The sequence below is a fragment of the Pseudomonas sp. NBRC 111132 genome (genome assembly GCF_001320565.1).
In the GTDB taxonomy this organism is placed as follows: domain Bacteria; phylum Pseudomonadota; class Gammaproteobacteria; order Pseudomonadales; family Pseudomonadaceae; genus Aquipseudomonas; species Aquipseudomonas putida_P.
In genome coordinates this window covers 1-48,905 of record NZ_BCBI01000047.1, presented here as the reverse complement: position 1 = coordinate 48,905, position 48,905 = coordinate 1, and the positions used below count along the sequence as shown (strand labels likewise).

Below are 48,905 nucleotides of genomic sequence, written 5' to 3'. Positions count from 1 at the left end.
CTCGGGCTACACCGGCGAAGACGGCTACGAGATTTCGGTACCGGTCCAAGCCGCCGAAGCTTTGGCCCGCCGCCTGCTGGCCGAGCCGGAAGTACAACCTATCGGCCTGGGCGCGCGCGACTCGCTGCGCCTGGAAGCCGGCCTGTGCCTGTATGGCCATGACATGAATGCCGAGACCACTCCGATCGAAGCCAGTCTGCTGTGGGCGATTTCCAAAGTGCGCCGTGCCGAGGGTGCGCGTGCTGCAGGGTTCCCTGGCGCCGAGGCAATCTTCGCCCACCAGCGCGAGGGAGTGGCGCGCAAACGTGTCGGGCTGTTGCCACAAGAACGTACCCCAGTACGTGAAGGGGCGGACATTGTCGATGCAAACGATAAACCGGTAGGTAAAGTGTGCAGCGGTGGCTTTGGCCCGACACTCGGCGCCCCTGTTGCAATGGGTTATATCGAGAGTGAACATGCTGCACTCGACACCCCCCTGTTTGCCGTAGTACGCGGCAAGAAGGTTGCCTTGAAAGTCAGCAAAATGCCTTTCGTGGCACAACGTTACTACCGTGGTTGAAACGGTTCTGTGAAGGTTGCGGGCAGGTTCGACATATTCGTTTTCGAACCTTCCCAATAACTTTTGAACATGGCGCCAGGCCAGGCGCCACGCCGTTTCCGACAAAGCGGTCGGTTATCGGCAGACGGTCATTTTTCCATACGACCAAGGGCTTGTTTTTCGCTTGGGAGTTGGCGTAGAGTCACTGCACTGTGTTTGCATGGGTCGCAACAGTTCGTGACCTGGGCCAGTAGCCGAGATTTGCTACAACCCGTTCGACGTCTCTTACTTTCCTGCAACCCAGCCCAGTAATCTTTCGCTTACAAACAAGTGCGAAAGTAACTGTCATCAAAATTCAAGCTTCATAGGAAATAAGACAATGGCTGAGCGTCAGAACGGTACCGTCAAGTGGTTTAACGACGAGAAAGGTTACGGTTTCATCACCCCAGAAAGCGGTGCTGATCTGTTCGTGCACTTCCGTGCTATCGAAGGCAACGGTTTCAAAAGCCTGAAAGAAGGCCAGAAGGTTACCTTCGTAGCCGTCCAGGGCCAGAAAGGCCTGCAGGCTGACCAGGTTCAGGTCGTCGCATAAGCGAATACCAGACACCCAAAAGCCCCTGCCAAGTGCAGGGGCTTTTTTTTGCCCGTAGAATAGCGGCTTCGTCTTCTGGAGCCGTCCTGCATGTCCAAGCCTCTGCTCACACCCCAGGGTGATTTTCCGCCGGTCGGCCTGGGCCGGCGCCTGGCGGCGATGTTCTATGACTTTCTGCTGTGTACGGCACTGCTGATCGTAACCGCTGGTACCTACAAGATGATCCAGATGTCGATTATCGGCGAGGCGCGTATGCGCGAGCTGACCGAGGCCGGCGCACTGGATGGCGACCCTCTGCTGTCAACGGTGTTGCTGTTCGCCCTGTTCGGCTTCTTTGCCAAGTTCTGGACCCACGGTGGGCAGACCCTGGGCATGCAGGTGTGGGGTGTGCGGGTGCAGAACGCCGATGGCTCGGCCATCAGCCTGTGGCAGGCGCTGTTGCGCTTTGTGGTATCAATCGCCTCATGGCTGTGCCTGGGGCTGGGTTTTTTCTGGGTGCTGATCGACAAGCGCAAGCGCGGTTGGCATGACATCTACTCGGAAAGCCAACTGGTGCGGGTGCCGAAGCAGAAGAAATGACCCAGAACGGGCCTACGAAAAAGCCGACCCTAGGGTCGGCTTTTTATGCAGCTCAGGCCATCAACCCGCTCGGCGCAACAACCACACCCCCGCCAGCGCACAGATGCCTGCCGGGATCACCACCGCCAGCAGCGGCGGGAAGCCGAACACCTGGCTCGAAGGCCCCAGCAGGTCCTGGCCGATGCGGAACACGAAGCCCACCAGTACACCGGTGAACACGCGCTGGCCAAGCGTCACCGAACGCAGCGGGCCAAAGATGAACGAGATCGCCATCAGCACCAGTGCCGCCGTCACCATCGGCTGCAGCACCTTGGTCCAGAACGCCAGCCAATAACGGGCGTTGTTCAGGCCCTGGTCGGACAAGTAGTGGATGTAGTCCCACAGCCCGGTGATCGACAGCGACTCCGGCGCCAGAATCACGGTATTGAGCAGTTCTGGCGTGAGCGAAACGTCCCAGCGCTCCTGCGGCGCGTTGACCACTTCGGTGTGGTCGCCACGGAAGTAGGTGGTGCGCACGTCAGCCAGCAGCCAGTGGTCGTCCTGGTACTGCGCGCGGCGGGCGAAGCTCGAGGTGACGATCTTGCGCTCGTTGTCGAAGCGGTAGCGGGTTACACCCAGCAGCAGGCCGTTGGGCTGCACGGCGTTGATGTGCACGTATTCCTCGCCCTGGCGGTGCCACATGCCGCGTTTGGAGCTTTGCGCTTCACCGCCACCCTGGGCCAGGGAACGGTCGGCCTGGGCCTTGTTCTCGGTCACCGGTGCCACGTACTCGCCAATCAGCAGGCCAACCAGCATCAGCACCAGCATCGGCTTCATCACCGCCCAGACGATACGGCCGATGGAAACACCCGCCGCACGCATGATGGTCAGTTCGCTGCTGCTGGCCAGGCTACCCAGGCCGATCAGGCAGCCGATCAATGCCGCCATCGGCAGCATTTCGTACAGCCGCCGTGGTGCGGTAAGCAGGACGAAGTTGCCCGCTTCCATCACCGTGTAGGTGTCACTCAGGTCGCTCATCTCATCGATGAAGGCGAACAGCGAGGCCAGGCCGAGGATGATCCCCAGCACAGCCAGAATGGCCATCAGCACGCTCTGGCCGATGTAGCGGTCGAGCTTAGCCATGGGCCACCTCCGCACGGCGAGCGGCGCGTTTGAGGCGCAGAGGCTCCCAGTACATCAGACCAAGGCCGATCAGCAGGAACAGGCCGTGGACCCACCACATGCCCAGGGCGATCGGCAGTTTGCCCTTCTCGAGGGCGCCGCGTACGGAAATCAGCATTGTCAGGTAGGCCATGTACAGAAGAATTGCTGGCAACAGCTTCAGGAAGCGGCCTTGTCGCGGGTTGACCCGTGACAGCGGCACCGCCAACAAGGTAACGACAAACACCAGGATCGGCAGCGATATCCGCCATTGCAGTTCGGCGCGCTCACGCAGGCCTTTCTTGCCAATCAGCTCGGAGGTAGGGATGGCTTCGCGCTCGGTTACCTCCTCGGCGACTTCCGGTTTGGGCAGCAGCACGCCGTAAGTGTCGTACTTGATAGCACGGTAGTCGGCCTGGCCTGGGTTGCCGTCGTAGCGGTAGCCGTTCTCCAGGACCAGGTAGCGGTTGCCGTCGGCCTGGATCTCCTGGTGGCCTTTCTCGGCGACCAGCACCGACGGGGCACGGTCCTTGGTCTTGTCCTGGTTGAAGCGCTTCTCGGAGATGAACACCCCAGCCAGGTTGATGCGGTCATCCGACAGTTGCTCGGTGTAGGTTACCCGCGAGCCATCACGCAATGTCTGGAAGCGGCCCGGCACCAGGGTGTCGAACTCGGTCAGGGCATCCTGCTGGCTGATGATCTGCTGCACCTGGGCTACGCCCAGCGGTGCCAGGCTCAGGCTCAGCCAGGCCACCAGCAGGGCGACCAGGGCAGCCGGCGCCATGGTCAGGCCCAGCAAGCGCTGCTGGCTCATGCCCGTGGCCGACAGTACGGTCATCTCGCTTTCCAGGTACAGGCGCCCGTAAGCCAGAAGAATGCCGAGGAACAGCCCCAGCGGCAGGATCAGCTGCAGGAAGCCCGGCAGGCGGAAGCCCATGATCAGGAACAGCACACCCGGATCGAGCACGCCTTGGGCAGCCTGGGCCAGGTACTTGATGAAGCGCCCGCTCATGATGATCACCAGCAGCACAGCGCTGACGGCGCTCAAGGTCACCAGGACCTCGCGGGACAGATAACGAAAGACGATCAAACCAGACACTCCTGGGTTGTCAGGGCGGACTGCCATGCAATGGCGCCAAACAATGACTTAGTACATCCAAGACCAATGCCGGTTCGCCAAAGGCGAACCTCCATGTAAAGTGCGCGCATTATCCTGTGATTGGCCGCCCCTGTCACTTGGCCGCGCATGAAGGTGCACAACGGGGTTGTCAGCACGCTTGCCGCAGGCTCAAACTGGCAGCTTTTCTGCTGGTGCGCGACGACGCGGCCAGGCCCGTCCAGAGCGCTGGAACGCACAGCGCCATACGTATCGATCATTCGGGGACCCTGACATGGAACTGGTTGTAAAAAGCGTAGCTGCTGCATCCGTAAAAACCGCCACGCTGGTCATTCCGGTAGGTGAAAATCGCAAGCTCGGCGCTGTTGCCAAGGCAGTCGACCAGGCCAGCGAAGGCGCCATCAGCGCCGTGCTCAAGCGCGGCGACCTGGCCGGCAAGCCGGGGCAGACCTTGCTGCTGCAGAACCTCGCGGGCCTGAAGGCCGAGCGCGTGCTGCTGGTTGGCAGTGGCAAGGAAGAAGCCCTGGGTGATCGCGCCTGGCGCAAACTGGTTGCCAGTGTCGCTGGCGTACTCAAGGGCCTGAACGGCGCTGATGCCGTACTGGCTCTGGACGATATCGCTGTCAGCAACCGCGACGCCCACTACGGCAAGTACCGCCTGCTGGCTGAAACCCTGCTCGACGGCGAGTATGTGTTCGATCGTTTCAAAAGCCAGAAGGCCGAGCCACGCGCCCTGAAAAAGGTCACCCTGCTGGCCGACAAGGCCGGCCAGGCCGAAGTCGAGCGCGCGGTCAAGCACGCCAGCGCCATCGCCACCGGCATGGCCTTCACCCGCGACCTCGGTAACCTGCCGCCCAACCTTTGCCACCCAAGCTTCCTGGCCGAACAGGCCAAGGACCTGGGCAAGGCGCACAAAGGCCTCAAGGTTGAAGTGCTGGACGAGAAAAAGATCAAGGACCTGGGCATGGGCGCTTTCTACGCCGTGGGCCAGGGCAGCGACCAGCCGCCACGCCTGATCGTGCTCAATTATCAGGGCGGCAAGAAGGCCGACAAGCCGTTCGTGCTGGTCGGTAAAGGCATTACCTTCGATACCGGCGGCATCAGCCTCAAGCCAGGCGCCGGCATGGACGAAATGAAATACGACATGTGCGGCGCCGCCAGCGTGTTCGGCACCCTGCGTGCCGTGCTCGAGCTGCAACTGCCGATCAACCTGGTGTGCCTGCTGGCCTGCGCCGAGAACATGCCAAGTGGCGGCGCCACCCGCCCGGGTGACATCGTCACCACCATGAGCGGCCAGACCGTGGAAATTCTCAACACCGACGCCGAAGGCCGCCTGGTGCTGTGCGATACCCTGACCTACGCCGAACGCTTCAAGCCACAGGCGGTGATCGACATCGCCACCCTGACCGGCGCCTGCATCGTTGCCCTGGGCAGCCACACCTCCGGCCTGATGGGCAACAATGACGACCTGGTCGGCCAGTTGCTCGATGCCGGCAAGCGCGCCGACGACCGTGCCTGGCAGCTGCCGCTGTTCGACGAATACCAGGAGCAGTTGGACAGCCCGTTCGCCGACATGGGCAACATCGGCGGGCCGAAGGCCGGTACCATCACCGCTGGCTGCTTCCTGTCGCGCTTCGCCAAGGCCTACAACTGGGCGCACATGGACATCGCCGGCACCGCCTGGGTAAGCGGCGGCAAGGACAAGGGCGCCACTGGCCGCCCGGTCCCCCTGCTGACCCAGTACCTGCTGGACCGCGCTGGCGCCTGACGCCGTGAAGCCGGTGGTGCCCTGCGCCACCGGCCGGCGAGACCAACCATGAGCAAAGTCGACTTCTACATCTTGCCCACCGACTCGCTGTCGGCGCGGCTCGATTTCGCCTGCAAACTGTGCGAAAAAGCCTGGCGCCTCGGCCACCGTGTTTATCTGCACTGCCAGGATACTGAACAGCGCAGCGAGCTGGACCAGCGCTTATGGCGTTTCAAGGGCGAGGCGTTCGTGCCCCACGACCTGGCCGAAGTGCATGCCGATGCTGACGTGGCCCTGGGCCTGGCTGACAACGCAGGCGAGCACCACGACCTGCTGATCAACCTGGGCGCCAGCGTGCCGGGTTTTGTCGGCCAGTTCGAGCGGGTAGCCGAAATCGTCGTCGAAGAGCCTGCTATCCGCCAATCAGCCCGTGAGCGATTCCGTTTCTACCGTGAACAGGGCTATGCTCTGCAAGACCACCGCTTACAGCGACTTTGACGACGATGGACAAGCCCTCCCCTTTGCCCGACTCCGCCCACCTGCTCGATGACCTTGAGTCGATCCGCCAGCTGCTTGGCGACGCCGACCTGCAACCGCCGCTGCTGACCGAGACGGTAGAGCAGATCCCGTTGCTGCTGGAAGAGCCTGCCGGCAAACCTGCCCCTGTTGCCGAACCGGTAGCTGTAGAACCCGAGGAAGACCCGCAGACCCGCCGCCAGGACACCCTGCTGCACCTGGAAAGCGAGCTGCGGGCGGCTGCGCAGTTGATCATGCAGGACGTGATCAACGACTTTACCCCGCACATCGAGAACGAGATCAAGCGCCGGCTGGATGCGCGGATCGAGCGGTTGATCAAGCGTTCGGAGTGACCTTCGCGACACAAGGCCGCTGCCACAGGAGGAAGGCGTTCATCTGTGGCAGCAGCCTTGTGTCGCGAAAGGGCTGCAAAGCAGCCCCCGGCCTGTCGCCTAAACCCTGTGCCTTCGTTATACTTTTCGGCTTTCCCGAATAAATGCACAGGGTCCCGCCGCGCATGGATAAGACCTACCAGCCGCACGCTATTGAAACTTCCTGGTACAACACCTGGGAGTCCGAGAACTATTTCGCCCCGCAAGGTGCAGGCGAGTCCTACACCATCATGATCCCGCCGCCGAACGTCACCGGCAGCCTGCACATGGGCCACGGGTTCAACAACGCGATCATGGACGCCCTGATCCGTTTCCGTCGCATGCAAGGCCGCGACACCCTGTGGCAGCCAGGCACCGACCACGCCGGTATCGCCACGCAGATGCTGGTCGAGCGCCAGCTCGAAGCCAAAGGCCAGAACCGTCATGACCTGGGCCGCGAAAAGTTCCTGGAAAAGGTCTGGGAGTGGAAGGATCAGTCCGGTGGCAACATCAGCCGCCAGATCCGTCGCCTGGGCTCGTCGGTAGACTGGAGCCGCGAGCGCTTCACCATGGACGACGGCCTCTCCGAAGCCGTTAAAGAAGCGTTCGTGCGCCTGCATGAAGACGGCCTTATCTACCGCGGCAAGCGCCTGGTCAACTGGGACACCAAGCTGCACACGGCCATCTCCGACCTCGAAGTGGAAAACCACGACGAGAAAGGCCACCTGTGGAACCTGCGCTACCCGCTGGCCGACGGCGCCAAGACCGCCGAAGGCCAGGATTACCTGGTCGTTGCCACCACGCGTCCAGAAACCCTGCTGGGTGACGCCGCCGTGGCCGTCAACCCGAACGACGAACGTTACCAGGCACTGATCGGCAAGTTCGTTGAACTGCCACTGGTCGGTCGCCGCATCCCGATCATCGCCGACGACTACTGCGACCCAGAATTCGGTACCGGTTGCGTGAAGATCACCCCGGCCCACGACTTCAACGACTACGAAGTCGGCAAGCGCCACAACCTGCCGCTGCTGAACATCTTCGACAAGAACGCCTTCGTGCTGGCCAGCGCCCAGGCCTTCAACCTCGACGGCAGCGTCAACGAGCAGGTCGACACCCGACTGCCGGCCCAGTACGCCAACCTCGATCGCTTTGTCGCGCGCAAGCAGATCGTCGCCGACCTGGACGCGCAGGGCCTGCTGGTCAGCATCGACGACCACGCGCTGAAAGTGCCGAAAGGCGACCGCTCCGGCACTGTCATCGAGCCGTGGCTGACCGACCAGTGGTACGTTTCCACCAAGCCGCTGGCAGAACCCGCCATCGCCGCCGTGGAAGATGGCCGCATCCAGTTCGTGCCCAAGCAGTATGAGAACATGTACTTCTCCTGGATGCGCGATATCCAGGACTGGTGCATCAGCCGCCAGCTGTGGTGGGGCCACCGCATTCCGGCGTGGTACGACGAGGCCGGCCAGGTCTATGTCGGCCGCGACGAGGCTGAAGTGCGCACCAAGCATAACCTGGGCGCCGACGTGGTCCTGCGCCAGGACGACGACGTGCTCGACACCTGGTTCAGCTCGGGCCTGTGGACCTTCTCCACCCTGGGCTGGCCGGAACAGACCGAATTCCTCAAGAAGTTCCACTCCACCGACGTGTTGGTGACTGGCTTCGACATCATCTTCTTCTGGGTTGCGCGCATGATCATGCTGACCATGCACCTGATCAAGAACGAAGACGGCACCCCGCAGGTACCGTTCAAGACCGTGTACGTGCACGGCCTGGTACGTGACGGCCAGGGCCAGAAGATGTCCAAGTCCAAAGGCAACGTCCTGGACCCGCTGGACATCGTCGACGGCATCACCCTCGATGCCCTGCTGGAAAAACGCACCAGCGGCATGATGCAGCCCAAGCTTGCCGAAAAAATCGCCAAGCAGACCAAGGCCGAGTTCCCTGAAGGTATCGCCAGCTACGGCACCGACGCCCTGCGCTTCACCTTCTGCTCGCTGGCCTCCACTGGCCGCGACATCAAGTTCGACATGGGCCGCGTCGAAGGCTACCGCAACTTCTGCAACAAGATCTGGAACGCTGCCCGCTACGTGCTGGACAAGGGCGAAGACTGCGGCCAGAACGGCGAAGCCTACGAACTGTCGCTGGCCGACCGCTGGATCATCTCGCAACTGCAGCGCACCGAAGCCGAAGTGACCCGCCAGCTGGAGCAGTTCCGCTTCGACCTGGCCAGCCAGGCGTTGTACGAGTTCATCTGGAACCAGTACTGCGACTGGTACCTGGAGCTGTCCAAGCCGGTACTGTGGGACGAAAACGCCCCGGTCGAGCGCGCCCGTGGCACCCGCCGCACCCTGGTGCGCGTGCTGGAAGTAGCGCTGCGCCTGGCGCACCCGTTCATGCCGTTCATCACCGAAGAAATCTGGCAGCGCATCGCGCCGCTGGCTGGCATCGATGGCAAGACCATCATGCTGCAGCCGTGGCCAGTGGCCAATGAAGCGCGCATCGACGCCGCTGCAGAAGGCGACATCGAGTGGCTGAAAGAGCTGATGGTCGGCCTGCGCAACATCCGCGCCGAGATGAACATCGGCCCCGGCAAGCCGCTGCCGCTGTTCCTGAAGAACGCCAACGCCGACGACCAGCGCCGCCTGCAGGAAAACGAAGCGCTGCTGAAGAAGCTGGCCAAGGTCGAGTCGTTCACCGTCCTCGGCGATGCCGACGAAGCGCCGCTGTCGGCCACCGCACTGGTGGGCGATCTGCAGGTGCTGGTGCCGATGGCAGGCCTGATCGACAAAGACGCCGAGTTGGCTCGCCTGAACAAGGAAATCCAGCGTCTGCAAGGTGAAGTCCAGCGCGTGGGCGGCAAGCTGTCCAACGCCGCCTTCGTCGACAAGGCGCCGCCTGCGGTGATCGAGAAGGAGCGCGCCAAGCTGGCCGAGTCCGAGCAGGCCCTGGCCAACTTCACCGAGCAACATGCGCGGATTGCAGCGCTGTAACAATCTGATAGACCGCAGGGGCCGCGTTGCGGCCCTTTCGCGACACAAGGCCGCTCCTACAGGGACGGCGCCGGTTTGAAGGGCGCCGCTATCCTGTAGGAGCGGCCTTGTGTCGCGAAAGGGCTGCAAAGCAGCCCCACGGCCTGCAACACCGGATCCGACCATGACAGAAAAACCCACCCTGCACCCGCGCAACCGCCACCAGGGCCGCTACGACTTCCCCAGCCTGATCAAGGCCCACCCTGACCTGGCCCGCTTCACCATCACCAACCCCCACGGCAAACCCAGCATCGACTTCGCCAACCCCGAAGCCGTGCGGGTGTTCAACCGCGCCCTGCTCAAGGCCCAATACGGCATCCAGCACTGGGACATCCCCGCCGACTACCTGTGCCCGCCCATTCCAGGTCGCGCCGACTACATCCACGTGGCCGCCGACCTGTTGGCCGACGACAATGCGGGTGAGGTCCCCAAGGGCGCCCAGGTACGTGCGCTGGACATTGGCGTAGGTGCCAATTGCATCTACCCGCTGTTGGGCCACAGTGACTACCGCTGGCGCTTCCTCGGCTCGGACATCGACCCGGTGGCACTGGCCTCGGCCAAGGCCATCGTCCAGGCCAATGGCCTGGGCAAGGCCATCATCCTGCGCCAGCAGGCCAACCGTGCACACATCCTCAGCGGCCTGCTGCAAGAGGGCGAACGCTTCGACCTGACCCTGTGCAACCCGCCCTTCCATGCCTCACGCGACGAAGCCACCCGCGGCAGCCAGCGCAAGTGGAAAAACCTGGGCAAGCAGGACCCCAAGCGCAAACTGCCCGTGCTCAACTTCGGAGGCCAGAACAATGAACTGTGGTGCGAAGGCGGCGAAATCCGCTTTGTCAGCCAACTGGTTGGCGAAAGCGTGCAATATGCCGAGCGGGTGCTGTGGTTCACCAGCCTGGTGTCCAAGGCCAGCAACCTGCCAGGTATCGAGGCGGCGCTGAAAAAGGCGGGCGCCAAGGCCGTGCGCATCATCGAGATGGGCCAAGGGCAGAAACAGAGCCGCATGGTCGCCTGGAGCTTCCATGACGCCGCTGCGCGCCTGGCCTGGCACGCCCAGCGTAAATCACAGGCATGAAAAAACCGCGCCCGGGCAAGCCGGGCGCGGTTTCGTCAACGCTTCAACAATTACTTGTTGATGGCGTCGGTCAGCACTTTGGCTGGAACGAACTTGACGACTTTCTTGGCAGCGATTTCGATGGCAGCGCCAGTCGAAGGGTTGCGGCCGGTACGGGCAGGACGCTCGGAGACTTTCAGCTTGCCAATGCCTGGCAGAGTGATTTCAGCGCCGTTTTCCAGTTGGTCGGCAACGATCTGGCCCAGTTGCTCCAGAGCGTTCTTGGCGGTGGCTTTTGGCGCGGCGATCGATTCGGCGATGTCGGCAATCAGTTGGTCTTTGGTCAATGCCATGGTGGTGTTCCTTCCCTATCAAATTCGATGGTTATGCAGCGAACTACGACGTTATCGGGCCAGCCCCTTTTAGTGGAGGGCCGCGCCAATCGCGTATGTAGATACGTAAATCGGCGTTTGGTTCGACACGACGAAAGCACGCTGCCAGCAATGCGCCACACGAGGGGCGCAAGACCGCGCAAAACTACCACAGGAATGGATAAATATCCGCTGCACGCTTCGATTTAATGCAGGTTTTTCGGGGGTTTTAGCTTAATTCGTACAAAATTGAACAAAAAACGAACAACCGACATATCTGCCAACATACGGCCACTGCATCACCTTGCGTGTAGGGTAAACTTGGCGACTTTTGCAGCTCGCCGAGAATTCCATGCCAATTCGTCATTGCATCGTTCACCTGATCGACAAAAAGCCCGATGGCAGCCCCGCCGTGCTGCATGCTCGCGACTCTGAACTGGCGGCCTCCGATGCCATCGAAAACCTGCTGGCCGACCTCAATGACAGCTATAACGCCAAGCAAGGCAAGGCCTGGGGGTTTTTCCACGGCGAATCGGGGGCCTACCCGCTGAGCGGCTGGCTCAAACAGTACCTGGATGAGGAAAAGGACTTCACCGCCTTCAGCCGCGTCGCCGTCGAGCACCTGCAGAAGCTGATGGAAGAGTCCAACCTGTCCACCGGCGGGCACATCCTGTTTGCCCACTACCAGCAAGGCATGACCGAGTACCTGGCAATCGCCCTGCTGCACCACAGCGAAGGCGTGGCGGTGAACGCCGAGCTGGACGTCACCCCGTCACGTCACCTCGACCTTGGCCAGCTGCACCTGGCGGCGCGCATCAACCTGTCGGAGTGGAAGAACAACCAGAACTCCAAGCAGTACATTTCGTTCATCAAGGGCAAGAACGGCAAGAAGGTCTCGGATTACTTCCGCGATTTCATCGGCTGCCAGGAAGGCGTTGATGGCCCGGGCGAAACCCGTACCCTGCTCAAGGCCTTCAGCGACTTTGTCGAAAGCGAAGACCTGCCGGAAGAATCCGCCCGCGAAAAGACCCAGACCCTGGTCGAGTACGCCACCACCCAGACCAAGCTGGGCGAACCGGTGACGCTGGAGGAACTGTCCAGCCTGATCGACGAGGACCGGCCCAAAGCGTTCTACGACCATATCCGCAACAAGGACTACGGCCTGTCGCCGGAAATCCCCGCGGACAAACGCACACTGAACCAGTTCCGCCGCTTCACCGGGCGCGCCGAAGGCCTGTCGATCAGCTTCGAGGCGCACTTGCTGGGTGACAAGGTTGAATATGACGAAGCTGCGGGCACCCTGATCATCAAGGGGCTGCCGACGACGTTGGTCGATCAGCTGAAGCGCCGCAAGGACTGATTCCCCCAACGCCTTTGAAGGAGGCCACCAGTGCCTCCTTCGCCGACTTGCGCAGCCGCTTCACCAACCGTTCCTGGCGCAACGCTTCGCCTTTATCCGGCCACTGCTCCACATACACCAGCGCCTGGGCCGGGCTGGTCTTGAAGTAGCGGGCGCCCTGCCCCTTCTGATGTGCCACGAAGCGCCGTTGCGGATCATCGCTGATGCCGCAATACAACGAGCCATTGGCCGCCCGTACCAGGTAGACAAACCAGGGTTTACCAACCACAGGTTCGACGACTTCACTCACCTTGGGCCTGCTGGAAGGCGCGCAAACCCTTGAATGCTTGCAGGCGGACCTTGTTCTGCAACAGCGGCGACCAACCCAGCAACATGCCGGGCACCCCAAGCGCCTGCCGCGACCAGCGCCACAGGTCGAACGTGTCGTCATGCTGGCAGATCAGCCCATCGCGAATGACAAAGCGCGCCTGGATGTCATTGACCACGACGCGGCCGGTCTGGCTGAACAGGTAGGTTGCCACCCAGTGCGCAGCACCCGTGCGCTCATCAGCACGGACGCTGTCGAACGTCAGGGTGAAGTTTTTGGCGCGGCTGGTGAGCATCCGCCACATATCGCCCGCGTCCTTGCCGCGCAGGGTCCCGAACACCGGGTCGCTGAAAACGATATCGTCGCTGTAGCAGGCCAGCATGGCCTCGGCATCCAGGCGCTGGAAGGCCTGGTAGAAGCGGGTGATCAGGTCGCGGTTGGCGTCGCTCATGGGGGCTGGTCCGTCCTCGGGTCGAAAGCAGCACGATAATCCGCCCCGAAGGCTTATACCAGTGCCGGCACTCAGGCCTTCTCGCTTATCACCTGTACATGCAACGCCCGCCCGGCCCCCAGCCCGAACACGATGGCGCCAGTACCCAGCACCGCGAAAATCCACCCCACTGCCGCCCAGCCCCCGGTCATGTCATGCACCAACCCCACCGCAAATGGCCCCATTGACGCCAGGGTGTAACCGACCCCCTGGGCCATGCTCGACAGGTTTGCCGCAACGTGCGCGTCCTTCGAGCGCAGCACGATCAAGGTCAGCGCCAGGGCAAAAGTACCGCCCTGCCCCAGACCAAGCACCACGGCCCAGCCCCACAGCCCGGAGATCGGTGCATACAGGCAACCGAACAACCCCGCCAGGGTGATCAACATGACCACCACGATAGCCAGCCGTTGGTCCTTGCCACGGGTGGCCAACCAAGGTGCTGTGAGCGAGCTGATCAACTGCACGATCACCGAGCCCGACAGCACCAGCCCCGCCTCGGTCGGGCTTAGGCCGCGGCCGATCAGGATCGACGGCAACCAGCCAAAGACGATGTAGGCCAACGACGACTGCAGCCCCATGTACAGGGTCACCTGCCAGGCCAGCGGGTCGCGCCACAGGCCACGCACGCGATAGGCAACCTTGTGCAGGCCATGCCCGTGCCGGGCCTGAGGCAGCCACACCAGCATGGCCAGCAAGGCCGGCAGCCCCCAGAAGCCCAGCCCCAGCGCCCAACTGCCGTCGAAATGCTGGGCCAAGGGTACGGTGGCCCCCGCCGCCATGGCCGCGCCCAGGCACAAAGCCATGGTGTACACACCGGTCAGCGTGCCAGCGTGCTGCGGGAAATCGCGCTTGACGATACCCGGCAGCAACACGCCGATAATGCCGATGCTGGCACCCGCCATCAGGCTACCGAGAAACACCCCGGTGACGCCGAAGGTGCTTCGCACCCCGATACCCAGCGCCAGGGTAACCAGAATGCCGACGATCACCCGCTCGCTGCCAAAACGCCGTGCCAGCGCAGGCGCCAGCGGCGCGAACAGGCCCAGGCACAGCACCGGCAAGGTGGTCAGCAAGCCTGCCTGCGAGGCATTGAGCCCCAGGCCCTCGGACACCTGGCCCAGCACCGGCGCCATGCTCGACAGCGCCGGGCGCAAGTTCAACGCCACCAGCACCAGGCCCAGCAACAAAAACCAGGGCCGCCTCAGCAGCACGGGCTGCTGCTGCACCTGCTCGTCGTCAGCTTCAGCGTCGATCAGCAGCTCATCGAGCTCGCGCTCCTTTGGCGGGGTATTGCGTGTGATTGATTCAGCCATGGCCTTCTCGGAGTCAGGATTCGATGAGGGTACGGCTCAGGCGCTTGGCCCGCTCCGCGTCGCGTTGCTCGATGGCGTCGAGGATCTGCCCATGCAGGTCGAACGTGGCCTGGCAGCGTGGCACGGTCGCCATGTTGCGCTGCAGCGCGGCAGCCACCACCCCGGAAAAGTAACGATACAGCTCGCTTAACGCCGGGTTGTGGGCGGCATCGACCAGCCGTTGGTGAAACACCAGATCACACGTCACATAGGCATCGACATCCCCGTGAAAGTGCCCGGCACTGCCTGCCAGGGCATCACGTAGCGCCTGCAGGTCGGCGTCGGTACGTCGCAAGGCCGCCAGGCCGATAGCCTCGGTTTCGAGGATATGGCGGGTTTCGCGGGCCTGCTCGGGGGTGCAGCGCGACATTGCCTGCACCGCCTGCAGCGGGTCCTGGGCCGTGCGCAGGTAGCTGCCATCACCCTGGCGGATTTCTACCAGGCCACTGAAAGCCAGCACGCGCATGGCCTCACGGACGGTGTTACGGCTGATGCCCAGCTGCAGGGCCAGTTCCGGTTCGGTCGGCAGGCGCTGGCCGACCTGCCAGTCGCCCAAAACGATGCGTTCGCGCATACGTTCAACCGCCAGTTCCACCAAGGAACGCTTGGTCAATTCTGTACTCATGCCACTCAACCAATCATCCGATGAATTTGCGCAGCTTACTGGATAGCGGGCAACGCCGTAAACCACCTGTCATTTCTGCCAGTTGTGGGCATAGGCCTTTGTTGCAACGCTCACAACGTACTCTCAAGGTATACGTTGATGCGACGCGTGAACCTGTTGTTACTGCTGCTCCTGGCCCTGCTGCCGGGCTGCGAGCCGGCCCGGCATCCAAGCCAGCCCAAAGCCTTGTTCATTGGCCTTGGCGGCGTGCAATTGCAGCAGTACCTGCAACTGGGCGACGCCACCAACTTGGCGCAACGGCTTTACTACGGCAAGGCCTACGCCGGTGGCATCAATGGCACGGCCAGCGAACAACCGACCTTGAGCGGTCCCGGCTGGGTCACCTTGCTGACCGGCGTGTGGAGCAACAAACATGGCGTTGACTCAAACGCCGACTCACAGCGGGTAAACCCGGCCTTTCCCAGCCTGTTCAAGCGGTTACGCCAGGCTTTCCCTAACGCTTACCTTGCCAGCATCGTCAACTGGCCCCCCATCAACACGGCATTTCTGCTGGAAGACGCGCACGGCGCCGACGTGCGCGAAAGTGGTTTGACGGATGCACAGGTGACCGAACGTACGTTGCAGATCCTCGGCAATACACCTGCCGACTTCACCTTCATTCAACTGGACGAACCTGACCAAGTCGGCCACAAAGAGGGTTACGGCCAGCGCTACCTGCAGGCATTGCGCAAGGTGGACATCGAGATCGGGCATTTACTGGTCAAGGTGGACCAGCGGCGCCGCATGTTCCCGCAGGAAGACTGGCTGGTTATCGTCAGCACCGACCACGGCCGGGATTATTGGGGAAAAGGCCACGGCAGCGTTTCAGAGCAGGAGAAGAGCATCTTCATCGCCAGCAGCAAGCCGCTGAATCAGGAACTGACCGAACTGAGCATTCCCGCAGAAATGCCTGGCCCCAACAACCTGTATGGGCTACCTGCGCAAACCTCGGTAGCGCCCACGGTGTTGCGCCACATGGGCCTCAAGCTGCAGCCGGAGTGGCTACTGGACGGCACACCTTTGCTGGGCAACACCGGCGTACGCAAGGTGCGGGCCGATGAGAACACAGGGCGGCTGCGCTGGAACAGCAACGCCGATGGCTACCTGACGATCATCAAGAACGGGCAAGTGGTTGCCCAGGTAGCAGCCAGCGACGGGCAATGGACTGATCCGGAGGGCATGGGAAAGCAGAACGATTATGTGCTGGTGCTCGATGGTACACCGGCGGCGGTGCGCAACCGGCCGGCGGCCAAGGCGTTCGTCACCCCAGGCCGCCCCGCGAAGGCTGCGGATACAGTCAGCTCAACGCGTCCAGCAGCGCCTGGTTCATCTCCGGTGTACCGATGGTGATACGCAGGAACTGGGCGATGCGTGGCTGTTTGAAGTGGCGCACGATCACGCCCTGCTCGCGCAGCCGTGCCGCCAGCTCGCCGGCATCCTGCTGCGGGTGGCGGGCGAAGATGAAGTTGGCCGCTGATGGCAACACCTCGAAGCCCTTGGCCTGCAGCTCGCCAACCAGCACTTCGCGGCTTTCGATCACCTTGCGGCAGGTTTGCTCGAAGTACTCGCGATCCTCGAACGCCACCGCCGCGCCGACGATGGCCGCACGGTCCAACGGGTAGGAGTTGAAGCTGTTCTTGATTCGCTCCAGTGCCTCGATCAGGTCGGGGTGCCCAACCGCCAGGCCAACGCGCAAGCCTGCCAGCGAACGCGACTTCGACAGCGTCTGGGTCACCAACAGATTATCGTAGCGGTCCACCAGGCTGATGGCCGTTTCACCACCGAAATCAATGTAGGCCTCATCCACCACCACCACCGAATCACGGTTGGCCAGCAGCAATTGCTCCACCGCTTGCAGCGGCATCAAGCAGCCGGTCGGCGCGTTGGGGTTGGGGAAGATGATGCCTGCATTGGGCTTGTTGTAATCCTCGATGCGGATCTGGAACTGCTCGTCCAGCGCCACCTGTTCGAAGGCGATACCGTACAGGCCACAGTACACCGGGTAGAAGCTGTAGCTGATATCGGGGAACAGCAGCGGTGCATCGTGCTGGAACAGACCGTGGAAGATGTGCGCCAGCACCTCGTCCGAGCCGTTGCCGACAAACACTTGCGCCGGTGTCACGCCGTAGTACTCGGCCACCGCTTGTTTGAGGCGATCACCGTTCGGGTCCGGGTACAAGCGCAGGTTGTCGTTCAACTCGCCACGCATGGCCTCCAGCGCCTTGGGCGACGGGCCATAGGGGTTTTCGTTGGTGTTCAGCTTGACCAGGCGGGCCAGCTTGGGTTGCTCGCCCGGCACGTAAGGCACCAGGTCCTTGACGAAGGGGCTCCAGAATCGACTCATGCTCAGTTCCCCTTGTCTTGGGTCAGGATACGGTATTCGGCGCTACGGGCGTGGGCGGTCAGCGACTCGCCACGGGCCAGGACCGAGGCGGTGTGGCCCAATTCGGATGCACCCTGCTCGGAGCAGAAGATGATCGACGAACGCTTCTGGAAGTCATACACCCCCAGCGGCGACGAGAAGCGCGCGGTGCCGGAGGTGGGCAGCACGTGGTTGGGGCCGGCGCAGTAGTCGCCCAGCGCTTCGCTGGTGTGGCGGCCCATGAAGATCGCGCCAGCGTGGCGAATGTGCGGCAGCCAGGCCTGCGGGTCGGCCACCGACAACTCCAGGTGCTCCGGGGCGATGCGGTTGGCCACATCCATGGCCTGCTGCATGTCACGCACCTGGATCAGCGCGCCACGGCCATTGATCGACTTCTCGATGATCTCGGCACGCTCCATGGTCGGCATCAGCTTGTCGATGCTGGCGGCAACGCGGTCGAGGAAGGCGGCATCCGGGCTAACCAGAATGGCCTGGGCGTCTTCGTCGTGTTCGGCCTGGGAGAACAGGTCCATGGCGATCCAGTCCGGGTCGGTCTGGCCGTCGCAGACCACGAGGATTTCTGACGGGCCGGCGATCATGTCGATGCCTACCTGGCCGAACACGTGGCGCTTGGCGGTGGCAACGTAGATGTTGCCAGGGCCGACGATCTTGTCGACCTGCGGCACGCTTTCGGTACCGTAGGCCAGCGCAGCGACAGCCTGAGCCCCCCCGACGGTGAACACACGGTCGACACCGGCGATGCACGCGGCGGCCAGCACCAGTTCGTTGACCTCACCACGCGGGGTCGGCACTACCATCACCACTTCGGCCACGCCGGCAACCTTGGCCGGGATGGCGTTCATCAGCACCGACGATGGGTACGACGCCTTGCCGCCTGGCACGTACAGGCCCGCACGGTCCAGTGGGGTGACTTTCTGGCCGAGCACGGTGCCGTCGGCTTCGGTGTACTGCCAGGAGTCCTGCTTCTGCCGTTCGTGGTACATGCGCACACGGTTGGCGGCCTTTTCCAGGGCTTCGCGCTGGATAGGGGTAATGCGGGTCAGCGCCAGTTCCAGGCGTTCGCGGTTGAGGATCAGGTCTTCAATCGACTTCGCATCGACACCATCGAAACGCTGGGTGAATTCCACCAGCGCGGCATCGCCACGCTCACGCACGGCCTTGATGATGTCGAGCACGCGCTGGTTGACCGCGTCATCAGACACACTTTCCCAGCTCAGCAGATGATCCAGATGTCGGGCGAAATCCGGATCAGCAGCGTTGAGACGGGCAATTGCAGTGGACACGGTCATGGCGAGGGCCTCGATTATTAGCGAATGCTCAGGCGCCCTAGGCTACCAGTCCATCCGCGCGGGCACCTGAGAAAAATGGCTATGACGCGGATAGACGGGCGCGACAGCGAAGGCCGCGCTCAGGAATCAGCCGCGGTGTCGCGATTCGACCGCTTGGCGCAGCGTGTCGATCAAGTTCTGGATGCGGGCGTGCTGCATCTTCATGGAGGCTTTGTTGACCACCAGGCGCGAGCTGATCGTGGCGATCAGTTCCTGGGGCTCCAGGCCGTTGGCACGCAGGGTGTTGCCGGTGTCGACCACGTCGATGATCTTGTCGGCAAGGTTGATCAGCGGTGCCAGCTCCATCGAGCCATACAGCTTGATGATGTCGACCTGGCGGCCTTGTTCGGCGTAGTAGCGCTTGGCTACGTTGACGAACTTGGTGGCCACACGCAGGCGGCCCTTGGGCTCGGGTGCGCCGACCACGCCAGCGGTCATCAGCTTGCACTGGGCAATCTGCAGGTCCAGGGGCTCGTACAGGCCCTGGCCGCCGTACTCCATCAGCACGTCCTTGCCGGCCACACCCAGGTCGGCAGCACCATGCTCGACATAGGTCGGCACATCGGTGGCACGCACGATCAGCAGGCGCACGTCGTCCTGCGTGGTGGGGATGATCAGTTTGCGGCTCTTGTCCGGGTTCTCGGTCGGCACGATACCGGCCTCGGCCAGCAACGGCAGGGTATCGTCGAGAATACGGCCTTTGGAAAGCGCGATGGTCAACATTGGAACGTCGGTCCTTAAGCGGCTGCTGCCGGCCAGGTCATCGACCTGGCCGCATTCAATTCGAAAGGTGCGTCCTTGCACCAGCGGGCTGTTTAGCCCGGTACGCGGCGGATTTTTGCGCCGAGCATCTGCAGTTTCTCTTCGATACACTCGTAACCACGGTCGATGTGGTAGATGCGATCGATCAACGTATCGCCTTCGGCAACCAGCGCCGACAATACCAGGCTGGCGGAAGCTCGCAGGTCGGTGGCCATGACCGGCGCGCCTTTCAGCGCCTTGACGCCGGTGACGATGGCAGTGTTGCCTTCGACCTGGATCTGCGCGCCCATGCGGTGCATTTCGTAAACGTGCATGAAGCGGTTTTCGAAGATGGTCTCGATCACCGCGCCAGTGCCTTCGGCAATGGCGTTCAGCGAGATGAACTGCGCCTGCATGTCGGTCGGGAACGCCGGGTACGGGGCCGTACGCAGGTTGACGGCTTTGGGCCGCTTGCCGTGCATGTCCAGCTCGATCCAGTCTTCGCCAGTGTTGATGTCAGCGCCGGCTTCCTTGAGTTTTTCCAGTACGGCTTCAAGGATGGTCGGGTCGGTGTCCTTGACCTTGACGCGGCCACCGGTCACGGCGGCGGCGACCAGGTAGGTACCGGTTTCGATACGGTCCGGCATCACACGGTAGTTGGCCGAGTGCAGGCGCTCGACGCCATCGATGGTGATGGTATCGGTGCCAGCGCCCTGGACGTTGCCGCCCATGGCGTTGATGAAGTTGGCCAGGTCAACCACTTCAGGCTCGCGCGCGGCGTTCTGCAGCACGCTGCGGCCCTTGGCCAGGGCTGCGGCCATCATGATGTTCTCGGTACCGGTCACGCTCACGGTGTCGAAGAAGAAGTGCGCGCCACGCAGGCCACCTTCAGGTGCCTTGGCCTTGATGTAGCCGCCTTCTACTTCGATCTTCGCACCCATGGCCTCAAGGCCGCGGATGTGCAGGTCGACCGGGCGCGAACCAATGGCGCAGCCGCCAGGCAAGGCCACTTCGGCTTCGCCGAATCGGGCAACCATCGGGCCCAGCACCAGGATCGAGGCGCGCATGGTCTTGACCAGTTCGTAAGGCGCAACCAGGGTCTTGATGGTACGTGGGTCGATCTCCACCGACAGCTTTTCGTCGATCACAGGCTCGATGCCCATGCGCCCGAACAGCTCGATCATGGTGGTGATGTCGTGCAGGTGTGGCAGGTTGCCCACGGTGACCGGGCCATCGGCCAGCAGGGTCGCCGCCAGAATCGGCAGGGCTGCGTTTTTCGCGCCCGAAATGCGGATCTCGCCGTCAAGACGAGCGCCGCCAGTAATAATCAGTTTGTCCATTGGAATCTCGCCGCCAAGTTGGCTCAGGTGCGCTCAGCCCAGGCTGCGCTGCTGAAAAATTTCATGGTTACCGCATGGATGCTGCCATTGGCGATCCACGGATTCAGGTGAGCATAGATCGCCTGCTGGCGTTTGACCGGGCTCAGGCCAGCCAACTCGTCGCTGATCACGTTCAACTGGAAGTTGCAGCCTTCGCCTTCAACTTCGACCCGGGAACCCGGCAATTTCTCTTCAAGGAAGCTTTTAACTTCTACGGCCTGCATGCTCAACCTCAATCGGCGCCCGATGCGCACGGGTCGGCCATCATACAAAAAAGCCCCTCGCCTGCGAAGCCCAACGAAGGCTTCGCTGACCGAGGGGCCATCATCCGCGCCGGGCCATCAGGTTGCCAGCACTTCATCAAGGTCATAGACCCCGGCAATTTCCCGCATGTCGTCGGGCATGCCACGTACCTCGCACGCCTTGCCGGTGGCCTGCGCGTCGCGAATGTACGCAAGCAATAGCGACAAGCCGACACTCGACGACTTCTCGACAGCCGAGCAATCAAGCACCAGACGTGGCTCGCGAGAACCGTCGATCAGCGCCTTGCCCTGCTTGCGCAAGGCCGGGCCGCTGCGGTAGTCCAGCACACCCGCCAGGCGCAGTACGCCCGGCTCGGCCATGCTCACACCGGCCTCACTCATTGGACGGTCTTCTCTGGCGAGTTGTCGGCCGCCTGCTTGGCCTTGGCCACTTCGCCGGCCCAGCCATCGATGGTCTTGTCCAGGTCGTTGCCGTTGCGCTGCATGGCATCGGCGAACTGATCGCGGAACAGTTTGCCAATATTGATGCCATTGACGATCACGTTACGCACCTTCCACTCACCGCCGATGTTTTCCAGGGTGTACTGCACCGGGTACACGGCACCGTTGTTGCCGGTCACCTTCATGCCGACACTGGCGCGCTTGCCGTCATCGGCCTTGGCCGGATCGACAACGATACCCTGGTTGTTGTATTCGAGCAGGGCATTGCCATAGAACTGCATCAGGCTGCGCTTGAAGTTTTCCTGGAAGCGCTGCATCTGCTCCGGGGTAGCCTTGCGCGAGTACTTGACGGTCATGATGCTGCGGGAAATACCGTCTGCGTCCACCACCGGTCCAAGAATGCGGTTCAGCGATTCATAGAAGGCGTTGGGGTTGGACTTGTACTGCTCCTTGTTGGCCTTGAGGTCGCCGAGCAGTTCATTGGTGGTGCCCTGGACCACATCGTGCGGTGTCTGCGCAGCCATGGTCAGCAAGGGGAAGGCCGCCAGCAGGACCAGCAAGCCACGTCGCAGGATCGAAATCATGGAAACTCCTTAATTAGCCGGTTGCGCTTCTTTCGGTTCCTTGCCAACAGAGTTGAGCAGGAACTTGCCAATCAGATCTTCCAGCACCAGTGCCGACTGGGTGTCATGGATGGTCGCGCCCTCCTTGAGCACCTGGTCTTCACCGCCCACGCTGATGCCGATGTACTTCTCGCCAAGCAGACCTGCGGTCAGGATCGAGGCAGTGGAGTCGGTCGGCAGGTTGTCCACCGACTTGTCCAGTTGCAGCGTCACCCGACCGGTGTAGGAATCACGGTCCAGATCGATGGCGGTGACCTTGCCGATGGTCACACCGGCCATTGTCACTTTAGCTCTGACCGTCAAACCGGCGATATTGTCGAAGTAGGCATAAACTTTATAGGTATCGCTGCTCGGGCTGGCCGACAGCCCGCTGACTCGCAGGGCCAGCAGCAGCAGCGCCAGGATCCCGGCCAGGAGGAACAGGCCGACACCGATTTCCAGGGTGCGGTTTTGCATCAGAAATCTCCAAACATCAAGGCGGTCAGAATAAAGTCCAGACCCAGCACTGCCAACGAGGCATAGACCACGGTCTTGGTGGTGGCACGGCTGATCCCTTCTGAGGTGGGCTCACAGTCGTACCCCTGGAAAACGGCGATCCAGGTTGTGACGAAAGCGAACACCAGGCTCTTGACCAGCCCGTTGAGCACGTCGTCAGTGAATGAAACACTGTTCTGCATGTTGGCCCAGAACGAGCCCTCGTAGACGCCCAGCCAGTCCACCGCCACCCACGAGCCACCCCAGATACCGACCACGCTGAAGATCAGCGCCAGCAGCGGCAGCGAGATGAAACCGGCCCACAAACGTGGCGCAACGATGTACTTGAGCGGGTCGACGCCAATCATTTCCAGGCTCGACAATTGCTCGGTGGACTTCATGTTGCCGATTTCGGCGGTCAACGCGGAACCGGCACGGCCCGCGAACAGCAGCGCCGTCACCACCGGGCCAAGCTCACGCAGCAGGGTCAGGGCAACCATTTGCCCTACCGCCTGTTCCGAGCCGTATTTGGTCAGGATGCTGTAACCCTGCAGCGCCAGCACCATGCCGATGAATACCCCGGACACGACAACGATCGCCAGCGACAGCACACCCACCGAGTACAGCTGCTTGGTCAGCAGTTGGAAGCCGCCGCCAATGCCGCCGCGACCGACCAGCGCATGGAACAGGAACAGGCACGAACGCCCGAGCACGGCCAGCACGTCGATTGCCGAACGGCCCAGCAGACGGACACGTTCGAGTAAGGATTTTCTGCGCATCAACGCGCCCCCAGCAGGTCGGCGCGGTAGTCAGGCGCGGGAAAGTGGAAGGGTACCGGGCCGTCCGGGTCGCCTTTCATGAATTGGCGAATCCGTGGGTTGTCCGAGCCCATCAGCTCATCAGGCGTGCCCTGGCCCAGCACCTGACCATCACCTACCACGTAGATGTAATCGGCAATGCTGGCGGTTTCTGCCAGGTCATGGGAAACCACGATGCTGGTGATGCCCAGGGCGTCGTTGAGCAGGCGGATCAGGCGCACAAGTACCCCCATGGCGATCGGGTCCTGGCCGACGAACGGTTCGTCGTACATGAGGATCTGCGGGTCCAGGGCAATCGCTCGAGCCAGCGCCACTCGGCGCTTCATGCCACCGGACAGCTCGTCGGGCATCAGGTCGATGGCGCCGCGCAGGCCCACGGCCTGCAGCTTCATCAACACGATGTCACGGATCATTTCATCCGACAGCTGGGTATGCACGCGCAGCGGGAACGCGACGTTCTCGAACACGTCGAGGTCGGTGAACAGCGCGCCGCTCTGGAACAGCACACCCATCTGCTTGCGGGCGTCGAACAGGTCGCTGCGCGACAGCGTCGGCAGGTTCTGGCCGGCCACCCATACCTCACCGCTGGAAGGGCGCAGCTGCGCGCCCATCAGGCGGAGCAACGTGGTCTTGCCGCAACCCGATGGTCCCATGATGCCGGTGACCTTGCCGCGCGGGATGCGGATGTCGACGTTGCTGAAAATGCTGCGCGAACCGCGTTTGAAGGTAACCCCCTTCAACTCGACCGCGTAGGCGCTATCCACACTCATCTAGACTCCTTGCTAGTGCAGCCTCGTCCTAATGGACGCCGGCCTCCATCAGGAAGGCACACGCACCCCTGGCAGGCCGAATAGCGGCGAACTATAGCACCGCTGACAGCGCCGCCCCAAGGCCAGGCAAGCAGTCGTTCAGCCCCGAGACAGGCTTTGATGACATTCGCTACAGCAATCGAAGGGGTGAGGGTTTTCTTCATTGCGCGTATAATCGCGGCCTTTTCATCAGGCACTGCTTTTTCGACATGAGCCAATCCAGCGAGCTGATCCAATCCGCCCAACGCACCCTGCGCCTGGAACTCGAGGCCGTAGAGGCCCTGCTGGCGCGCATCGACGACAATTTCGTCAAGGCCTGCGAACTCATCCTGGCCAGCAAGGGCCGGGTTGTCGTGGTCGGCATGGGCAAGTCCGGGCACATCGGCAACAAGATCGCCGCAACCCTCGCCAGCACCGGCACCCCGGCGTTTTTCGTACATCCGGCCGAAGCCAGCCATGGCGACATGGGCATGATCACCCGCGATGATGTCATCCTTGCCCTGTCGAATTCCGGCAGCACTGCCGAAATCGTCACCCTGCTGCCGCTGATCAAACGCCTGGGCATCAAACTTATCAGCCTGACCGGCAACCCGGACTCGCCGCTGGCCCAGGCCGCCGAGGTCAACCTCGACGCCCGTGTCGAGCAAGAAGCCTGCCCGCTCAACCTGGCGCCCACCTCCTCCACCACGGCATCGCTGGTACTGGGTGACGCGCTGGCCATCGCCCTGCTCGAGGCCCGCGGTTTCACCGCCGAGGACTTCGCCTTCTCGCACCCAGGCGGTGCGCTGGGCCGCCGCCTGCTGCTGAAGGTCGAGAACGTCATGCACAGCGGCGATGAGCTGCCTCAGGTACCTCGCGGCACCCTGCTCAAGGATGCGCTGCTTGAAATGTCCCGCAAAGGTTTGGGCATGACCGTGATCGTCGAGCCCGATGGCAAGCTGGCCGGGATCTTCACCGACGGCGACCTGCGCCGCAGCCTGGACCGCAACATCGATGTGCACACCACCCTGATCGACCAGGTCATGACCGTTCATGGCAAGACCGCGCGGGCCGAAATGCTCGCCGCCGAAGCCCTGAAGATCATGGAAGACCACAAGATCGGCGCCCTGGTGGTGGTGGACCGCGAGGACCGCCCGACCGGCGCCCTGAACATGCACGACCTGCTGCGCGCCGGCGTAATGTAAAGGAGCGATGGAATGAACCAGGACCTCATGCAACGCGGCAAGAGCATCAAGCTCGCGGTATTCGACGTGGACGGCGTGCTCACCGACGGGCGCCTGTACTTCCTCGAGGACGGCAGCGAATTCAAGACCTTCAACACGCTCGATGGCCAGGGCATCAAGATGCTCATGGCCTCGGGGGTGACCACCGCCATCATCAGCGGGCGCAAGACCCCGGTGGTCGAGCGTCGCGCCAAGAACCTCGGTATCCCGCACCTGTATCAGGGGCGCGAGGATAAATTGGTGGTGCTTGACGGCCTGCTCGCCGAACTGGGCCTAAGCTATGATCAAGTGGCCTACCTGGGGGATGACCTGCCCGACCTGCCGGTGATTCGCCGGGTGGCACTGGGCATGGCTGTAGCCAACGCCGCACCGTTCGTACGCCAGCACGCTCATGGCGTGACCCAGGCACGCGGTGGCGAAGGCGCGGCCCGTGAATTCTGCGAACTGATCATGCAGGCCCAGGGCACCCTGGACGCTGCCAACGCCAACTACCTGTAAGGCTGCCCATGTTCAGCAAGAAAGCCCGAAACATTGTGCTGCTCGGGGCGATCGCCGCCCTGCTGGTAGCCATTGGCTACTGGAATGTCAGCCCGGAAAGCTTCCTCGACAAGCCGGTGGCCCAAGTCGACGAAAGCGCCATCGACTATTACGCGATCAACGCCCACAGCGTGCAGTTCCTGCCCGACGGCAAGCTGCAGTACGAAATGACCGCCGACAAGGTCGAGCACCTCAAGGCCAGCGAAATTACCCTGCTGACCACGCCGGACCTGCACATGTACCGCGGCACCGAATACCCGTGGCACGTGCAAAGCACCCGCGCCGAGGTCAACCCGGACGGTACCGAGGTCGAGCTGATCGACAAGGTACGGGTTGCCCGCACCGACGAAAAGCAGCGTGAAACCATCATTACCAGCTCACGCATGACCGTGTTCCCGCAGAAGCAATATGCGCAGACCGAGCAAGCCGTTAGAATCGACGGCGCCGGTGGCACAACTACGGGCAAAGGAATGAAAGCGTATTTGAAAGAAGGCAAGATGGACTTGCTCTCTAACGTAAGAGGACAGTATGAGGCTCGTTAAAACCCTCCCCCTTTTGCTCAGCCTGAGCGCAGCACTGGGAAGCGCGAGCGCCCTCGCCCTGCCGAATGACCGTGACCAGCCTATCCGCATCCAGGCCGATAACGCCCACCTGGATGACAAGCAAGGCGTGGCCACTTACACCGGCGACGTGATCATCACCCAGGGTTCGATGATGATCAAAGGCAACACCGTGACCATCACCCGTTCCGCCTCCGGCGATATCGACGTGGTGACCTCGGTGGGCAACCTGGCCTACTTCGAGCAGCAGCAGAGCGCCGCCAAGCCGGACAAGATGAAGGGCTGGGGCGTGACCATCCAGTACCAGTCGCAGAAGGACCTGGTGATCCTCACCGACCGCGCCAAGGTCGAGAACGAAGGCAACACCACCGAAGGCGAGAAGATCGTCTACAACACCCAGACCCAGGTGGCGACCGCCGGTCGCGGTGGCAACGTGACTACACCGCGTCAGCGTATCGACATGGTGATCCAGCCCAAGAAGAAGGCCGAGTAAATGGCAACCCTCAAAGCCCAGCACCTGGCCAAGAGCTACAAGGGCCGGCAGGTGGTACGTGATGTCAGCCTGTCGATCGACAGCGGCCAGATCGTCGGCCTGCTCGGCCCTAACGGCGCCGGCAAGACCACCTGCTTCTACATGATCGTCGGGCTGGTCCAGGCCGAACAGGGCCGGGTACTGATCGACAACCTCGATGTCAGCCATCAGCCCATGCATGGCCGTGCGCGCGCCGGTATCGGCTACCTGCCGCAGGAAGCTTCGATCTTCCGCAAGCTGTCGGTGGCCGACAACATCATGGCCATCCTCGAAACCCGCAAGGACCTGGACCGCGAAGGCCGCCGCAAGGAGCTGGAAAGCCTGCTGCAGGAGTTCCACATCAGCCACATCCGCGACAACCTCGGCATGAGCCTGTCCGGCGGTGAACGCCGCCGCGTCGAAATTGCCCGCGCCCTGGCGACCGCACCCAAGTTCATCCTGCTGGACGAACCGTTCGCAGGTGTCGACCCGATCTCGGTCGGCGACATCAAGCAGATCATCCACCACCTCAAGGCCAAAGGTATCGGTGTACTGATCACCGACCACAACGTGCGTGAGACCCTGGATATCTGCGAAACCGCCTACATCGTCAACGATGGCCGGTTGATTGCCGAAGGCGACGCCGAAACCATCCTTGCCAACGATCTGGTCAAAGAGGTTTACCTGGGCCACGAGTTCCGCCTCTGACCCGAGGCGCGCCTGGAGTACCGGCAAATAGCCCCAAAACTACGGGTAAAGTTGTTACGGTACTCTAGGCAAACGCTACAATTTAAGGCATAAAACTTGCTTGATCTGGCGCCTCGGCGCCCTCGTGTAGTGGATGGCGCATGCGCGCCGGCGAACAAGGTATTAAGCCCCAGCCATGAAACCATCGCTCGTCCTAAAAATGGGCCAGCAACTGACGATGACACCGCAGTTGCAACAGGCCATCCGTCTGCTCCAGCTTTCCACCCTGGACCTCCAACAGGAAATCCAGGAAGCGCTGGAGTCGAACCCGATGCTCGAACGTCAGGAAGACGGCGACGACTTCGACAACAGCGACCCGATGGCGGACAACGCCGAAAACAAGCCGGCCGCCGAAGCCCAGGACAATAGCTTCCAGGAAAGCACTGTCAGTGCCGACAGCCTGGAAGACGGTGAGTGGAGCGAGCGCATCCCCAACGAGCTTCCGGTCGATACCGCCTGGGAAGACATCTACCAGACCAGCGCCAGCAGCCTGCCGAGCAACGATGACGACGAGTGGGACTTCACCACCCGCACATCGGCCGGCGAGAGCCTGCAAAGCCACCTGCTGTGGCAGCTGAACCTGGCGCCGATGTCCGATACCGACCGCCTGATCGCCGTAACCCTGATCGACAGCATCAACGGCCAGGGGTATCTGGAAGACACCCTCGAGGAAATCTGCGCAGGTTTCGACCCTGAGCTGGATATCGAGCTGGACGAAGTCGAAGCGGTACTGCACCGCATCCAGCAGTTCGAGCCAGCTGGCGTGGGCGCACGTAACCTGGGCGAATGCCTGCTGCTGCAACTGCGCCAACTGCCCGCCAGCACCCCGTGGATGACCGAAGCCAAGCGCCTGGTCACCGATTTCATCGACCTGCTCGGCAGCCGCGACTACAGCCAGTTGATGCGGCGCATGAAAATCAAGGAAGACGAGCTGCGCCAGGTCATCGAGCTGGTGCAAAGCCTCAACCCGCGCCCCGGTTCGCAGATCGAATCCAGCGAGCCCGAGTACGTAGTGCCTGACGTCATCGTGCGCAAGGACAGCGAGCGCTGGCTGGTGGAGCTGAACCAGGAAGCCATCCCACGCCTGCGCGTCAACCCACAGTACGCGGGCTTCGTACGCCGTGCCGACACCAGCGCCGACAACACCTTCATGCGCAACCAGCTGCAAGAAGCGCGCTGGTTCATCAAGAGCCTGCAAAGCCGCAATGAAACACTGATGAAGGTTGCCACGCAGATCGTCGAGCACCAGCGCGGCTTCCTTGACCACGGCGATGAAGCAATGAAGCCGTTGGTGTTGCACGACATCGCCGAAGCGGTGGGCATGCACGAGTCGACCATTTCGCGGGTTACCACGCAAAAGTACATGCACACACCGCGTGGCATCTACGAACTGAAATACTTTTTCTCCAGCCACGTCAGCACCTCCGAAGGCGGAGAATGCTCGTCCACGGCGATCCGCGCGATCATCAAAAAACTGGTTGCAGCGGAAAATCAGAAAAAGCCATTGAGTGACAGCAAGATCGCTGGTTTACTGGAGGCACAAGGCATCCAGGTAGCCCGTCGCACCGTCGCCAAGTACCGCGAGTCCCTCGGCATCGCACCGTCGAGCGAGCGCAAGCGACTGATGTAGCCCCTGAGATGTGCCACAGCGTTTGTGGGGCAGGTGCAAGACCTGCTTCTTTATGCACGGGCAACAAAGGAGAAGCTGTATGCAAGTCAATATCAGTGGACAGCATGTAGAAGTCACCCAGCCACTTCGCGATTATGTGCTTGAAAAGCTAGCTCGCGTGGAAAGTCACTTCGACAAGATCACCAACGTGCAGGTCATCATGAAAGTCGAGAAGCTGCAGCAGAAGGTCGAAGCGACCCTGCAGATTCCCGGCGGCGAAGTGGTAGCCAACGCCGAACACGAAGATATGTATGCAGCGATCGACGCCTTGGCCGACAAGCTCGACCGCCAACTGAAAAAACACAAGGAAAAACAGCAAAGCCTGCTGCAAGGTGCAGCTGCCCGCTGATCCCCCCCATCCATGATCCGACTTGAAACCATCCTGACCCCCGGCCGCTCCCTTGTGAACGTGCCGGGCGGCAGCAAGAAGCGCGCCCTGGAAAAGGTCGCCACCGTCATCGCCGATCAAGTGCCAGAACTGGAGATGCAGGACGTCTTCGAAAAACTGGTCGCCCGGGAAAAACTCGGTTCTACCGGTTTCGGCAATGGCATCGCCATTCCGCACTGCCGGCTTGAAGGATGTTCCGCTCCTGTCAGCGCCCTGCTGCACCTTGAAGCACCTATCGATTACGACGCCATCGATGGCGCGCCGGTGGACCTGATGTTCGTCCTCCTGGTGCCCGAAGCCGCTACCGATGCGCATCTGGAACTGCTGCGTCAGATCGCCAGCATGCTCGATCGCAAGGAGGTCCGTGATCGCCTGCGTGCGGCCACCAGCAGTGAGGCCCTGTTCCAGGTTGTCCTGGACGTACAGAACGAGCACTGAACATGCGCCTGATCATTGTCAGCGGCCGGTCCGGCTCCGGCAAGAGCACTGCCCTCGATGCCCTGGAAGACAACGGTTTCTACTGCATCGACAACCTGCCGGCCGGGCTGCTGCCGCAGTTGGCGGAAGACGCACTGATCAACACCGAACTGCTGCAACCGAAGGTTGCCGTGTCGATCGACGCACGCAACCTGCCCAGCCACCTGACGCGCTTCCCCGAATTGCTCGAAGAAGCCCGCGCGCGGAACATCCAGTGCGACGTGCTGTTTCTGGATGCCGACGAAGATATGCTGCTCAAGCGTTTCTCGGAAACCCGCCGCCGCCACCCGCTGACCAACGCCAACCGCTCGCTCGCGGAAGCAATCCGCGTGGAAAGCGATTTGCTGGGGCCGATCGCCGACCTGGCCGACCTGAAAATCGACACCACCAACCTGAACCTGTATCAGCTGCGTGACTCGATCAAGCTGCGCCTGCTCAACCAACCCGAGCCTGGCACTGCGTTCCTGGTCGAGTCGTTCGGCTTCAAGCGCGGCATGCCGGTCGACGCCGACCTGGTGTTCGATGTGCGCTGCCTGCCCAACCCCTACTGGAAGCCCGAGCTGCGAGAGCACTCGGGCCTCGACCAGCCAGTGATCGACTACCTGGCTGCCCAGCCGGATGTCGAAGACATGTACAACGACATTTCGGGCTATCTGCTCAAGTGGTTGCCCCGCTTCGCCGCCAGCAACCGCGCTTATGTCACCATTGCCATCGGCTGCACCGGCGGCCATCACCGTTCGGTGTACATCACCGAGCGCCTTGGCCAACACCTGCAGCAAACCCTGAAAAACGTCCAGGTCCGCCACCGCGACCTCTAGCCCAAGGATCCGCCCCACGATGCCCGCCCGCGAAATCACCATCATCAACAAGTTGGGCCTGCATGCCCGGGCGGCAGCCAAGTTCGTCGGCGTGGCCGGCCGCTTCCCCTGCCAGGTACGGGTTGGACGTGCGCCGGACAAGCTGGTGGATGGCAAGAGCATCATGGCGGTGATGATGCTGGCAGCGGGCAAAGGCACCCAGGTGCACCTGCATACCGAGGGTGAGCAAGACAGCGATGCCATGGACGCGCTGGTCGAACTGATCAACAACTTCTTCGACGAAGGCGAATAAAGCCGGCACACTCCTTGTTGGAGTGCGCGCCAACCTGATGATGAATCAGGACATCGCGGTATCCATCACCATCATCAGACAGAAGCCGATACACAACCCCAGGCTAGCCAGCCGATGGTGGCCATTGCTGCGCGACTCCGGGATGATTTCCTGGGTGACCACTAGCAGCATCGCCCCCGCCGCACAGGCCAATCCCAGCGGCAGCAGGAGTTCGGCAACATTCACCAGCCAGGCACAGATCACTGCGGCCACCGGTTCGACCAGCCCTGACGCAGCGCCTATCAGGAAGGCTTTGAAACGCGGCATGCCCGCCCCGGCCAGCACCAGCGCAATCACCAGCCCCTCAGGCACATCCTGCAACGCAATGCCCATGGCCAGGCTGTCGGCGTCGGCCATGCCGCCACCGGCCGACACTCCAATCGCCATGCCTTCAGGGATGTTGTGCGCAATGATGGCAATGACAAACAGCCAGATACGTGCAGCAATCACCGGCTGATTGTCGGTGCCAACCAGCGCTTCTGGCGAGGCGCCAGACACCTTGAGGTCGACCAGAAACAGGCACAGCGCACCGAACAACAAGCCGAAGCTGATCAGGCCACCCGCGCCCCAAGGGCTGAACCCGATGGACTGGGCGGCATCCAACCCCGGAATGATCAGGGAAAACGCGGTGGCTGCCAGCATCACACCGGCGCCGAAACCCAGCAGCGTGTCGGCCAGCGCCACTGGCATGTTGCGAATGACCAGTACCGGTACTGCGCCCAGTGCAGTGCCCAGTGCACATAACGCACCGCCCTCCAGGGCGCGCAGCATGCGCGGTTCCAGGTCCAGCCAGGCGAGGCCACGCGCTACCAGTAGCGCGGTGCCAGCCAGCAACAGCAAGGTCCCAAGCGCCAGGCGGAACAGGCGCACACTGCTGACAGACATCACCTCAGAGCGCATACCGGTCCGACTCACTTCAGGGCTTCGAGGTAACGGCGCTCCACTTGCGCCCAGTCAATGACGTTGTAGAAGGCGCCGATGTATTCCGGACGACGGTTTTGGTACTTGAGGTAATACGCGTGCTCCCACACGTCCAGGCCGAGGATTGGCGTATTGCCGTGCATCAACGGGCTGTCCTGGTTGCCACTGCTCTCTACCACCAGGGTTTTCTGCGGTGTCACGCTTAGCCAGGCCCAGCCGCTGCCGAAGCGCGTCAGCGCAGCCTTGGTGAAAGCCTCCTTGAAAGCCTCGAAGCCGCCCAGTTGCGCGGTGACAGCTTGCGCCAGCTGGCCCACAGGCTCACCGCCACCCTGTGGCGACATGACGGTCCAGAACAGGCTGTGGTTGGCGTGGCCGCCGCCGTGGTTGGTCACTGCGCCACGCAGGTTTTCCGGAAGTTGCTTGACGGCGCCAACCAGCTTCTCAACCGGCCATTCGGCCCACTCGGTGCCTTCGATAGCGGCGTTGAGACCATTCACGTAGGTCTGATGATGCTTGGTGTGGTGGATTTCCATGGTCTGGGCGTCGATGTGCGGCTCCAGCGCGTCATAGGCGTATGGCAATGCAGGCAGGGTATGTGGCATGTCAGTGAATTCCGTAGGCATGGGTTCTGGGTGCCAGGTCCCGCTGGGCAGCGAGCTCGCTGGCCCCGGCGCTGTGGCGACTTAGCAGGCGCTCGGTACGCGGGTACTGGCCGTACTCGGCGATGAAACTCAGCAGTTCGGTGTAGGTGCGCCCGCTGTGGCGCAAGGCCGCATCACGCAGCGCCTGCGGCAGGCGCGTCTCCTGGCTGGCCTGCAGCAGCCGCTGGTGAGCGGCGCACAAGTAGTCGGCGCTTTCCTGCGGCTGGTTCAGGCGCAGGTGCAGGTCGGCCAGGTTATGGTGGGCGATGACGAAAGCGGCCACCGCTTCGTCGACGTCATGCCAGCGCTCGAACAGCACCTGGGCCAGCGCCAGGGCTTGCAGGTAGTGTTCCCGGGCGTCGACCAGCTCGCCTTGATCGAACAGGCGGTTGGCGGTTTCCGTGGTGCGTTTCCAGTGCTGCATGGCAAATCTCCTTGGCGGTGACGCAGGGTCAGATTCCGCCGGCGGTGAGTTTTTCCGGGTCCAGCAGTGCTTCGAGCTGGTCACGCGACAAATCGGTGTGCTCCAGCGCCACATCGATGATCGGGCGACCTTGCTTGTACGCGGTCTTGGCGATTTCGGCGGCCTTGAGGTAGCCGATGATCGGGTTCAGCGCAGTGACCAGGATCGGGTTGCGCGCCAGGGCTTCCTTGAGCTTGCCCTCGTTGACCTTGAAGGTGGCGATGGCCTTGTCGGCCAGCAAGCGGCTGACGTTGGCCATCAGCTCGATGCTTTCCAGCAGGTTGCGGGCGATCACCGGCAGCATCACGTTCAGCTCGAAGTTACCGGACTGCCCCGCGATGGCGATGGTGGCGTCGTTGCCAATCACCTGGGCGGCGACCATGGCAGTGGCCTCCGGGATCACCGGGTTGACCTTGCCCGGCATGATCGAAGAGCCAGGCTGCAGGCCTTGCAGCTCGATTTCGCCCAGGCCGGCCAGCGGGCCGGAGTTCATCCAGCGCAGGTCGTTGGCAATTTTCATCAGTGCCACAGCGGTAGTCTTGAGCTGGCCAGACAGGGCCACGGCGGTATCCTGCGAACCGATCAGGGCAAACAGGTTTTGCCCTGGGGTGAACTCGACTTGGGTCAGGCCACTGAGTTGGCGGGCAAACACGCCAGCGAACCGGGGGTGGGCATTGATGCCGGTACCCACGGCGGTGCCGCCCTGGGCCAGCGCCTGCAGGCTCGGCAAGGTGGCTTCGAGGTGTGCCTTGGCGCCGTTGATCTGTGCCGCCCAGCCATCCAGCACCTGGCTCATGCGCACCGGCATGGCGTCCATCAGGTGGGTGCGGCCCGTTTTCACATACTGATGCACTTGCGCCGACTTGGCCTCGATCACCTGTACCAGGTGCGCCAAGGCTGGCAGCAACTGTTCGTGCAGGGCCAGCGCGGCACTGACGTGGATAGTGGTCGGGATGATGTCATTGCTGCTCTGGCCACAGTTGACGTGATCATTGGCATTGACTGCCTCACCCAGTACGCGGCTGGCCAAGGTCGCGATCACTTCGTTGGCGTTCATGTTCGAGCTGGTGCCGGAGCCGGTCTGGAACACATCGACCGGGAAATGCTGGATGAAGTCTTCGGCCAACAGTTGCTCGACAGCCTTGACGATGGCTTGGCCCTGCGCGGCGGACAGTTGTTCCAGCTCGATGTTGGCCTTGGCCGCGGCTGCCTTGGCCAGCAGCAGAGCACGAATGAACTGGGCCGGCATGCGCTGGCCGCTGATCGGGAAGTTGTCGACCGCGCGTTGGGTCTGGGCGCCGTACAGGGCCTGGGCAGGCACCTGCAGTTCACCCATGCTGTCACGCTCGATACGGGTATCACTCATCATCAAATCCTTGCATCAGTTCATCGGGAGAAATCGACGGCAGCAGGCGGCAATTTGCCAACTGCAGGGCGTAGGGTTGCCAGCGCTGGTTCTGCTCCTGGCGGTCGAGGTTGCGCAGGTCCAGCAGCGGTCGCCAGGCCTGGTCCAGGCACTGGCAGCGCCAATGCCAGGGCAGCATGCGGTCGCAGGCGGTATCCAGCAGCAGGCGGAAGGAGGTCAGTGCCACCGTCCATGACGAGGTTTGCGTACAGCACACCAGGTAGCGGCCTTCGGCCAGGTAATGCTCGATCAGCCGTGGCTCGTCAGGCTCGAGCGCACAGCGAATGCGCCGGCTGAGCCAGCGCCAGTTTTCCAGGTAGGGCAGTTCGCGGAGGACGGGTTTCATGAACATCATCGCCGGGTGACTGGATAATGATATTCATTATTAAGTGATAAATAGAATCACTTCAAGTAGCCGTTAGTGAAAGAAAAACCCGGCACGATGGCCGGGTCTTCGATTTCACTGCATGTTTCTGGCGGCAATTAGCTACCCGCGACGGTCATCCGCTCGATCAGCACCGACCCGGTATGGATATTGCTGCGCGTTTCAAGATCGTTACCGATCGCGACAATTTGCTGGAACATGTCTTTCATATTGCCGGCGATGGTCACTTCTTGAACCGCGTGCTGGATCTCGCCATTTTCGACCCAGAAGCCAGCTGCACCACGGGAATAATCCCCCGTCACCATGTTCAGCCCATGCCCCATCAGCTCGGTCACCAGCAGGCCGCGGCCCATACGGCGAATCAACGCGGCCTGGTCTTCGACGCCGTGGGTGACGAACAGGTTGTGCACACCACCGGAGTTGGCCGTGCTTGGCAAGCCCAGCTTGCGCCCGGAATAGGTGCCCAGCAGGTACGACACCAGCTCGCCTTTGTCGACGAACGGCTTGGCGTAGGTGGCCAGGCCATCACCGTCGAACGCGGCGCTACCCAACGCGCGCGGAATGTGCGGGCGCTCGTCGAGGGTAAGCCAGGAAGGGAACAGGCGCTGGCCAATGGTACCTTCGAGGAAGGACGACTTGCGGTACAGGTTGCCGCCGGAAATAGCCGACAGGAAGCTGCCGAACAGGCCACCGGCCAGTTCGGCCGAAAACAGCACCGGCACCTCGCAAGTGGGAACCGGCCGGGCACCCAGTCGGCTGGCAGCACGCTGTGCAGCGCGAACGCCAATGCTGCGCGGGTCGGCCAGCAAGTTGCCCTGACGGTTCACGTCGTACCAGTAGTCACGCTGCATCTGCCCTTCGCCTTCGGCGATCATCACGCAGCTCAGGCTGTGCCGGGTCGAGGCGTACCCACCGATGAAGCCATGGCTGTTGCCATACACGCGGCAGCCCTGGTGGGTATTGAGGGTGGTGCCATCGGCGTTGAGGATGCGCGGGTCGGCATCAAACGCCGCCGCCTCGCAGGCCAGGGCCATTTCGATGGCCTTTTCGGGTTCGATATCCCAATCGTGGTACAGGTCCAGATCAGGAATTTCACGGGCCATCAGCGCCGCGTCGGCCAAGCCCGAACATTCGTCTTCGGAAGTATGCTTGGCAATGGCCAGGGCAGCGGCAACGGTTTCGCGGATCGCGTCCGGGCCACTGGCCGAAGTGCTGGCCGAGCCTTTGCGCTGGCCAACATAAAGGGTGATACCAAAGCCCTGGTCGCGGTTGAATTCGACCGTCTCGACTTCACGCTGGCGTACCGTGGTGGACAAGCCCTGCTCCAGCGAAACTGCCACTTCGCAGGCACTGGCCCCTTGGCGGCGCGCCTCGGCGATGATCGCCTCGACCTGCTCCTGCAATGCTGGCAGGTCTTTCGGACCTACGCTCTGGACTGCACTCATGGTTCTCTCCACTCAAATTCTGCGTACGGCTTGGGGTCATTCTACGACCGGGCCGGACAAGCGGCCCCCGACTGGTTATCATGGCGACGATTTCTAGCGGACTGCCACCATGGTTGATTCAAACAACGACGCCTTCGACGGCGAAAAAAGCAAAACCCAGATCAAGCGCGAACTGCATGAGCTGGTCGAACTCGGTGAGCGCCTTACCACGCTCAAAGCCGATACCCTGGCCCGCCTGCCGTTGACCGACGAGCTGCGCAAGGCCCTGGCCGAGGCCAGCAAGCACACCGCTCATGGTGCCCGTAAACGCCACATGTCGTTTGTCGGCAAGCTCATGCGCGTGCAGGACCTCGATGCCATCCACGCCCTGCTCGAGCAGATGGACAGCTCGAGCCGCCAGTACAACGAGCGTTTCCACAGCCTGGAGCGCTGGCGCGACCGGCTGATCGACGGCAACGACGAGGACCTCGAGCGCTTCGTCAACGAGTACCCCGACACCGACCGCCAGCAGCTGCGCTCACTGGTGCGCCATGCCCAGCACGAAAAGGCCCGGAACAAGCCGCCAGCCGCCGCGCGCAAGGTATTCAAGTACATCCGCGACCTCGACGAGTTGCAGCGCGGGTTGCGCTGACATACGGGACCGATGTGGCAGCGAGCATGCCCGCTGCCACATCGGTCCCCGCAGCCATCACGCCCCGGTACCGCCCACGGTAATCGCATCCAGCTTCAAAGTCGGCTGCCCGACCCCCACTGGCACCGACTGCCCGTCCTTGCCGCATGTCCCTACCCCGCTGTCCAGCGCCAGGTCGTTACCGACCATCGACACACGGCTCATCGCCTCCGGCCCATTGCCGATCAGGGTCGCGCCCTTCACCGGGGCGGTAATCTTGCCGTCTTCGATCAGGTAGGCCTCACTGGTCGAGAACACGAACTTGCCGCTGGTGATGTCCACCTGGCCACCACCGAGGTTGGCGCAGTAGATACCCTTCTTCACCGACGCAATGATTTCCTGCGGGTCGCTTTCGCCGGCTCGCATGTAGGTGTTGGTCATGCGTGGCATCGGCAGGTGCGCATAGGATTCACGGCGACCGTTGCCGGTCACCGCCATGCCCATCAGACGCGCGTTCAGCTTGTCCTGCATGTAGCCCTTGAGTACGCCGTTCTCGATCAGCGTGGTGCATTCGGTCGGGGTGCCTTCGTCATCCACGCTCAGCGATCCACGGCGGCCTTCCAGGGTGCCATCGTCCACGATGGTGCACAGGCTCGACGCCACTTTCTCGCCGATGCGGCCACTGAATGCCGAACTCCCCTTGCGGTTGAAGTCGCCCTCCAGGCCATGGCCGACCGCCTCGTGCAACAGCACGCCCGACCAGCCCGAGCCCAATACCACCGGCAAGGTACCGGCCGGCGCCGGGATGGCCTCCAGGTTCACCAAGGCCTGGCGCAGCGCCTCGCGGGCATAGCCCATCACCCGCTCTTCGGTGAAGAAACGGTAATCGGTACGCCCGCCACCGCCCTGCCCACCGCGCTCGCGACGGCCGTTCTGCTCGACGATGACGCTGACGTTGAAGCGCACCAGCGGGCGCACGTCGGCGGCCAGGCTGCCATCGGCCGCCGCGATCAGGATGCGCTCCCAGACTCCGGCCATGCTCACGCTGACTTGCTGAATGCGGGGGTCCAAGGCGCGGGTAGCGGCATCGACACGCTTGAGCAGCTCGACCTTTTCGGCACGGCTGAGCACGTCCAGCGGGTTGTCCGCGGCATACAGGGCAGTCACCTCCTGGCTGCGGAAGGCCTGCACCGTGCCGTTCTGCCCAGCGCGGGAAATCGAACGGGCCGCACGGGCTGCCGAGGTCAGTGCTTCGAGGTTGATGGCATTGCTGTAGGCGAAACCGGTTTTTTCACCGGATTGGGCACGCACGCCCACGCCTTGGTCGAGGTTGAAACTGCCCTCTTTGACGATGCCGTCTTCCAGCGCCCAGGTTTCCGAGATCTGGCCCTGGAAATACAGGTCGGCGGCGTCGATGCCGGGGCCGGCCAACTCACCCAGTACGCTCTGCAGGCTGTCCAGGGTCAAGCCGCCTGGGGCCAGGAGCTGCTCACTGACGGTGGATAACATCTGGCTCATAGTCACTCCGAGGTGTGCGCAGGCCGCAACGCGCCCTGCGAAAAAAAGCGCCGGTGCGAAACCACCGGCATGCGCGCCCGAATGGACGCTTGTTCTTCAATGTCGCGCTCGGCAAGCAGTACCGCTTCGCCTTGCGCCTGTTCTGCGACGATGCGCCCCCAAGGGTCGACGATCGCCGCATGGCCATGGGTTTCCCGTGGGCCTGGGTGGGTGCCTCCCTGCGCCGCAGCCAGCAGGTAGCACTGGGTTTCGATGGCCCGGGCGCGCACCAGCACCTCCCAATGTGCCGCGCCGGTCACGGCGGTAAAGGCAGCCGGCGCAGTGATCAGCTCCGCGCCGGCAGCACGCAATGCGCTGTACAGTTCGGGGAAACGCAAGTCGTAGCACACGCTAAGCCCCAGCCGTCCGACGGGCGTGTCGGCCACCACCACTTGGGCGCCATGGGCGTAGTCGTCCGATTCACGGTAGCGGCCGCGATTATCGGCAACGTCCACGTCGAACAAGTGCAGCTTGTCATAACGCGCCACCACCTCGCCGTGTTCATCGATCAGCAGCGAGCAGGCATGGGCCTTGGACTCAGGCCGGCCGACCGGTGGCAAGGGCAAGGTACCGGCAACAATCCATAACTTGAGGTCGCGGGCGGTGCGTTTCAACCATGGCAGAATCGGCCCATCACCCAAGGCTTCGGCACGGCCAATGGCTGCGGCGTCCTTGCGGCCCATGGCGGCGAAGTTTTCCGGCAGTACCGCCAGCCGTGCGCCGCCCAACGCTGCCTGCTCCAGCAGGGCACCGGCACGCTGCAGGTTGGCCAGCACGTCATCCTGGCTGACCATCTGGATTACCGCTGCCTTCATGGGTACTCCTAGCGGGATTTCTCGAAAGGTTTCACAAATGTGATTCTAGGCTCTTTCCACGGGCCTTCGACACGGTAGTGAACGCTGGCAAAGCGCGACACACGATCACCGATCAGTCGATCGACCAGGAACAGCGCCCCGCCCACAGCGGGTGCGCCGACGATCAGCGCCGCCAGCGGCAGATTATTGGTCACCGGCAGGCTCACCTGCAGGTTGGCATCCACCCGGTCGCGCACCATGTCCAGCGTGCCATCCAGCTCGAAGTTGCTCGATGGGCCGGTCACGGTGATCGGTTCGCGGGTCACGTACACGCCGCTACTGGCTACCAGCAAACCCTTGACCCGGTCATAGGCCAGGCCCTTGTCGAACAGGTCGGAGAAGTCCAGACGCAGGCGCCGGCCAATCGAGTTGAAGTTGAGCAGGCCGAACACCCGCAGTGCCTGGGCGCTGCCTTCAACCTCGACGAATTGGCCCGTACGCAGCGCCGCATCCATGCTGCCCGAAAAACGCGTCAGGCTCACCGCGGCAGGCGAACCCGGCCAGCGGCCATCTACATCCAGGCGGAAGTCGCGGCTGGTCACGGTGGGAGCGAAGCCCCAGGCCTTGAGCACATCCGCCAGGTTCTTGCCGTCCAGACGCCCTTTGTACCAGCTGCTGGTTTTGCCGGTTTCACCTTCCCAGCCGCCACCGCCATCGATGCGCAAGCCTTTGAAGTCAAGGTCGATGTCGCTGGCGGTAACGCCACGCGCAGTCGGCCGCAGCTTGATCGAGGCGCTGCCGAACAGGTCGTCACCGCGGTAGAGCTTGTCGATGCTCAGGTCCAGCGCCGGCACCTTGCGCGGATCGAACGAGGCCAGCGGGTCCGGGCCTTCTTCAGCCTGCTGCTCTGCGGCGCTGGCGGCAGGCAGGCGCAAGGTCTGCATGCGCACGACCATTGGCGCGCCCTTGGCATCCGGTACGCGGGCGTTGCCGATGACTTCCTTGCTATCGAGGCGCAAATCCCAGGCCGGGCCGCCTCGAGCCAGCCGCACTACAGCCTGATTCAGATCCATGCCGAAGGCTTTCAACTGGCCGATGCTCAGGTCGACGCTTTGCAGGTTCTGCCGCGCACTGCCACCGGGGTCGTCACCGGCCAGGCGGGCCGCCTGTTCTTGCCAGGGAGCCAGGTCCAGCGCCTCCAAACGCCCGCGCACCCTCAGGCCTTGGCTGGCAGGTAGCTGGGCGTCACCGGTACCCAACAGTAGCTCGCCACGGCCCTGTGCCAGCTTGTCGGCCGGTGCGGCATAGGCAAAACGTGCAAGGTCGGTATAGGAGGCATCGAAGCGCCGCTCCGGGCCTTGCAGGTTCATGCTGAAGCGGCTGTCGCGGGTATCCGCCGCTGCTTTGCCGAACGGCGCTGGCAGGTCGATCGCCAGGCCCTTGAGGCTGGAGGTGACGCTCAGGCTGTTTTCCCGGCTGCCCAGGCTTAGCTGCAACTGGTACGGCAGGTCGCCGGACGCCGGCAAGGACGGGGTGAACTGCAGCCAGTCGGTCAACGCTTTGAGCGATACCTGGCCATTGGCATTGATACGGGTCTGCATCTGCCCCGCTTGGCCTTCAGCGGAGATTTGCGCCGTCACTGGCTTGCCGAAGGCCTGCAAGCTGATGCCCTTGCCACTCAGGCCCTTGTCGAAGTCGAAGCTGAAGTCACCCTTCAGGCGGTTCAATTCCAGGCTCGGCGGGGCGACTTTCAGCCGCGCATCGCTGGTGGCGAAGTCCACCTGCACTTTCGGCCGCTGCCCATGGGCCAGCGGGATGTCGAGTTTGACCTTGCCCTTCAGTGGCCCCTCACCTTCCCAGCCGGCGAAAATCTCACCGGTGCCGATTGGTGCTTCCTTGAGGATTTTCAGGCCATCGCCCAGGCTGCCGTCGAAATCGCCATCCAGGTAAAGGTGGCTGTGCTGATCACCCTCGACATGCGGAATATCGACCTGTACATCGCTGACTTTGGTGTCGAGCAACACACCGCGCTGGGCCTTGATGCGCACGCCGCTGTCCTCGATGAACACATCGCCATCCACATGCTGCACCTGCGGCCAACCGGGCTGGAAATCCAGGGCCGCGTCATGCACCTTGAAGAACAGGCTGATACTGCGTGCCTCTGGCACCGCGCCATGATTCAACGACCCCTGGTACTGGAAGTAACCTTCATCCACCGCGCCTTTGACGATGGCGCTGCGCAGCCACTCGTCGAGCGCCGGGCTAAGCACTTCGGGCAGGTATTTGGCGGTATAGCGACCATCGCCCTCGGTCAGGCCGACGCGCAGGTCCATGTAATCCTCGCGGCCTTCCTCGAACAATAGGCGGATCAGGAAGTCACCGGCGATCTTGCCTTCTTCGCCCAGCACCTTGAGGTACGGCGCGATCAGGGTGAAACCGTCTTTGTCCAAGGCCCAGGTCAGCTGTGCATTGGCCTTCTGGTAGTGCCAGGGTTTGGCGAAGATCGGGTACAGATGCAGCATGAACGCATCGGTATCCAGGCGCAGCTCGCCGTGGCCCAGGTCACCACTGATGCTGCCACTGACGTTACCGGCGGCTGGCGCACTGTGATAAGCCTCAAAACCCACCTTCTCCAGGTTGGCGGCGAACTGCAAGCGCTGATCACCCTCGGCCTTGGGCCTGGCCTCGAGGCGCACATTGCGCAGCGCACCGGTCACCTTCAAGCCATTTACCACGTCCATGACGTTGTCTGGCAGCGGTGCCAAGGCATCGATCAACGGGGTCAGCGGCGTGAGGTCGAGACGATCAGCCTGTACCTGCCAGCTTTCATCGGCAGCACTCTGGCCAGGGCGCTGCTGCAACTGCAGGTGCGACTCCCAGCGACGCTTGCCGATGTCCATGGCCAACGAGTCGACCACCACATCGAAGCCCTGCTCGCGACGCTGGAACCAGGCGCCCAAGGCCAGGTTATCCAGCTTGGCGGCCTTTCGTCCGGCATAGGCGCCTTGTAGCTCAGGCGCATTGAGCCGTACTACGGCCTGCTGCAGCTGCCCTTTGCCCCAGTCGACCCAGAACTCACCACCTGCGCGCAGGGTGTCAGCTTGCCACTGTCCCAGCAGACTTGGTGGCAGCCAGTGCGACCAGTCACTTTGCGGCAGGCTCAGATAAGCTTCGACCTGGCCATCGCGCCAGGCCTTGGCCGACATACGGCTGTGCAGGGTGAGTGCCAGAGGCTGGCCGTCAGGCAAGGTCGCCCGCAGGTCCACCGCCTGGCGTGCTGGGCCGGCCTGCAGGCCAGCGCTCACATAAGTCAGGGTAAGCGGGTCGCGCTGCCAGGGGTGCAGGGTGACCTGGCTGTCGAATACATCGACGCGGCCTAGCTGGCGCAGGCGCTGCAACAGGTCGGCCGGGTCCAATGGCGCATCGTCCTTCTTGGGTAGGCCTTCGAGGTCCCAGACGCCCTGCTCGTTCTCACGCAGGATCAACTGCAAGCCGCCCAACTGGATGCGTGCCAGGCGCACTTCGCGGGCGGTGAGGCTGGCCCAGACGTCGGGCACCACCATCACGTCATCCAGGCGCAGCGCGGTGGCGCCTTCGCCCAATTGCAGGTCGCGCACCCGCAGCACCGGTGCCAGCCCGCTCCAACGGCCTTCCAAGGCACCCACATGTACGGGGAGGCCCAGCGCCTGCTCGGCCTTGCGCTCTACATCGGCGCGGTACTCGGCGACCAGCGGCACCAGTTCGCGGCCGAGGCTGACATACAGCGCCACCAAAACCGCCAACAGGGCGCATACGCCCAGCCCCCAGCGGGTCAGGGCGACAAGAACGCGGGTCAGACGTCCCATGGCCATGGCCCTCCAAGTCGTTTATCCATGATGGCCCGTAGTGCCGGTTTTGCCAGCCAGACCATCCAGCGGCGTGTTCGAGAAGACCTCAGAGCAGCACCACGTCGTATTGTTCCTGCGAATACATCGACTCGACCTGGAAGCGAATGGTTCGGCCGATGAAGGCTTCCAGTTCCGCCACGTTGCCCGATTCTTCATCCAGCAGGCGATCGACCACCTTCTGGTTGGCCAGCACACGGTAACCCTCGGCCTGATAGGCACGGGCCTCGCGCAGGATCTCGCGGAAGATTTCGTAACAGATGGTCTCGGGAGTCTTCAGCTTGCCGCGCCCCTGGCAGGCCAGGCACGGCTCGCACAGCACCTGCTCCAGGCTTTCCCGCGTACGCTTGCGGGTCATCTGCACCAGGCCCAGCTCGGTGATGCCGATGATGTTGGTCTTGGCGTGGTCGCGCTCCAGCTGCTTTTCCAGGGTACGCAGCACCTGACGCTGGTGCTCTTCGTCTTCCATATCGATGAAGTCGATGATGATGATGCCGCCAATGTTGCGCAGGCGCAGTTGCCGGGCGATGGCGGTGGCGGCTTCGAGGTTGGTCTTGAAGATGGTTTCTTCGAGGTTGCGATGGCCCACGAACGCCCCGGTGTTGACGTCGATGGTGGTCATCGCTTCGGCCGGGTCGACCACCAGGTAGCCGCCGGACTTCAGCGGCACCTTGCGTTCCAGGGCACGCTGGATCTCGTCTTCGACGCCGTACAGGTCAAAGATAGGCCGCTCGCCTGGGTAGTGTTCGAGGCGGTCGGCGATTTCCGGCATCAGCTCGCCGACGAACTGCGTGGTTTTCTGGAAGGTTTCCCGCGAGTCGATGCGGATCTTTTCGATCTTCGGGTTGACCAGGTCACGCAGGGTACGCAGGGCCAGGCCCAGGTCTTCGTAGATGACTGTGGGTGCGCCGCAGGTCTTGATCTGGGTGCCAATCTGCTCCCACAGGCGGCGCAGGTAGCGGATGTCCTGCAAGATTTCTTCGGCACGCGCGCCCTCGGCTGCGGTGCGCAGGATGAACCCTCCGGCATCCTTGATGTTCTCGCTGTCCATGCAATCGCTGACCACCTGCTTGAGGCGCTCGCGCTCGGCTTCGTCCTCGATTTTCAGCGAAATACCGACATGGCTGCTGCGCGGCATGTACACCAGGTAGCGCGACGGGATCGACAGCTGAGTGGTCAGGCGTGCACCCTTGGTGCCGATCGGGTCCTTGGTCACCTGCACCACAAGGGCCTGGCCTTCGTGTACCAGTGCGGTGATGTTCTCTACCGCCGAACCTTCGCGCTGGGATATTTCCGAGGCATGGATGAACGCTGCGCGCTCCAGGCCGATGTCGACGAAGGCCGCCTGCATGCCCGGCAGCACGCGTACCACCTTGCCCTTGTAGATATTGCCGACGATGCCACGGCGCTGGGTGCGCTCGACGTGCACTTCCTGCAGCACCCCGTTTTCCACCACCGCCACACGTGACTCCATCGGCGTGATGTTGATCAGGATCTCTTCACTCATGGCAGGCTCTCGTCAAAGGTCTTTTGTAATGATGGATGGCGTATGCACTGCTGGCTACTACGGGTTTGTTACCTCTGGCGTATGCACGGGCGCTTGCCAGCAGGCGATGCCGAACTGGCCAAGCACGTCGGCCGTTTCACTGAGCGGCAAGCCAACCACCGCCGAGTAGCTGCCGGAAAGGTCGGTGACGAACACCGCGCCCAGGCCCTGGATGGCGTAGCCGCCAGCCTTGTCCGCTGGCTCGCCGCTGGCCCAGTAGCGCTGCGCTTCATCGGCGCTGATAGTGCGAAAACGTACTGTGCTGGTGACGCAAAAACTGTGCACGCGCTGGCCATCATCGAGGGCGACAGCGGTCAGCACCTGATGCTCACGGCCTGAAAGGTCTGCCAGCATGGCCAAGGCATCTTCGCGGTTTTCCGGCTTGCCGAGAATACGACCATCGAGCACCACGGCAGTGTCTGCGCCGAGCACTACAGCGGGGCCATCGACACTGGCCAGGCCGGCCGCAGCCTTGGCCCGAGCCAGGCGTTCGACGTAGGCCGGTGCGCTTTCGTTGGCTAGCGGGGTTTCATCGATGGGGGCGCTGATGACGCTGAACGGCACACCGATCTGGGTCAGCAGTTCACGACGACGGGGCGAGCCGGAAGCCAGGTATAGCGGGTTCATGCAGACATCTCCCTGTCAGTGGCGCGTCGCCGTCAATTGATATGCAAACGTCGGCGCAAATCGCGCAGGGCGAAACTGATCCACGGCCAGAGCAAGGCACTAATCACCGCCGACCAGACTAGCGCCAGGGTAGGCAGGCGATTGCCGGTCAGTGCGCTGAGCCACAGCTGAATCAGCTGGGCGATGCCGAAGATCACCAGGATGACCAAACTTTGCTGCCACATGGGGAACATGCGCAGGCGTTGCTGCAAGGACAGCACCAGGAAGGTGATGAGGGTAAGGATCAGCGCGTTCTGCCCCAGCAGGGTGCCGTATAGCACATCCTCGGCCAGGCCCAGCAAAAACGCGGTGGTCATGCCGACCTTGTTCGGCACGGCGAGGGTCCAGAACGACACCAGCAATGCCAGCCACATGGGCCGGAACACTTCCATGAACTGCGGCATGGGCGAAACGCTGAGCAGCAAGCCGATGGCGAACGTCAGCCAGATGACCCAGCCATTGTTGCGGCGTGATGCAGCCATCATTGCCTCCGGGTGTGAGCGGGTGCGGCCGGCGTGACAGGTGCAGCAGCTGGGGCTGCTGACTGCGCGGGCGGTGTAGCCGGCGCTGCCGGGGTGGCTGGCACGGCAGGTGCAGCCTGCTCGCCGGTAGCGGCCGGCTGGCCAGCAGGCGCGTTGCCCTTGCGGTCGGCCTCTTCCTGGGCAATGGCGGCATCGGTGGCACGCTGCTCCGGGCTACGCCGATCACTGAACACCAGCAGCATATAGCGGCTGCGGTTGAGTGCGGCGGTGGGGATGGCACGGACAATGGCAAATGGCTGGCCGGAGTCGTGGATCACTTCGTTGACCGTAGCCACCGGGTAACCGGCCGGGAAGCGCTGCCCCATGCCGGAACTGACCAGCAGGTCGCCTTCCTTGATGTCGGCGGTGTCGGCCACATGGCGCAACTCCAGGCGCTCCGGGTTGCCGGTGCCGCTGGCGATGGCACGCAGGCCGTTGCGGTTGACCTGCACCGGAATGCTGTGGGTGGTATCGGTCAGCAACAGCACCCGCGAGGTGTAGGGCATCAACTCGACCACTTGGCCCATCAGGCCACGGGCATCGAGCACTGGCTGGCCCAGGAACACACCATCACGCTCCCCCTTGTTGATCAGGATGCGGTGGGTGAACGGGTTGGGGTCCACACCGATGAGCTCGGCCACTTCGACCTTTTCGTTGACCAGGGCCGATGAATTGAGCAGCTCGCGCAGCCGCACGTTCTGCTCGGTCAGGGCCGCCAGCTTCTGCAGGCGCCCCTGCAGCAGCAGGGCTTCGGTCTTGAGCTTCTCGTTTTCGGCTATCAGCTCGGTTCGGCTGCCGAACTGGCCGGCCACACCTTGCCAGGCACGCTGCGGCAAGTCGGTGATCCAGTACGATTCCATCAGCACCAGGCCCATCTGGCTGCGCACGGGCTTGAGCACGTCGAAGCGCGCGTCGACAACCATCAACGCGACCGACATCACCACCAGAACGAGCAGGCGAACGCCCAGCGAAGGGCCCTTGGAGAAAAGCGGTTTAATGGGCCGTTCCTCGTGGACGACTCAGGAGGTCATTGGACATGGGACAACGCACCAGCCTGGTTGCGGGTTGACGGATACGGCGCCCCAAACGGGCGCCAGCCCAGCGCATACAGGTAGCACTGTGCGTACTACCTGTAAACCGGGCGCTCGTGAACAGCGAGTGGGATCACTCGCTGGAGAGCAAGTCCATCGCGTGCTTGTCCATCATCTCCAGGGCGCGACCGCCGCCACGGGCGACACAGGTCAGCGGGTCCTCGGCGACGATCACCGGCAGGCCGGTTTCCTGGGCCAGCAGTTTGTCGAGGTCACGCAGCAGCGCACCACCACCGGTCAGCACCAGACCACGCTCGGCGATGTCCGAAGCCAGCTCCGGCGGCGACTGCTCGAGGGCGCTCTTGACCGCTTGGACGATGGTCGCCAGCGACTCTTGCAGCGCTTCGAGCACTTCGTTGGAGTTCAGGGTGAAGGCACGCGGTACGCCTTCGGCCAGGTTGCGGCCGCGAACGTCGACTTCACGTACTTCGCCACCGGGGTAGGCCGTACCGATTTCCTGCTTGATACGCTCGGCGGTGGATTCGCCGATCAGGCTGCCGTAGTTGCGGCGCACGTAGGTGACGATGGCTTCGTCGAAGCGATCGCCGCCAACGCGCACGGATTCGGCATAGACCACGCCGTTCAGCGAGATCAGGGCGATTTCGGTGGTACCGCCACCGATATCGACGACCATCGATCCGCGAGCCTCTTCGACCGGCAGGCCGGCACCGATGGCAGCAGCCATCGGCTCTTCGATCAGGAACACTTCACGGGCACCGGCACCCAAAGCCGACTCGCGGATGGCGCGGCGCTCGACCTGGGTCGACTTGCACGGCACGCAGATCAGCACGCGTGGGCTTGGCTGCAGGAAGCTGTTCTCGTGAACCTTGTTGATAAAATATTGCAACATTTTTTCGCACACGCTGAAGTCGGCGATGACGCCGTCCTTCATCGGACGAATGGCAGCAATGTTGCCAGGCGTACGGCCCAGCATGCGTTTGGCTTCGGTACCGACGGCGACGACGCTTTTCTGGTTGCCATGGGTACGGATGGCAACAACCGAGGGCTCATTCAGGACGATACCGCGCTCACGCACGTAAATAAGGGTGTTGGCAGTACCCAGGTCGATGGAAAGATCGCTGGAAAACATGCCACGCAGTTTCTTGAACATGGGAAAGTGACCCTGGGGAAAGCGTGGGTAAAAAAGTGCGGCAAACTCTAACAATGGCAGGGATTTTGGGCAAGGAGCCAATATGTTAAATTGGCTGTTTTTCCGAGCACGCCAG

At 62.5% G+C, this 48,905-nt stretch carries 52 protein-coding genes; 21 read left to right on the top strand and 31 right to left on the bottom strand.

All coding sequences use genetic code 11. The features are described from left to right. From APH35_RS20555 to APH35_RS20545, 3 genes are all read left to right on the top strand, one after another. Positions 1–559, top strand: a 559-nt coding sequence (locus APH35_RS20555) for a glycine cleavage T C-terminal barrel domain-containing protein (RefSeq protein WP_305728968.1), incomplete at its 5' end; no start/stop codon positions are given. Positions 560–917: 358 nt separating this feature from the next. Then, positions 918–1,130: a cold-shock protein gene (locus tag APH35_RS20550; RefSeq protein WP_012270684.1), complete on the top strand. Its 213-nt coding sequence runs from the start codon at positions 918–920 to the stop codon at positions 1,128–1,130. Between the two features lie 90 nt (positions 1,131–1,220). Continuing rightward, positions 1,221–1,709: an RDD family protein gene (locus APH35_RS20545; RefSeq protein ID WP_060515355.1), complete on the top strand. Its 489-nt coding sequence runs from the start codon at positions 1,221–1,223 to the stop codon at positions 1,707–1,709. Between the two features lie 60 nt (positions 1,710–1,769). Here APH35_RS20545 and lptG read toward each other — a convergent pair whose 3' ends face one another. Both lptG and lptF read right to left on the bottom strand, forming a co-directional pair. Next, positions 1,770–2,831: an LPS export ABC transporter permease LptG gene (lptG, locus tag APH35_RS20540; protein WP_012270683.1), complete on the bottom strand. Its 1,062-nt coding sequence runs from the start codon at positions 2,829–2,831 to the stop codon at positions 1,770–1,772. Continuing rightward, the gene (gene lptF, locus APH35_RS20535; RefSeq protein ID WP_012270682.1) at positions 2,824–3,939 is read right to left on the bottom strand and encodes an LPS export ABC transporter permease LptF; all 1,116 of its coding nucleotides are present in this window, start codon (positions 3,937–3,939) and stop codon (positions 2,824–2,826) included. Before lptF ends, lptG begins: the two co-directional genes overlap by 8 nt. Before the next feature lie 301 nt (positions 3,940–4,240). On the opposite strand from lptF, the gene APH35_RS20525 reads away from it, so the two are divergent. The 5 genes from APH35_RS20525 (at position 4,241) to rlmF (ending at position 10,707) form a co-directional block, all read left to right on the top strand. Continuing rightward, positions 4,241–5,734 carry a leucyl aminopeptidase gene (locus APH35_RS20525; protein ID WP_012270681.1) on the top strand — a complete coding sequence of 498 codons (1,494 nt, stop codon included), beginning with the start codon at positions 4,241–4,243 and terminating at the stop codon, positions 5,732–5,734. 48 nt (positions 5,735–5,782) lie between these two features. Next, entirely contained in the window at positions 5,783–6,211 is a 429-nt protein-coding gene (locus APH35_RS20520) for a DNA polymerase III subunit chi (protein WP_060515354.1), read from the top strand. 5 nt (positions 6,212–6,216) lie between these two features. Then, positions 6,217–6,582 carry a hypothetical protein gene (locus APH35_RS20515; RefSeq protein ID WP_012270679.1) on the top strand — a complete coding sequence of 122 codons (366 nt, stop codon included), beginning with the start codon at positions 6,217–6,219 and terminating at the stop codon, positions 6,580–6,582. 164 nt (positions 6,583–6,746) lie between these two features. Then, positions 6,747–9,593 carry a valine--tRNA ligase gene (locus APH35_RS20505; RefSeq protein ID WP_012270678.1) on the top strand — a complete coding sequence of 949 codons (2,847 nt, stop codon included), beginning with the start codon at positions 6,747–6,749 and terminating at the stop codon, positions 9,591–9,593. A gap of 163 nt (positions 9,594–9,756) precedes the next feature. Further along, complete coding sequence (gene rlmF / locus APH35_RS20500; RefSeq protein ID WP_012270677.1) at positions 9,757–10,707, top strand: 23S rRNA (adenine(1618)-N(6))-methyltransferase RlmF; 951 nt, start codon at positions 9,757–9,759, stop codon at positions 10,705–10,707. A gap of 50 nt (positions 10,708–10,757) precedes the next feature. On the opposite strand, the gene APH35_RS20495 is transcribed toward rlmF, so the two are convergent. After that, positions 10,758–11,039 (bottom strand): HU family DNA-binding protein, encoded by a 282-nt coding sequence (locus APH35_RS20495; RefSeq protein ID WP_003255106.1) that lies wholly within the window; start codon positions 11,037–11,039, stop codon positions 10,758–10,760. A 370-nt stretch (positions 11,040–11,409) separates the two neighbouring features. Between APH35_RS20495 and yejK the strand changes: the two genes are divergently transcribed. After that, positions 11,410–12,417, top strand: coding sequence for a nucleoid-associated protein YejK (gene yejK, locus APH35_RS20490; protein WP_012270676.1), 1,008 nt, complete (start codon positions 11,410–11,412; stop codon positions 12,415–12,417). On the opposite strand, the gene APH35_RS20485 is transcribed toward yejK, so the two are convergent. From APH35_RS20485 to APH35_RS20470, 4 genes are all read right to left on the bottom strand, one after another. After that, entirely contained in the window at positions 12,365–12,706 is a 342-nt protein-coding gene (locus APH35_RS20485) for a GIY-YIG nuclease family protein (RefSeq protein WP_012270675.1), read from the bottom strand. The genes yejK and APH35_RS20485 overlap by 53 nt on opposite strands. Further along, positions 12,699–13,175 carry a nuclear transport factor 2 family protein gene (locus APH35_RS20480; protein ID WP_060493433.1) on the bottom strand — a complete coding sequence of 159 codons (477 nt, stop codon included), beginning with the start codon at positions 13,173–13,175 and terminating at the stop codon, positions 12,699–12,701. The genes APH35_RS20485 and APH35_RS20480 overlap by 8 nt, the downstream gene beginning before the upstream one ends. Before the next feature lie 71 nt (positions 13,176–13,246). Beyond that, positions 13,247–14,527: a CynX/NimT family MFS transporter gene (locus APH35_RS20475; protein ID WP_060515353.1), complete on the bottom strand. Its 1,281-nt coding sequence runs from the start codon at positions 14,525–14,527 to the stop codon at positions 13,247–13,249. A 13-nt stretch (positions 14,528–14,540) separates the two neighbouring features. Next, positions 14,541–15,191: a FadR/GntR family transcriptional regulator gene (locus APH35_RS20470; protein ID WP_012270672.1), complete on the bottom strand. Its 651-nt coding sequence runs from the start codon at positions 15,189–15,191 to the stop codon at positions 14,541–14,543. 138 nt (positions 15,192–15,329) lie between these two features. Here APH35_RS20470 and APH35_RS20465 point away from each other — a divergent pair, with 138 nt between their 5' ends. After that, the gene (locus APH35_RS20465) at positions 15,330–16,580 is read left to right on the top strand and encodes an alkaline phosphatase family protein (protein ID WP_060515352.1); all 1,251 of its coding nucleotides are present in this window, start codon (positions 15,330–15,332) and stop codon (positions 16,578–16,580) included. On the opposite strand, the gene hisC is transcribed toward APH35_RS20465, so the two are convergent. The 10 genes from hisC to APH35_RS20415 form a co-directional block, all read right to left on the bottom strand. Further along, positions 16,528–17,574 carry a histidinol-phosphate transaminase gene (gene hisC / locus APH35_RS20460; RefSeq protein ID WP_060493436.1) on the bottom strand — a complete coding sequence of 349 codons (1,047 nt, stop codon included), beginning with the start codon at positions 17,572–17,574 and terminating at the stop codon, positions 16,528–16,530. The two genes, APH35_RS20465 and hisC, sit on opposite strands and share 53 nt — an antisense overlap. 2 nt (positions 17,575–17,576) lie before the next feature. Continuing rightward, complete coding sequence (gene hisD, locus APH35_RS20455; RefSeq protein WP_012270669.1) at positions 17,577–18,902, bottom strand: histidinol dehydrogenase; 1,326 nt, start codon at positions 18,900–18,902, stop codon at positions 17,577–17,579. A 126-nt stretch (positions 18,903–19,028) separates the two neighbouring features. Beyond that, positions 19,029–19,664 (bottom strand): ATP phosphoribosyltransferase, encoded by a 636-nt coding sequence (hisG, locus tag APH35_RS20450; protein ID WP_012270668.1) that lies wholly within the window; start codon positions 19,662–19,664, stop codon positions 19,029–19,031. Between the two features lie 92 nt (positions 19,665–19,756). Next, positions 19,757–21,022 (bottom strand): UDP-N-acetylglucosamine 1-carboxyvinyltransferase, encoded by a 1,266-nt coding sequence (gene murA, locus APH35_RS20445; RefSeq protein WP_012270667.1) that lies wholly within the window; start codon positions 21,020–21,022, stop codon positions 19,757–19,759. Positions 21,023–21,045: 23 nt separating this feature from the next. Next, entirely contained in the window at positions 21,046–21,285 is a 240-nt protein-coding gene (locus tag APH35_RS20440) for a BolA family protein (protein ID WP_003255121.1), read from the bottom strand. 117 nt (positions 21,286–21,402) lie between these two features. Beyond that, positions 21,403–21,705 (bottom strand): STAS domain-containing protein, encoded by a 303-nt coding sequence (locus tag APH35_RS20435; RefSeq protein WP_012270666.1) that lies wholly within the window; start codon positions 21,703–21,705, stop codon positions 21,403–21,405. Then, the gene (locus APH35_RS20430) at positions 21,702–22,349 is read right to left on the bottom strand and encodes an MlaC/ttg2D family ABC transporter substrate-binding protein (RefSeq protein WP_012270665.1); all 648 of its coding nucleotides are present in this window, start codon (positions 22,347–22,349) and stop codon (positions 21,702–21,704) included. The genes APH35_RS20435 and APH35_RS20430 overlap by 4 nt, the downstream gene beginning before the upstream one ends. Positions 22,350–22,358: 9 nt before the next feature. Beyond that, entirely contained in the window at positions 22,359–22,844 is a 486-nt protein-coding gene (mlaD, locus tag APH35_RS20425; RefSeq protein ID WP_012270664.1) for an outer membrane lipid asymmetry maintenance protein MlaD, read from the bottom strand. Next, a complete protein-coding gene (mlaE, locus tag APH35_RS20420) occupies positions 22,844–23,641 on the bottom strand; it encodes a lipid asymmetry maintenance ABC transporter permease subunit MlaE (RefSeq protein WP_012270663.1) in 798 nt (265 codons plus the stop codon). The genes mlaD and mlaE overlap by 1 nt, the downstream gene beginning before the upstream one ends. Then, positions 23,641–24,450: an ATP-binding cassette domain-containing protein gene (locus APH35_RS20415; protein WP_012270662.1), complete on the bottom strand. Its 810-nt coding sequence runs from the start codon at positions 24,448–24,450 to the stop codon at positions 23,641–23,643. The genes mlaE and APH35_RS20415 overlap by 1 nt, the downstream gene beginning before the upstream one ends. Before the next feature lie 248 nt (positions 24,451–24,698). Between APH35_RS20415 and APH35_RS20410 the strand changes: the two genes are divergently transcribed. The 10 genes from APH35_RS20410 (at position 24,699) to APH35_RS20365 (ending at position 31,711) form a co-directional block, all read left to right on the top strand. Then, positions 24,699–25,673, top strand: a complete 975-nt coding sequence (locus tag APH35_RS20410) for a KpsF/GutQ family sugar-phosphate isomerase (protein ID WP_012270661.1) — start codon at positions 24,699–24,701, stop codon at positions 25,671–25,673. 12 nt (positions 25,674–25,685) lie between these two features. After that, on the top strand, positions 25,686–26,210 hold the full coding sequence (locus APH35_RS20405; protein WP_012270660.1) for a KdsC family phosphatase: 525 nt from the start codon (positions 25,686–25,688) through the stop codon (positions 26,208–26,210). An 8-nt stretch (positions 26,211–26,218) separates the two neighbouring features. Next, positions 26,219–26,791 carry an LPS export ABC transporter periplasmic protein LptC gene (gene lptC / locus APH35_RS20400; protein ID WP_012270659.1) on the top strand — a complete coding sequence of 191 codons (573 nt, stop codon included), beginning with the start codon at positions 26,219–26,221 and terminating at the stop codon, positions 26,789–26,791. Further along, on the top strand, positions 26,778–27,302 hold the full coding sequence (gene lptA / locus APH35_RS20395) for a lipopolysaccharide transport periplasmic protein LptA (RefSeq protein WP_012270658.1): 525 nt from the start codon (positions 26,778–26,780) through the stop codon (positions 27,300–27,302). The genes lptC and lptA overlap by 14 nt, the downstream gene beginning before the upstream one ends. Next, positions 27,303–28,028: an LPS export ABC transporter ATP-binding protein gene (gene lptB / locus APH35_RS20390; protein ID WP_012270657.1), complete on the top strand. Its 726-nt coding sequence runs from the start codon at positions 27,303–27,305 to the stop codon at positions 28,026–28,028. 175 nt (positions 28,029–28,203) lie between these two features. After that, a complete protein-coding gene (locus APH35_RS20385; RefSeq protein ID WP_041166385.1) occupies positions 28,204–29,697 on the top strand; it encodes an RNA polymerase factor sigma-54 in 1,494 nt (497 codons plus the stop codon). 79 nt (positions 29,698–29,776) lie between these two features. After that, on the top strand, positions 29,777–30,085 hold the full coding sequence (gene hpf, locus APH35_RS20380; protein ID WP_003255135.1) for a ribosome hibernation-promoting factor, HPF/YfiA family: 309 nt from the start codon (positions 29,777–29,779) through the stop codon (positions 30,083–30,085). Positions 30,086–30,097: 12 nt separating this feature from the next. Next, positions 30,098–30,562, top strand: a complete 465-nt coding sequence (gene ptsN, locus APH35_RS20375; RefSeq protein ID WP_060493438.1) for a PTS IIA-like nitrogen regulatory protein PtsN — start codon at positions 30,098–30,100, stop codon at positions 30,560–30,562. Between the two features lie 2 nt (positions 30,563–30,564). Next, positions 30,565–31,419 carry an RNase adapter RapZ gene (gene rapZ, locus APH35_RS20370; protein ID WP_060515351.1) on the top strand — a complete coding sequence of 285 codons (855 nt, stop codon included), beginning with the start codon at positions 30,565–30,567 and terminating at the stop codon, positions 31,417–31,419. Positions 31,420–31,438: 19 nt separating this feature from the next. Further along, the gene (locus tag APH35_RS20365) at positions 31,439–31,711 is read left to right on the top strand and encodes an HPr family phosphocarrier protein (RefSeq protein WP_010952144.1); all 273 of its coding nucleotides are present in this window, start codon (positions 31,439–31,441) and stop codon (positions 31,709–31,711) included. A 45-nt stretch (positions 31,712–31,756) separates the two neighbouring features. Here APH35_RS20365 and APH35_RS20360 read toward each other — a convergent pair whose 3' ends face one another. The 6 genes from APH35_RS20360 to pmbA form a co-directional block, all read right to left on the bottom strand. Beyond that, on the bottom strand, positions 31,757–32,650 hold the full coding sequence (locus tag APH35_RS20360) for a ZIP family metal transporter (RefSeq protein WP_012270653.1): 894 nt from the start codon (positions 32,648–32,650) through the stop codon (positions 31,757–31,759). Positions 32,651–32,661: 11 nt separating this feature from the next. Then, positions 32,662–33,273: a superoxide dismutase gene (locus tag APH35_RS20355; RefSeq protein ID WP_012270652.1), complete on the bottom strand. Its 612-nt coding sequence runs from the start codon at positions 33,271–33,273 to the stop codon at positions 32,662–32,664. Position 33,274: 1 nt separating this feature from the next. Then, on the bottom strand, positions 33,275–33,736 hold the full coding sequence (locus APH35_RS20350; protein ID WP_012270651.1) for a hypothetical protein: 462 nt from the start codon (positions 33,734–33,736) through the stop codon (positions 33,275–33,277). 28 nt (positions 33,737–33,764) lie between these two features. After that, the gene (locus APH35_RS20345; protein ID WP_060515350.1) at positions 33,765–35,141 is read right to left on the bottom strand and encodes a class II fumarate hydratase; all 1,377 of its coding nucleotides are present in this window, start codon (positions 35,139–35,141) and stop codon (positions 33,765–33,767) included. Continuing rightward, positions 35,134–35,535 (bottom strand): hypothetical protein, encoded by a 402-nt coding sequence (locus APH35_RS20340; RefSeq protein WP_012270649.1) that lies wholly within the window; start codon positions 35,533–35,535, stop codon positions 35,134–35,136. The genes APH35_RS20345 and APH35_RS20340 overlap by 8 nt, the downstream gene beginning before the upstream one ends. A 128-nt stretch (positions 35,536–35,663) precedes the next feature. Further along, the gene (pmbA, locus tag APH35_RS20335; protein WP_060515349.1) at positions 35,664–37,010 is read right to left on the bottom strand and encodes a metalloprotease PmbA; all 1,347 of its coding nucleotides are present in this window, start codon (positions 37,008–37,010) and stop codon (positions 35,664–35,666) included. Between the two features lie 109 nt (positions 37,011–37,119). On the opposite strand from pmbA, the gene yjgA reads away from it, so the two are divergent. Continuing rightward, positions 37,120–37,641 carry a ribosome biogenesis factor YjgA gene (gene yjgA / locus APH35_RS20330; RefSeq protein WP_012270647.1) on the top strand — a complete coding sequence of 174 codons (522 nt, stop codon included), beginning with the start codon at positions 37,120–37,122 and terminating at the stop codon, positions 37,639–37,641. A gap of 57 nt (positions 37,642–37,698) precedes the next feature. Here the strand turns inward: yjgA and tldD are convergent, their stop codons facing one another. From tldD to mreB, 8 genes are all read right to left on the bottom strand, one after another. Then, on the bottom strand, positions 37,699–39,138 hold the full coding sequence (gene tldD, locus APH35_RS20325; protein WP_012270646.1) for a metalloprotease TldD: 1,440 nt from the start codon (positions 39,136–39,138) through the stop codon (positions 37,699–37,701). Positions 39,139–39,140: 2 nt separating this feature from the next. Next, on the bottom strand, positions 39,141–39,992 hold the full coding sequence (locus APH35_RS20320; RefSeq protein WP_012270645.1) for a carbon-nitrogen hydrolase family protein: 852 nt from the start codon (positions 39,990–39,992) through the stop codon (positions 39,141–39,143). A gap of 8 nt (positions 39,993–40,000) precedes the next feature. After that, positions 40,001–43,822 carry a YhdP family protein gene (locus APH35_RS20315; RefSeq protein WP_060494442.1) on the bottom strand — a complete coding sequence of 1,274 codons (3,822 nt, stop codon included), beginning with the start codon at positions 43,820–43,822 and terminating at the stop codon, positions 40,001–40,003. Between the two features lie 82 nt (positions 43,823–43,904). Next, a complete protein-coding gene (gene rng, locus APH35_RS20310; RefSeq protein ID WP_012270643.1) occupies positions 43,905–45,362 on the bottom strand; it encodes a ribonuclease G in 1,458 nt (485 codons plus the stop codon). Positions 45,363–45,419: 57 nt separating this feature from the next. After that, a complete protein-coding gene (locus APH35_RS20305) occupies positions 45,420–46,028 on the bottom strand; it encodes a Maf family protein (RefSeq protein ID WP_012270642.1) in 609 nt (202 codons plus the stop codon). 32 nt (positions 46,029–46,060) lie between these two features. Continuing rightward, positions 46,061–46,549 (bottom strand): rod shape-determining protein MreD, encoded by a 489-nt coding sequence (gene mreD / locus APH35_RS20300; RefSeq protein ID WP_012270641.1) that lies wholly within the window; start codon positions 46,547–46,549, stop codon positions 46,061–46,063. Beyond that, on the bottom strand, positions 46,549–47,526 hold the full coding sequence (gene mreC / locus APH35_RS20295; protein WP_012270640.1) for a rod shape-determining protein MreC: 978 nt from the start codon (positions 47,524–47,526) through the stop codon (positions 46,549–46,551). The genes mreD and mreC overlap by 1 nt, the downstream gene beginning before the upstream one ends. Before the next feature lie 226 nt (positions 47,527–47,752). Continuing rightward, positions 47,753–48,790 carry a rod shape-determining protein MreB gene (mreB, locus tag APH35_RS20290; protein WP_003255163.1) on the bottom strand — a complete coding sequence of 346 codons (1,038 nt, stop codon included), beginning with the start codon at positions 48,788–48,790 and terminating at the stop codon, positions 47,753–47,755. Positions 48,791–48,905: the final 115 nt, after the last annotated feature.

Excerpts from the sequence above, each read along its gene's own strand:
- APH35_RS20550 (WP_012270684.1), top strand. The coding sequence starts at position 918 with ATGGCTGAGCGTCAGAACGGTACCGTCAAGTGGTTTAACGACGAGAAA.
- APH35_RS20545 (WP_060515355.1), top strand. The coding sequence starts at position 1,221 with ATGTCCAAGCCTCTGCTCACACCCCAGGGTGATTTTCCGCCGGTCGGC.
- lptG (WP_012270683.1), bottom strand. The coding sequence starts at position 2,831 with ATGGCTAAGCTCGACCGCTACATCGGCCAGAGCGTGCTGATGGCCATT.
- APH35_RS20525 (WP_012270681.1), top strand. The coding sequence starts at position 4,241 with ATGGAACTGGTTGTAAAAAGCGTAGCTGCTGCATCCGTAAAAACCGCC.
- APH35_RS20520 (WP_060515354.1), top strand. The coding sequence starts at position 5,783 with ATGAGCAAAGTCGACTTCTACATCTTGCCCACCGACTCGCTGTCGGCG.
- APH35_RS20515 (WP_012270679.1), top strand. The coding sequence starts at position 6,217 with ATGGACAAGCCCTCCCCTTTGCCCGACTCCGCCCACCTGCTCGATGAC.
- APH35_RS20505 (WP_012270678.1), top strand. The coding sequence starts at position 6,747 with ATGGATAAGACCTACCAGCCGCACGCTATTGAAACTTCCTGGTACAAC.
- rlmF (WP_012270677.1), top strand. The coding sequence starts at position 9,757 with ATGACAGAAAAACCCACCCTGCACCCGCGCAACCGCCACCAGGGCCGC.
- APH35_RS20495 (WP_003255106.1), bottom strand. The coding sequence starts at position 11,039 with ATGGCATTGACCAAAGACCAACTGATTGCCGACATCGCCGAATCGATC.
- yejK (WP_012270676.1), top strand. The coding sequence starts at position 11,410 with ATGCCAATTCGTCATTGCATCGTTCACCTGATCGACAAAAAGCCCGAT.
- APH35_RS20480 (WP_060493433.1), bottom strand. The coding sequence starts at position 13,175 with ATGAGCGACGCCAACCGCGACCTGATCACCCGCTTCTACCAGGCCTTC.
- APH35_RS20475 (WP_060515353.1), bottom strand. The coding sequence starts at position 14,527 with ATGGCTGAATCAATCACACGCAATACCCCGCCAAAGGAGCGCGAGCTC.
- APH35_RS20470 (WP_012270672.1), bottom strand. The coding sequence starts at position 15,191 with ATGAGTACAGAATTGACCAAGCGTTCCTTGGTGGAACTGGCGGTTGAA.
- APH35_RS20465 (WP_060515352.1), top strand. The coding sequence starts at position 15,330 with ATGCGACGCGTGAACCTGTTGTTACTGCTGCTCCTGGCCCTGCTGCCG.
- hisC (WP_060493436.1), bottom strand. The coding sequence starts at position 17,574 with ATGAGTCGATTCTGGAGCCCCTTCGTCAAGGACCTGGTGCCTTACGTG.
- hisD (WP_012270669.1), bottom strand. The coding sequence starts at position 18,902 with ATGACCGTGTCCACTGCAATTGCCCGTCTCAACGCTGCTGATCCGGAT.
- hisG (WP_012270668.1), bottom strand. The coding sequence starts at position 19,664 with ATGTTGACCATCGCGCTTTCCAAAGGCCGTATTCTCGACGATACCCTG.
- murA (WP_012270667.1), bottom strand. The coding sequence starts at position 21,022 with ATGGACAAACTGATTATTACTGGCGGCGCTCGTCTTGACGGCGAGATC.
- APH35_RS20440 (WP_003255121.1), bottom strand. The coding sequence starts at position 21,285 with ATGCAGGCCGTAGAAGTTAAAAGCTTCCTTGAAGAGAAATTGCCGGGT.
- APH35_RS20435 (WP_012270666.1), bottom strand. The coding sequence starts at position 21,705 with ATGAGTGAGGCCGGTGTGAGCATGGCCGAGCCGGGCGTACTGCGCCTG.
- APH35_RS20430 (WP_012270665.1), bottom strand. The coding sequence starts at position 22,349 with ATGATTTCGATCCTGCGACGTGGCTTGCTGGTCCTGCTGGCGGCCTTC.
- mlaD (WP_012270664.1), bottom strand. The coding sequence starts at position 22,844 with ATGCAAAACCGCACCCTGGAAATCGGTGTCGGCCTGTTCCTCCTGGCC.
- mlaE (WP_012270663.1), bottom strand. The coding sequence starts at position 23,641 with ATGCGCAGAAAATCCTTACTCGAACGTGTCCGTCTGCTGGGCCGTTCG.
- APH35_RS20415 (WP_012270662.1), bottom strand. The coding sequence starts at position 24,450 with ATGAGTGTGGATAGCGCCTACGCGGTCGAGTTGAAGGGGGTTACCTTC.
- APH35_RS20410 (WP_012270661.1), top strand. The coding sequence starts at position 24,699 with ATGAGCCAATCCAGCGAGCTGATCCAATCCGCCCAACGCACCCTGCGC.
- APH35_RS20405 (WP_012270660.1), top strand. The coding sequence starts at position 25,686 with ATGAACCAGGACCTCATGCAACGCGGCAAGAGCATCAAGCTCGCGGTA.
- lptC (WP_012270659.1), top strand. The coding sequence starts at position 26,219 with ATGTTCAGCAAGAAAGCCCGAAACATTGTGCTGCTCGGGGCGATCGCC.
- lptA (WP_012270658.1), top strand. The coding sequence starts at position 26,778 with ATGAGGCTCGTTAAAACCCTCCCCCTTTTGCTCAGCCTGAGCGCAGCA.
- lptB (WP_012270657.1), top strand. The coding sequence starts at position 27,303 with ATGGCAACCCTCAAAGCCCAGCACCTGGCCAAGAGCTACAAGGGCCGG.
- APH35_RS20385 (WP_041166385.1), top strand. The coding sequence starts at position 28,204 with ATGAAACCATCGCTCGTCCTAAAAATGGGCCAGCAACTGACGATGACA.
- hpf (WP_003255135.1), top strand. The coding sequence starts at position 29,777 with ATGCAAGTCAATATCAGTGGACAGCATGTAGAAGTCACCCAGCCACTT.
- ptsN (WP_060493438.1), top strand. The coding sequence starts at position 30,098 with ATGATCCGACTTGAAACCATCCTGACCCCCGGCCGCTCCCTTGTGAAC.
- rapZ (WP_060515351.1), top strand. The coding sequence starts at position 30,565 with ATGCGCCTGATCATTGTCAGCGGCCGGTCCGGCTCCGGCAAGAGCACT.
- APH35_RS20365 (WP_010952144.1), top strand. The coding sequence starts at position 31,439 with ATGCCCGCCCGCGAAATCACCATCATCAACAAGTTGGGCCTGCATGCC.
- APH35_RS20360 (WP_012270653.1), bottom strand. The coding sequence starts at position 32,650 with ATGCGCTCTGAGGTGATGTCTGTCAGCAGTGTGCGCCTGTTCCGCCTG.
- APH35_RS20355 (WP_012270652.1), bottom strand. The coding sequence starts at position 33,273 with ATGCCACATACCCTGCCTGCATTGCCATACGCCTATGACGCGCTGGAG.
- APH35_RS20350 (WP_012270651.1), bottom strand. The coding sequence starts at position 33,736 with ATGCAGCACTGGAAACGCACCACGGAAACCGCCAACCGCCTGTTCGAT.
- APH35_RS20345 (WP_060515350.1), bottom strand. The coding sequence starts at position 35,141 with ATGAGTGATACCCGTATCGAGCGTGACAGCATGGGTGAACTGCAGGTG.
- APH35_RS20340 (WP_012270649.1), bottom strand. The coding sequence starts at position 35,535 with ATGATGTTCATGAAACCCGTCCTCCGCGAACTGCCCTACCTGGAAAAC.
- pmbA (WP_060515349.1), bottom strand. The coding sequence starts at position 37,010 with ATGAGTGCAGTCCAGAGCGTAGGTCCGAAAGACCTGCCAGCATTGCAG.
- yjgA (WP_012270647.1), top strand. The coding sequence starts at position 37,120 with ATGGTTGATTCAAACAACGACGCCTTCGACGGCGAAAAAAGCAAAACC.
- tldD (WP_012270646.1), bottom strand. The coding sequence starts at position 39,138 with ATGAGCCAGATGTTATCCACCGTCAGTGAGCAGCTCCTGGCCCCAGGC.
- APH35_RS20320 (WP_012270645.1), bottom strand. The coding sequence starts at position 39,992 with ATGAAGGCAGCGGTAATCCAGATGGTCAGCCAGGATGACGTGCTGGCC.
- APH35_RS20315 (WP_060494442.1), bottom strand. The coding sequence starts at position 43,822 with ATGGCCATGGGACGTCTGACCCGCGTTCTTGTCGCCCTGACCCGCTGG.
- rng (WP_012270643.1), bottom strand. The coding sequence starts at position 45,362 with ATGAGTGAAGAGATCCTGATCAACATCACGCCGATGGAGTCACGTGTG.
- APH35_RS20305 (WP_012270642.1), bottom strand. The coding sequence starts at position 46,028 with ATGAACCCGCTATACCTGGCTTCCGGCTCGCCCCGTCGTCGTGAACTG.
- mreD (WP_012270641.1), bottom strand. The coding sequence starts at position 46,549 with ATGGCTGCATCACGCCGCAACAATGGCTGGGTCATCTGGCTGACGTTC.
- mreC (WP_012270640.1), bottom strand. The coding sequence starts at position 47,526 with ATGTCGGTCGCGTTGATGGTTGTCGACGCGCGCTTCGACGTGCTCAAG.
- mreB (WP_003255163.1), bottom strand. The coding sequence starts at position 48,790 with ATGTTCAAGAAACTGCGTGGCATGTTTTCCAGCGATCTTTCCATCGAC.